This window comes from Anaerotruncus sp. DFI.9.16, from assembly GCF_024461615.1.
GTDB classification, from domain to species: Bacteria; Bacillota; Clostridia; order Oscillospirales; family Ruminococcaceae; genus Anaerotruncus; species Anaerotruncus massiliensis.
The window spans coordinates 1-42,577 of the sequence record NZ_JANFZX010000024.1 but is presented as its reverse complement, the minus strand read 5'-3'; the positions used below and the strand labels follow the sequence as shown (position 1 = coordinate 42,577).

Here is a 42,577-nt window from a genome sequence, read left to right as displayed (position 1 = left end):
TCCTTTCTTGGGCACGCAAGAAAGGAACTCGCTGTCGGTCGACTACCGACAAACTCTGCCGCTTCATGAGCGGATAATCTAAAACCGCCGTCGGCCGGCCACCGACAAGCTCCGTCGCTCGTTGAGCGGACAATCTAAGACCACTGCTCGGGGCCAACCCCGGAGAAGATAAAAAGAGGGACCGCACAGTGTGCGGTCCCTCTTTTAAACAAATCAAACGAGCTCGATGATAGCCATCTCTGCGGCGTCACCGCGGCGAGGTCCGATCTTGACGATCCTGGTATAGCCGCCCTTGGTCTCTTTGTACTTCGGGGCGATCTCGTCGAAGAGCTTCTTCGCAACGTCCTCCTTTGTGACAAAGGAGAGCACCTGACGCTTGGAGTGGAGATCGTTGGTTTTCGCCGTTGTAATCATCTTCTCGGTCATCGCGCGGACTTCCTTGGCCCGGGTGACGGTGGTTTCGATCTTGCCGTTTTCCAGCAGGAAGGTAACCATCGCCCTGAGCATCGCCATTCTGTGGCTGGAAGACCGGCCGAGTTTCCTGGTTCCTGGCATTCTGTTTCACTCCTTACCCAATGCTTTGAGATTCCCGCCCGTTAACAGCCCGGACGGGGTTGGGCCGCGGGGCGCGGCCGGTATTTCAGTTGTCGTCGTCCTTAGAAAGGTCGAATCCCAGTGACTGTAACTTCCAGATGACCTCTTCCAGCGATTTTTTGCCGAGGTTCCGGACCTTCATCATCTCGTCGGGGGACTTGTTGATGAGGTCTGCCACGGTGTTGACGCCGGCCCTCTTCAGACAGTTGAACGCGCGAACAGATAAGTCAAGCTCTTCAATGGTCATCTCAAGGAGTTTATCCTTGCCGGTATCCTCTTTCTTGTCCATGATCTCGGTCGCACTCACCTCGTCGGAAAGATCGACGAAATGATTGAGTTGCCTATTGAGGATCTTGGCCGCCAGACTGACCGCCTCCTTCGCGGAGATGGTGCCGTCCGTCCAGACTTCCAGCGTTAATTTATCGTAGTCGGTTATCTGTTCCACGCGGGTGTTTTCCACCGTGTAGTTGACCTTGAGCACGGGGGTATAGATGCTGTCCACGGCGATGGTGCCCACCGGGGCTTTTTCCAGCTCGGTGTGCTTGTTGCGCTCGGCCGAGACGTATCCCTGGCCCTTCTTGAGCGTGATCTCCATGGAGAGCTTCGCGCCGGCGTCGAGCGTCGCGATATGCATGCTCGGGTCGAGGATCTCGACCTCGCTGTCGCACTCGATGCTGCCCGCAGTCACTTCACATTCACCCTGCGCATCGATCCTCACCGTCTTGGGCTCGTCGCAATAGAGCTTTGCGGTGAGGCCCTTGATATTGAGGATGATCTCGGTTACATCTTCTTTTACGCCCGGGATTGTCGAGAATTCGTGTTGTATTCCGTCGATCTTCACAGAGATGACCGCAACACCAGGAAGAGAGGAAAGCAGCACGCGGCGCAGCGAGTTGCCGAGCGTTGTACCAAATCCCCTGTCCAACGGTTCCGCAACAAATTTGCCGTAACTGCCGTCAGATTTGAGCTCGACCGTTTCTATCTTGGGCTCTATGATCTTGACCATTATGGACCCTCCTTCTGCGGCGGGAGCATTCCCGCCTGGTCATTCTCGTTTCCCTGCAACCATGCTTGGCGCGTGATTCACGCAGCCGGATTATTTGCTGTACAACTCGACGATGAGATGCTCTTCAACATCCAGGTCGATGTCCTCACGGTTCGGGAGCTCGATGACGCGTCCGGTCATATTGGTCTTGTCGCAGTCGAGCCACTTGGGAACGGGACGGGAGCCAAACGCTTCCACCACGCCCTTAAGCTTGTCGCTCTTGGACTTGACGGCAACGGTGTCGCCGGCCTTGAGCAGGATGGAGGGGATGTTGGCCTTCTTGCCGTTCACGGTGAAGTGGCCGTGGCGGACGAGCTGGCGGGCCTCCTTGCGGGAGGAAGCGAAACCGAGGCGGTAGACCACGTTGTCGAGCCTGCTCTCGCAGATGCGCAGCAGATTCTCGCCCGTGACGCCGGTTTTCGCGGCGGCCATCTCAAAGTACTTGGCGAACTGGCTTTCCAGAATGCCGTAGTAACGCCTGGCCTGCTGTTTGGCGCGCAGCTGGACTCCATATTCGGAAGCCTTTCTGGTGCGCGCTTTGCCGTGCTGCCCGGGGACGGTGGCCCTGCGGGTGACGGCGCACTTATCGGTGTAGCAACGCTCGCCCTTGAGGAACAGCTTCTTGTTCTCGCGGCGGCAGAGCCTGCATACAGCGCCGGTATATCTTGCCATAAATTGCACCTCCTGATTGGTTGGCGGCTATGAGCCGCTGCTTATACGCGCCTTCTCTTGGGCGGGCGGCATCCGTTGTGCGGAATCGGGGTGACGTCCTTGATCATGTTGACCTCGAGTCCCGCCGCCTGCAGCGCGCGGATGGCAGCCTCACGGCCCGAGCCCGGGCCCTTTACAAACACTTCGACCGTCTTGAGTCCGTGCTCCATCGCGGCTTTCGCGGCGACTTCCGCAGCGGTCTGCGCGGCAAACGGGGTGCTCTTGCGGGAACCGCGGAAGCCGAGCCCGCCGGCCGAGGCCCACGAAAGGGCGTTGCCCTGGGTGTCGGTGATCGTCACGATCGTGTTGTTAAAGGTGGACTGGATATGTGCGGCGCCACGCTCGATGTTCTTGCGTTCCCGACGCCTGCGAGTGGCGGTCTTTTTAGCGGCAACCTTTGCCATCGTCTATATCCCTCCCTGATTATTTCTTCTTGTTGGCGATTGTCTTCTTGGGTCCCTTGCGGGTGCGCGCGTTGGTCTTGGTGCGCTGTCCGCGGACGGGAAGCCCTTTGCGGTGACGCACGCCGCGGTAGCAGCCGATCTCAACCAGGCGCTTGATATTCAGCGCCGTCTCACGGCGAAGGTCGCCCTCCACCTGCACGTTGTGGTCGATATACTCACGCAGTTTGGAAACGTCGTCCTCCGTAAGGTCCTTGACACGGATGTCCGGGTTCACTCCGGTGGACTCGAGGATCTGCTGTGCGGTTTTGCGGCCGATCCCGAAGATATAGGTCAGCCCGATCTCGACCCGCTTGTCTCTCGGCAGGTCAACGCCAGCTATACGAGCCATACTGTTCTTGCACCTCCATTATTCTGGTCTGCACTTTAGCCCTGACGCTGTTTGTGCTTGGGGTTTTGGCATATTACCATGATGCGGCCCTTGCGCTTGATGATCTTGCATTTTTCGCAAATCGGTTTCACGGAAGGTCTGACTTTCATGCGAAACTACCTCCTTCAATCGGTAAAAACGGTATCTGCTATTTGGAACGCCACGTGATGCGCCCCTTGGTCAGGTCGTACGGAGACATCTCCAGCGTGACCTTGTCTCCCGGCAGGATGCGGATGAAGTTCATCCGCAGTTTGCCGGAAATGTGCGCCAAAAGCTGATGCCCGTTGGGCAGCTCCACGCGGAACTGTGCGTTGGGCAGGCTCTCCACGACGACGCCCTCAATTTCGATGACATCTTCCTTAGACAAGCTGATTTCCTCCCTCGTCTGATTCCCGCCGGAGGGCGGCAAGCGCCCTGCGCAGCTTTCGATTGGTGTCGATGCCCGAAAGGTCGAGCACCGTGTTGGTTTTCCGGATGTGTTTGACGCTCTTACGCTTTGGGGCTTCCAGCGGCCTGCGTCCGCCGTCGCAGAGCAGGACCCGCCCCTCTTCCTCCGCGAGGGCCACAAAGTAGCCTCCCGCGTCGTGCCCCGCCTTCGAGCACACCACGCGACCCCTTTCGACCGGCATCCCGCACCTCCCGCTCAAGGCAGAGTCAGGATGACCGGGCCGCTCTCGGTGATCGCGACGGTATGCTCGAAATGCGCGGCGAGCTTATGGTCGTTGGTCACGACCGTCCAGTCGTTGTCCAGCACGTGCAGCGCGGGTGAGCCCTCGGTGATCATCGGCTCGATGGCGATGACCATGCCGGGGACCAGCCGCACGCCGTGGCCGGGGCGCCCGTAGTTGGGCACCTCCGGTTCCTCATGCATCTCGGTCCCGATCCCGTGCCCGACATACTCGCGCACGACGCCGTAACCGAGCGCCTCCACGTACGACTGCACCGCGTACCCGATGTCCCCCAGCCGCGCGCCCGGTTTTGCAACCGCGATCGCCGCCAGCAGGCTCTCTCTTGTCGCGTCCATCAGCTTCTGGGCCGCATCGCTCACCCTGCCCGCGGCGAAGGTCGCCGCGTTGTCCCCGTGGTAGCCGTCAACGATGGCTCCCACGTCGATGCTCACAATGTCGCCCTCCTGGATGACGCGTCCCCCGGGGATGCCGTGGATGATCTCGTCATTCACCGACACGCACGCGCTGCCCGGAAAACCACCATACCCTAAAAACGAGGGGATGGCGCCTTTGGATTGAATGAAACTTCTGACGGCCCGGTCGATCTCGCCCGTCGTAACGCCGGGTCTGACCGCCGCGCCCCCCACCTGCAACGCCTGTGCTGAGATGGAGCCGGCGCGTTTCATCTTCGCAAGCTCCTTCGACGTTTTCAGCACGACCATACTTAAGCCTCCAGCGCGGCAAGCGTCAGTTTCGTGGTGTCCGCAACTTCTTCCTGGCCCTCCACGATGCGGAGCTTGCCCTTCTTCTGGTAGAACTCCTTGAGGGGCTCGGTCTGCTCGTGGTAGGTGGCCAGGCGGCCGCGCACGGTCTCGGGCTGGTCGTCCTTGCGGATGATCAGCTTCCCGCCGTCCTTGTCGCACACGCCCTCCACCTTGGAAGGCTTGTAGTCGACATGGTAGCTGGCGCCGCAGCTCTCGCAGACCCTGCGGCCGGAAAGCCGCCGTTCGATCGCCTCGTCGGCGACCTCGATGTCGATGACCCTGTCGATCTCGACGCCCATCTCGTCAAGCGCGGCGGCCTGCGGGACGGTGCGCGGGAATCCGTCGAGGATAAACCCGTTTTTGCAGTCGTCCTGCTGGAGCCGCTCCTTGATGATGCCGATCACGACCTCGTCGGGCACCAGCGCGCCGCTCTCCATATAGGATTTCGCGCGCAGTCCCATCTCGGTCCCGTTCTTGAGCGCCTCACGGATGATGTTGCCCGTGCTGATGGCCGGGATTCCCAGCTTTTCACAGATGACTTCCGCCTGGGTGCCTTTGCCGGCGCCGGGAGCGCCGAGGAGTATCAGTTTCATAACGACATCTCCTTTACTCTAAGAAGCCCTTGTAGTGGCGCATCATCATCTGGCTTTCCAGCTGCCGGAAGGTGTCGAGCGCCACGCCCACGACGATGATGATCGAAGTCCCGCCGAGCGCGATGTTCATCTTGGTGATACCGCCGATGCCGATCGGCAGGACGGCCACGAGCGCCAGGAAGATACCGCCGACCAGCGTGATCTTGGAGATGATCCGCGCGATGAAGTCGGAGGTCGGACGGCCCGGACGGATGCCGGGGATGGTGCCCGAGTTGTTCCTGAGGTTGTTGGACATCTCGATCGGGTTATACTGAATCGCCACGTAGAAGTAGTTGAACGCGAGGATCAGGATAAAGTAGAGCACCGCGTAGAGCGGGGTGTTGTAGTTGAACGCGCCGAGGAAGTTCGCCCAGAAGCCGGTGCCGTTGGGGGCCACGAACGCCTTGATGGTGCCCGGGATCGCCAGCAGCGAGGAGGCGAAGATGATCGGCAGAACGCCCGACATGTTCACTTTGATGGGGATGAAGGTCGACTGTCCGCCGTACATCTTGCGGCCGACGACCTTTTTGGCGTACTGCACCGGGATGCGCCGCTCGGCGTTGGTCATGATGATGATCACCACGATCAGCGCGAGGAAGAGCACCACGATGAGCGGAACGGTGAAGTAGTACATCGGCTGCTCGGAGCCCATCTGCAGGTAGATCCAGAGCTTCTGGATCGCCGCCGGGCCGCGGGAGACGATGCCGGCGAACAGGATCATCGAGATGCCGTTGCCGATGCCGTGCTCGTCGATGCGCTCGCCCAGGTAGACGATCAGCATCGCGCCGCCCATGAAGGCCGCGATGATGACGATCGCGGAGAAGATCCCCGCAAAGCCGCTGCGGTACATCACGGCGCCGCTCTGGTTGCGCAGCAGGGTGTAGTAGGCCCATGCCTGCAGAAGCGCGAGCGCGACGGTGACGTAACGGGTGATCTTGTTGATCTTTCTGCGCCCGTCCTCGCCCTCCTTCGCCATGCGCTCGAGGGCCGGGATGGCCACGGTGAGCAGCTGGATGACGATCGAAGAGGTGATGTACGGGGTGATGGACAGCGCGAAGATTGTCGCCCTGGCGAACGCGCCGCCCGAGAGAATGTCGAGATAGCCGAGCAGGTTGCCCGCATTGGCGGGGTTCTGGAGCATCTGCTGGAGAACCTGCGCGTCAAGGAAGGGAACCGGGACGGCCGTGCCGAGCCGGAAGAGCACCAGGATCATCAAGGTGTAGAGGATCTTTTTCCTCAGGTCCGCAATGTGCCACGCGTTTTTTAACGTCTGGAACATTTTACTTCACCTCAGCCTTCCCGCCTGCTTTCTCAATCTTTTCCTTGGCAGACGCTGAAAAAGCCGCGCAGTTGACGGTGAGCTTCTTGGTGATCTCGCCGTTGCCGAGGACTTTGACGCCGTCAAGGGTCTTTTTGAGGATACCAGCGTCGAGGAGCGCCTGAGCGTCCACGACCGCACCGTCCTCGAATTTCTCGAGATCGGAAACGTTGACCGTGGCGTAATGGGTGGCGAAGATGTTCACGAAGCCGCGCTTCGGAACACGCCGCGCCAGCGGCATCTGGCCGCCCTCAAATCCGGGCTGTTTGGCGCCGGAACGGGCCTTCTGGCCTTTGTGGCCCTTGCCCGCCGTCTTTCCGTTGCCGGAACCGTGGCCGCGGCCCTTGCGGAACACGTCCTTGTTCGAACCCGGCACGGGGGAAAGTTCATGCAATTTCATTTGACCTGCACCTCCTTGCTTTATGCGTTGGTGACCTCAATGAGGTGGGAAATTTTCGTGATCTTGCCCTTCGTCGCGTCGTTGTCGGGCTGGGTGGTGGTATCGCCGATCCTGCGCAGTCCCAAGGATTCGGCGGTGGCAATCTGGTCGTCTTTTCTGCCGACGAGGCTCTTAACGAGCTTGATGGTAAGCGCCATAACGCCTTCCTCCTTATCCAATAATATCCTTCACGGATTTGCCGCGGGTGGCCGCGACCTGCTCCGCGTCACGCAGGGAGCACAGCCCCTGGATGGTCGCCGAAACGACGTTGCAGGGGTTGTTGGAGCGCAGGCACTTGGTACGGATGTCCTTGATGCCCGCGGTCTCCATCACCGCACGGACGGGGCCGCCCGCGATGACGCCGGTTCCTTCCGGGGCCGGTTTCATCAGCACGCGTCCCGCGCCGTAAACGCCGATCGCCTCGTGGGGGATGGTCGTTCCCTTGAGGGAGATCTTGTGAAGGTGTTTTTTCGCGTCCTCAATACCCTTGCGGATGGCGTCGGGTACCTCGCCCGCTTTACCAAGCCCGAAGCCGACCGTGCCGTTGCCGTCGCCGACAACCACGAGGGCCGCGAACTTGAAGATGCGTCCGCCTTTCACCGTTTTGGAAACGCGGTTAATCGCTACGACGCGCTCCTTGAGCTCGTCATTGTTGTTCGCATTAAACTGAGCCAAAAGTATCCCTCCTTCTTTAGAATTTGAGGCCGCCTTCACGGGCCGCTTCCGCCAGCTCCTTGACGCGCCCGTGGTAGATATAGCCGCCGCGGTCGAACACCACTTCGCTGATGCCCTTGTCGGCCGCTTTCTTCGCGATCGCTTCGCCGACCTTCTTGGCCGCTTCCTTGTTGCCGCCGTTGCCCTCGAAATCCTTGTCCAGCGAGGACGCCGCGCACAGCGTCACGCCGTTTTCATCGTCGATGATCTGGGCATAGATGTGTTTGGCGGAGCGGAAGACATCAAGACGAGGGCAGCCAGGCGTGCCGCTGATCTTCGCCCTGACCCTGCTGTGCCGTTTGAGTCTGGCGACATTCTTGTCAGGCTTCGTTACCATGTTACTTCACTCCTTTACTTCTTGCCCTTGCCCGCTTTGCCTTCCTTGCGGATGATCACTTCGTCGATATACTTGATTCCCTTGCCCTTATACGGCTCGGGCGGGCGCTTCTCGCGGACTTCCGCCGCGAACTGGCCGACCTTCTGCTTGTCGGGGCCGTGGATGATGATCTTGTTGGGCGCGGGGACATCGATCGTGATGTCGGCGTTGTCCTCCATGAAGACCTGGTGGCTGTAGCCGAGGGTCATGACGAGCTGTTTGCCCTGCTTGGCCGCGCGGTAGCCGACGCCGTTGATCTCGAGTTCCTTCTTGAACTCCTCGGTGACGCCCTGCACCATGTTGGCGACCAGGGTGCGGGTCAGCCCGTGCAGGCTGCGCATCTCCTTCTCGTCGTTGGGGCGGGTCACGAGGATCTCGCTGCCTTCCTGCTTGATGCCCATCTCGGGGCGGAAGGTCTGGGTCAGGGTGCCCTTGGGGCCCTTGACGGTTACCGTGCTGCCGTCGATTTTGACGTCGACGCCCGCGGGCACGGTGATGGGCTTTCTTCCGATTCGACTCATTTCACCGCACCCCCCTTACCAAATGAACGCGAGGACTTCGCCGCCGACATTCTCTTTGCGAGCCTGCCTGTCGGTCATAACGCCCTTGTTGGTGGACAGGATGGCAACGCCGAGTCCCTTCATCACGCGGGGCATATCCTCACAGCTGGTGTAGATGCGCAGGCCGGGTTTGGAAACCCTGCGAAGGCCCTGGATGACCGGGGTCTTGCCCTGCCCGTATTTCAGGACAACGCGGATGGTGCCCTGTTTGCCGTCCTCGACGACGGTGAAGCTCTTTATATATCCTTCATCCAACAAAATCTGAGCAATTGCTTTCTTCATGTTGGAAGCAGGAATATCGACCGTATCATGTTTTGCACTGTTCGCATTTCTGATACGGGTCAGCATGTCAGCGATCGTATCGGTGATATGCATGCCGTCAACCTCCTTTATTCGCTCAGCTTTGTTTTACCAGCTTGCCTTCCTGACGCCGGGGATCTGCCCTTTGTACGCCAGTTCCCTGAAACAAATACGGCAGATTCCGAATTTGCGAAGGTAAGCGTGCGGCCTGCCGCAGATCTTGCACCGGGTGTATTCCCTGGTGGAGAACTTCGCCGGGCGGCTCTGCTTGATCTTCATCGATGTTTTTGCCACAGTTTTCCCTCCTTACTTCGCAAATGGGGCGCCCATGAGCGTCAAGAGCTCGCGGGACTCCTCGTCGGTTTTCGCAGTGGTGACAAAGCAGATGTCCATGCCCCGGACCTTGTCGATCTTGTCGTAGTCGATCTCGGGGAAGATCAGCTGCTCCTTGAGGCCCATGTTGTAGTTGCCGCGCCCGTCGAAGCCGTTGGGGTTGATCCCACGGAAGTCGCGTACGCGGGGCAGGGCCACGGAGAACAGCCTGTCGACGAACTCATACATCCGGTCGCCGCGCAGGGTGACCTTTGCGCCGATGTTCATGCCTTCACGCAGCTTGAAGTTCGCCACGGATTTTTTCGCCTTGCAGATGACCGGGCGCTGGCCCGTGATCTTGGAAAGGTCAGAAACGATTGCGTCGATGATCTTGGGATTGTCCCGCGCCTCGCCGCAGCCGATATTGATGACGACCTTATCAAGCTTGGGGATCTGCATGACAGATTTATAGCTGAATTTCTTCATCAGCGCGGGAGCGATCTCGCCCACGTACTGGTCCTTGAGTCGTGCCATGATTTCTCCTCCTTACTTAAAAAGTTTCGCCACATTTCGGGTTTTTGCAGATACGTTCCTTCTTGCCGTCGTTGAGGACCTTGTGGGCAATCCGGGTGGGCTTGCCGCATTTGGGGCAGACGAGCATGACCTTGGAGGCGTACATGGCGCCCTCCGCCTTCACGATACCGCCGGGATCGCCCATTTTGCGGGGCTTGACGTGCTTGGTCATCATGTTGATGTGGTCGACGATGACCTTGCCCTCCTTGGGGGAGACCTCAAGAACCTTGCCCTGCTTGCCCTTGTCCTTGCCGGACAGAACGATGACTGTATCGCCCTTTTTGACGTGAAGCTTATTCACTTTTGAGCACCTCCATTACAGCACCTCGGGAGCGAGGCTTAAAATCTTGAGGTACTCCTTTTCGCGGAGTTCCCTCGCAACCGGTCCAAAGATACGGGTACCTCTGGGGTTTTTATCTTCTCTGATGATGACCGCAGCGTTCTCGTCGAAGCGGATATAGGTCCCGTCGTCGCGGCGGATCCCCTTAGCGGAACGAACGATTACCGCCTTGACCACGTCGCCCTTTTTCACCTGACCGCCGGGCGCGGCCTTCTTGACGGAAGCCACGACCACATCGCCAATGTTGGCGTATCTCCTGCGGGAGCCGCCGAGCACGCGGATGCACATGAGTTCCTTCGCACCGGTGTTGTCGGCTACTTTGAGATAGGTCTGCATCTGTATCACAGAGCGTTCCTCCTTTCAATCGGACTGTCGGAAAAGACCGTCCGGATGTTATTTCGCCTTCTCGATGATTTCGGTGACCCTCCACCGTTTATCCTTGGACAGGGGGCGGGTCTCCATGATCTTGACCTTGTCGCCAACGCCGCACGCGTTCTCTTCGTCGTGCGCCTTGAACTTCACGGTGCGCTTGATGATCTTCTTGTAAAGGGGATGTTTGACGTTGTCCTGGATGGCGACGACGACCGTCTTATCCATCTTATCGCTGACAACCGTGCCGACACGGGTCTTGCGGAGATTTCTTTCGCTCATTTACCTTCGTCCTCCCTTCCGCTTACTGCGCGCTCTTAAGCTCGTTGGCCCGGATCTGGGTCTTCACCCGCGCGATGTCCTTCTTGACGATGTTCAGGCGCATCGGGTTATCGAGCTGGTTGATCGCGTGCTGGAAACGAAGGTTGAAAAGCTCGGCTTTGAGGTCGTTGAGCTTCTCCTGAAGCTCCTTGTCAGACAGTTCCCTGATCTCAGTTGCCTTCATTACTCTTCACTCCCCTTTTCCTCAGTCTCTTTGGCAACGAACTTGCACTTGATGGGCAGCTTGTGCGCGGCAAGACGCATTGCCTCACGGGCCAGGTCCTCGGGCACGCCGCCGATTTCAAACATCACGCGGCCGGGCTTGACGACTGCGACCCAGTACTCGGGGCTTCCTTTACCGGAACCCATGCGGGTCTCGGCCGGTTTTTCGGTGATCGGCTTATCCGGGAAAATCTTGATCCAGACCTGGCCGCCGCGCTTGATGTAGCGGGTCATGGCGATACGGGCGGCCTCGATCTGGTTGGAGGTGACCCACGCCGGCTCAAGCGCCTGCAGGCCGAAATCTCCGTAAGTGACGGTGTTGCCGCGCAGGGCCTTGCCCTTGAGGCGGCCGCGCTGAACACGGCGGTATTTCACACGTTTTGGCAGCAGCATTACTGTTTGCCTCCTTCCCTCTGGGGACGGTCATCCCTGCGGGGCCTCTTGGCATCCCCGAGAACCTCTCCGGCGTAGATCCATACCTTGACGCCGATTCTTCCGTAGGTGGTGTTCGCCTCGGCAAAGCCGTAGTCGATGTCGGCGCGGATGGTCTGCAGGGGGATGGTGCCCTCATGGTAGTGCTCGGTCCTCGCGATCTCGGCGCCGCCCAGACGGCCGGACACCTGGATCTTGATGCCGCGGGCGCCGAACTTCATCGCGCGTCCGATCGACTGCTTCATGGCGCGGCGGAAGGAGACGCGGGCTTCCAGCTGGGCGGCGATCGACTCGGCCACGAGCTGGGCGTTCTTGTCGGGGGACTTGACCTCGACGACGTTGATGAAGACCTGGCGCTTGTCGGCCGCGGCCTTGCCCTTGTTGATCATCTCGTCGCACTGGCGGCGGATCTTCTCGATCTCGGCGCCGCCCCTGCCGATGACGATGCCCGGGCGGGAGCAGTGGATGTGGATGCGCACCTTGGTGGCGTCGCGCTCGATTTCAATGCGGGGGATTCCTGCATCGTAAAGGGTTTTCTTTAAGAACTTGCGGAGCTTATAATCCTCGACAAGGATATCGCCGAAAGCATCGTCCTTAGCAAACCAGCGGGAATCCCAATCCTTAATAACTCCGACACGAAGGCCGTGCGGATTCACTTTTTGGCCCATAGTTTACCTCCTCTTTCAGCGTTATTCTTGTTCTTTGACGGTGATGAAGACGTGGGACGTCCTCTTGAGTACGCGGAACGCCCTGCCCTGCGCGCGGGGGCGGATCCGTTTCATCGTCGGGCCGGGGGTGACGTAGCACTCGGACACGTACAGGTTGTTCCTGTCCATGTTGAAATTGTTCTCGGCATTTGCCACGGCCGACTTCAGCAGCTTCTCCAACGGCTCGCAAGCGGCCTTGGGGGTCTGCCGGAGAATCGCCATCGCCTGGTCGGCGGGCTTGTTGCGGATAAGATCAAGCACGATCTGCACCTTGCGAGGCGCGATGCGGGCATGTCTCAGCGAAGCTCTTGCTTCCATGGTTGAGTTCCTCCTTTCGGCCTCGTTTTAGTTGCTCTTCCTGGCGCCGGCGTGTCCGCGGTAGGTCCTGGTGGGGGCAAACTCGCCGAGCTTGTGCCCAACCATGTCCTCGGTCACATAAACCGGCACGTGCTTGCGGCCGTCGTGGACCGCGAAGGTGTGCCCGACAAAATCGGGGAATATCGTCGAAGCGCGGCTCCAGGTCTTGAGGACCTGCTTTTTCTCGCCGCTCTCGTTCATCTTGCGGACCCTCTCCAGCAGAACGGGCTGAACGTACGGTCCCTTTTTAATGCTTCTACCCATGAATATTTCCTCCTTTCAGCCCGTCTTACTTCGCGTTGCGGCGCTTGACAATAAACTTGTCGGAGCGGTTGTGTTTGGCGCGGGTCTTGTAACCCAGCGCGGGCTTGCCCCAAGGGGTGACCGGGCCCGGACGTCCGACCGGGCTCTTGCCCTCGCCGCCGCCGTGCGGGTGGTCGCAGGGGTTCATGACGGAGCCGCGGACGGTCGGGCGCCAGCCCATGTGGCGGCGGCGGCCGGCCTTGCCGTAGTTGACGTTCTCGAAATCGATGTTGCCGACCTGGCCGATCGTGGCCACGCAGATCTCGGGGATGTTGCGAAGCTCTCCGGAGGGCAGGCGGACGAGCGCCATGCCGTTTTCCTTCGCCATCAGCTGGGCCATGACGCCGGCCGAACGCGCCAGCTGCGCGCCCTTGCCCGGGTAAAGCTCGATGTTGTGGATGAAGGTACCGGTCGGGATGTTCATCATCGGCAGCGAGTTGCCCGGCTTGATGTCCGCCTTGGCGCCGGAGACCACCGTGTCGCCGACCTTGAGGCCGTTGGGCGCGATGATGTAGCGCTTCTCGCCGTCCTCGTACTGGACGAGCGCGATGTGGGCGGTGCGGTTGGGGTCATACTCGAGCGTCAGGACCTTGGCCGGGATATCGGCCTTGTCGCGCTTGAAATCGATGATGCGGTATTTCCGGCGGTTGCCGCCGCCGCGGTGGCGGACGGTGATCCTGCCGTTGCTGTTGCGTCCGGAGTGCTTCTTGACAGGCTCAAGCAGGCTCTTTTCCGGAGCGACCTTGCTCAACTCGCTGTAGTCGGTGACAGTCATCTGCCGGCGACTGGGCGTAGTGGGCTTATAGCTCTTAATAGCCATTCGGTTTCACTCTCCTCATTTTAGTTAGCGGGGCAGAGAACCCCATACGCGGCGCAAGGCGCCATTAGAGCATGGTATCGAAGAACTCGATCGTCTTCGAACCCTCGGTCAGCGTCACGATCGCCTTCTTGAAGGAAGGGGTGTAGCCCTGGTTGCGGCCCATCCGTTTCAGACGGCCGCGGCAGCTGATCGTGTTGACCGACGACACCTTGGCGCCGGGGAACAGCGTCTCGACGGCCTTGGCGATTTCAATCTTGTTGGCGTCCTTGGCGACCCGGAAGGTGTACTTCCGAAGCTGCACGTTCGCCATCGAAGCCTCGGTGATGACCGGACGGAGGATAATGTCCTGCGGAGCTTTCATTATGCGTACACCTCCTCGAGTTTGGCGACGGCGTCTTTCGCGACGATGAACTTGTCGCAGTTGACGATGTCGTAGACGTTGAGCGTGTTGACCAGCGCGGTCTTGACGCCCGGAATGTTGGAAGCGGATTTGATGAACTGGTCGTTCTTGTCGCCCATGACGATGAGCGCCTTCTTTTCCGCGCCGAGCGCCTTGAGCATATCGACCACCGGGCGGGTCTTGTAGCCGTCGACGGTGATCTGGTCGACCACGATCAGGTCGTTCGTGAGGACCTTGTCGGAGAAGACCGATTTGATCGCCAGGCGGCGGGTCTTCTTGTTGAGGGAGTAGCTGTAGTCGCGCGGCTTGGGGCCGAGCGCGATGCCGCCCTTGCGCCACTGGGGAGCGCGGATGGAGCCCTGGCGCGCGTGGCCGGTGCCCTTCTGCCTCCAGGGCTTCTTGCCGCCGCCGGTAACCTCGGTGCGGGTCAGGGTCGACTGAGTGCCCTGGCGCTGGTTGGCCAGATAATTCACGACGCACGCGTGCACGACCGCCTGATTGGGGGTGATGCCGAAGACGGCGTCGGAAAGCTCGATCTCAGAAACGGCTTTGCCGGCCATATCATAAACTTGAACCTTTGGCATTGTGTGTGTCCTCCTTCCCTTACGCCTTGACGCTATCGGTGATGCAGACCACGCCGCCCTTGGCGCCGGGGATCGCACCTCTGATCGCGATGAGATTGTTTTCCGCGTCCACCTTGACGACCGCAAGGTTCTGGACGGTGACGTGTTCGTCACCCATGTGGCCCGGGAGGCCCTTGCCCTTAAAGACGCGGGACGGGGACGAGCAGGCGCCGTTGGAGCCGGCGTGGCGTCCGACGGGACCGGAGCCGTGGGTCGCTTTGAGGGTGTGGTTGCCGAACCGCTTGACGGTGCCGGCGTAGCCCTTGCCCTTCGAGGTGCCCGCGACATCCACCGCGTCTCCCGCGGCGAAGGCGTCGGCCTTGATGATGTCGCCGACGTTTAAGGACGAGCAGTCCTCCAGACGGAACTCCTTGAGGGTGCGCTTCTGCGCGACGTCAGCCTTCGCGAAGTGTCCCTTGAGCGGTTTGTTGATCGCCTTGTCCGAGATGTCGCCATAACCGATCTGCACGGCTTCATAGCCGTCGTTTTCGATTGTCTTCTTCTGGACGACAACGCAGGGGCCGGCCTCAACGACGGTCACGGGGATCACTTTTCCGTTCTCGTCAAAAAGCTGGGTCATGCCGATCTTTTTGCCTACGATGCACTTTTGCATACCTTTCTTACCTCCTGAAGGTTATTGGTCGGCTCTCGCCGACTTGACCTGACGGCGGATCCGTCGTCGGGGTTTCGCGCGGCTTAGAGCTTGATTTCAATCTCCACGCCGGCGGGGAGTTCGAGTCCCGTGAGCGCCTCGACCGTCTTGTTCGAGGGACGCAGGATGTCGATGAGCCGTTTGTGGGTCCTCATCTCGAACTGCTCGCGGCTGTCCTTATACTTGTGGACGGCGCGCAGGATGGTGACGATTTCCTTCTCGGTCGGCAGGGGGATCGGACCGGAAACGCGGGCGCCGGTGCGCTTTGCCGTTTCCACAATCTTCTCCGCCGATGCATCGACGAGCTGGTGATCGTAACCTTTGAGCCTGATTCTGATTTTCTCCTTGACTGCCACTGAAGATCGCCTCCTTAATGTTTTCTGACGACACTTCACATACCGAATCGCTCTGTACACCCCTCCGGGTGTTTCGCGGGCGGGCATACAAAAAATCCGGTAAACCTTCCAGTTTAGCCGGACTTCATACCGCCCGCGGCCAAAAGCCGCCGCGCCGCGCAAAATGCCTCTGGAGGCGCATTGCGCACGCTTTCATCAGTATTAAAGTCGCCCGGTTTGAAATCGGACATACTCCGCGGAAATTCCCCGCCTCAAAGGGCGGCCACCTCCCGCATCATCGCATATCTGTGCAGTCACGCTCGATTATAATACCACAACCCCCGTCACAATGCAAGTATTTTTAGAGAAAAATTCGTAAAAAGCTCCAAAAAATTTTTGCGGTTAGGCTGCCGTTAAAATACCCTCTCCAGGGAAGTTTTCCCGATCCCCCGGCGGCTTATGCGGGCGCCCCGGGGCGAAAAAAGAGGGGCGGCTCCGCCGCCCCTCTTTTGAGGGAAGCTTTAAAACTCCGGGCCCTTGTTTTCCGGCTGCTGCGGCGCCTCCGGCGCGGCGGGCGGGGCCTTGGGGCTGCTCGCGGGCATCGCGGCGTAATTGATGCCGGCTCCCTGCGCGGCCGAAAGGCTCGCGAGGTAGGCCTTCTTCTGCTGGCTCGACCCGACGAGGTAGAGGATCGGCAGGACGACGCCGCCCACGAGGCTCACCAGCCCGTTCAGCGAGAAGACGCCGCCCGAGAAGAGCATGCCGATCACGCCGAGGATGAGCAGCACGATTCCCCACGCCATGAAGAAGCCGCTCTTCTCCGGACGGGAGCTGCGACTCAGCCCCATGATGCCCGCGATGGCGCGCGGGATGGCGGCGATCGCCGCGAAGAGGATCATGACCGCGCTGATCACGGCGAAGACGCCGCCCATCACCGACTGGAACTCCTCGTCCTGCATGAGCTCATAGAACTGCTCCGGGTCGTCGATGCCCGCCTGCGCCGCGAAGGAGGGGTCCTCCATCGCGATCTCCATGATCATGCTCGTAAAACCGCTCGAGCTGCCGCCCAGCTCCTTCTGGACGTCCATCGAGATCATGCCCGCGGACACCAGCCCGAGCACCGCGAAGACGATCAGCAAAATCGCCGTCACCTTGAGCAGCGTGTTCTGATAGGTCATTTCCATGTTCTTACCCCCGTTTGCTGTTTATTCCGGCGCGCGCCGGGAAATTCGGATTGGGATCAGTACGCCCGGCCCCAGATGATCGAGGTTGTGGCGGGCCTGCCGCAGATCGGGCAGACGTCGCCGATCCGCTCCTGCTCGAAGGGCATGCAGCGGGAGGTGAGCCCCGCCTCCTCCTTGACGCGCAGCTCGCACGCCTCGTCGCCGCACCACATCGTCTTGAAGAAGCCGCTCTTTTCCGCCGCCAGCGCCTTGAGCTCGTCGAAGGTCCGGGCGGTCCAGGTGCGCGCCTCGCGGTTGGCAAGCGCCTTCTGGTAGAGGCCGTCGTGCACCGCGCGCAGCAGCTCGGGCACCTTCGCCTCCAGTTCGTCGAGGGAGACGACCGTTTTCTCGCGGTTGTCGCGCCGCACGAGCACGCACTGGTTCTGCTCGATGTCGCGCGGGCCGATCTCCAGCCGGAGCGGCACGCCCTTCATCTCGTACTCCGCGAACTTCCAGCCCGCCGAGTTGTCGCTGTCGTCCATCTTCGCGCGGCAGAAGAATTTCAGCTTTTCGGTGATCTCCCCCGCCTTTTCGAGGACGCCCTCCTTGTGCTGGGCGACCGGCACGACGATCACCTGGACCGGCGCGATGGCGGGCGGCAGCACCAGCCCGTCATTGTCGCCGTGGGTCATGATGATCGCGCCGATGATGCGGGTCGACATCCCCCACGAGGTCTGGTGCGGGTACTGGGGCTTGTTGTCGCGGCCCTGGAAGGTGATGTCGAACGCGCGGGCGAACCCGTCGCCGAAATAGTGGGAGGTGCCCGACTGGAGCGCCTTGCCGTCGTGCATCATCGCCTCGATCGTATAGGTGGCTTCCGCGCCCGCGAACTGCTCCTTTTTGGTCTTGCGGCCCTTGGTGACGGGGATCGCGAGGCTCTCCTCGCAGAAGTCGGCGTAGACGTTCAGCATCCGCTCGGTTTCCGCCATCGCCTCCTCGGCCGTCTCGTGCATCGTGTGGCCCTCCTGCCACCAGAACTCGCAGGTGCGCAGGAAGGGGCGGGTGGTCTTCTCCCACCGCACGACCGAGCACCACTGGTTGTAGAGCTTGGGCAGGTCGCGGTAGGAGTGGATGATGTTCGCGTAGTGCTCGCAGAAGAGGGTCTCGGAGGTCGGGCGCACGCAGAGGCGCTCGGTGAGCTTCTCCTCGCCGCCGTGGGTCACCCACGCCACCTCGGGCGCGAAGCCCTCGACATGGTCCTTCTCCTTCTGGAGCAGGCCCTCGGGGATGAACATCGGCATCATGACGTTTTCATGCCCCGTCGCCTTGAAGCGGCCGTCGAGGTCGCGCTGGATGTTCTCCCAGATCGCGCAGCCGTAGGGGCGCACGACCGTGCAGCCGCGCACCGACGAATAGTCCGCCAGGTCGGCCTTTTTAACGATGTCGGTGTACCATTTCGCGAAGTCCTCCTCCATCGAGGTGATCGCTTCCACCATCTTTTTCTTGTCCGCCATAAAGCATGTTCTCCTTCGGCGTCCCGCGGGGCGCCCCAAAATATGATCGGCGGCCCGGGGCCGCCGCGGCATTACCCTTGTATCATAACGAATTTTCGCGCGAATTGCAAGGCCCGGCCTTCCCCGCCCGCCGGTTTCCCGCCCCGGCTTCCCCGGGAACCGCAAAACAGGCCGCCGTCCGCAGGACGGCGGCCTTCCGCGCTCCGGTCACTTGCGCTTGCCGAGCAGGCGCAGCAGATAGAGGAAAAGGTTGATGAAGTCGAGATAGAGGTTGAGCGCCGAATAGATCGAAACCTTTTCCAGCATCTCCGCGTCGCCCTCGAAGGCGTGGTAGTAGTCCTTGACCTTCTTGGAGTCGTAGGTGGTGACGCCGAGGAAGATCGCGACGCCGATAAAGCAGATCGCCGTCTCGAAGCCCTCGAGCCCGAGGAAGAGGTTGACGACCCCCATGAGCAGCAGCGCGAGCAGGCCGAAGAGGATAAGCGGCGCGAAGCCGGAGACGTCGCGCTTGGTGATGAGGCCCGCCGCGGCCATCACGCCGAAGAAGACGGACACGACGCCGAAGACGAAGATCGCGCTGCCCGCGTCGTAGAGGAGCAGGAGCGGCGAGAGCGCGATGCCGGTGAGCACCGAATAGCAGAGGAAGATCACCCGCGCGGTGGTCACCGAATACTTCCGGATGCGGGAGGTGAGGTAGAAGACGAGCGCGAGCTTGCCGATCAGCAGCGCGAAGGGCAGCCAGGGGGTGATAAAGAAAAGCAGCACCATCCGGGTCGCGTAGAGCAAAAAGGAGGTGACGAAGGTGAGCAGGAGTCCCAAAAACATCCAGCCGTAGGTTTTGGCCACATGCCGGTAGAGGGGGGTCTGCACCTGCTGGCGGACCGCGTCGAGGTCGGCGCCGTCCTGGAAGCCGCCGTAGCTGTTCTCGTTCATCCGGGTTCATCCTTTCCTAATAATGTGAAAAAATAAAATCCCCGCCGTCCCGGCGGGGATTCCGAAACGCGTCAGTTGGCGTGGTCTTCGATATATTTGACGATGTCGCCGACGGTCTTGATGTTCTCGATCTCCTCGTCGGGGATCTCGCAGTCGAACTCCTCCTCGAGGGACATGACCAGGTCGACGATGTCCAGCGAGTCGGCGCCCAGGTCGCTCTGGATGTTGGCCTCCATTGTGACAACGTCTTCCTCGACGTCCAGCTGGTCCACGAGAAGCTCTCTGACTTTTTCAAATACCATGATTGTTTCCTCCTATAATTCGTTCTATCGGTACCTCGTATGATCTGACGGAAGGGGCCGCCGTGGGCGGACCCGCCTTGCTAACGACAACTATCATACCCGTTTTGCCACGGTTTGGCAATAGGTATTTGCACATATTTTGTCGGGTTTTCCAATTTGCATTTGGCCAGGCCACACAAACTTTGGAAAAGCCCCCGCGGCGGCTGTTTCCCGCCCGCGCACAGGCGTCTATTTCATGAGCGCGAAGGTGATCTCGGCGCTCGCGGCGCGCTCGCCGCCGACCGTCGCGGTCCCCTTGCCCATGCCGAAGTTACCGCGCACCCGCAGCATCTCCACCTCGAGGCGGAGCGTGTCGCCCGGGAGCACCTGCCGGCGGAACTTCGCCTTGTCGATGCCCGCGAAGAAGGCGATCTTGCCCTGGTTCTCCGGCATCGACAGCGCGCACACCGCGCCCGCCTGCGCAAGCATCTCGATGATCAGCACGCCCGGCGTGACGGGATGTCCGGGGAAGTGCCCCTGAAACCAGAAGGAATCGGGGCTGATAAACTTTGTGGCCACCACCCGCTTGCCGACCTCCAGCTCCTCGACCTCGTCGATGAGCAGGAAGGGATCGCGGTGGGGGATGATCTCCATGATCTGTTCCTTATTATAGAGCGCCATTCGATCACCCCTCGTATTTTTTGAAGAGCAGGCTCGCGTTGTGCCCGCCGAAGCCCAGCGAATTGGACAGCGCGTACCGGATGTCCGCCCTGCGCGCGCCCTCGGTCACATAGTCGAGGTCGCAGTCCTCGTCGGGGACCCTGTAGCCGATCGTCGGCGGCATGACGCCGTCCCGCAGGGCGAGCGCCGTGGCGATCGTCTCGACGCCGCCCGCCGCGCCGAGCATGTGCCCGGTCACCGACTTGGTCGAGCTGACCCCCAGCTTGTAGGCGTGTTCGCCGAACGCCGCCTTGATCGCGAGCGTCTCGCACTTCTCGTTGAGCTGGGTGGAGGTGCCGTGGGCGTTGATATAGCCGACCTGCTCGGGGGAAACGCCGCCGTCCGCCATCGCGTTCATCATCGCGTGCGCCGCGCCCTCGCCGTCGGGGGAGGGCCCGGTGATGTGGTGGGCGTCGTCGGTCGCGCCGTAGCCCACGACCTCGGCGATGATGTTCGCGCCGCGGCGGCGGGCGTGCTCGAGCTCCTCAAGCAGCACGAGCCCCGCGCCCTCGCCCATCACGAAGCCGCTGCGCTCCTTGTCGAAGGGGATCGACAGCCGGTCGCAGTCCTCCGACTCGGTCAGGGTGTTCATGTTGGAAAATCCCGCGACCGCGACCTCGGTGATCGGCGCCTCCGCGCCGCCCGCGATCGCCAGGTCGAGATAACCGTACTTGATCTTGCGGAACGCCTCGCCGATCGAATGGGAGCCGGTCGCGCAGGCGGTGACCACCGCGAAGTTGTCCCCCTTGAAGCCGTATTCGATCGCGATCTGGCCCGCGGCCATGTTGGAGATCATCATCGGCACCATGAAGACGCTCACGCGGTCGGGGCCCTTTTCAAGGAACTTCTGGTGCTCGGCCAGCGTGGTCTGGAACCCGCCGATACCGCTGCCCACGATGACGCCGGCGCGGAAGGGGTCGATGCCGCTCAGGTCCCCCGCGCCCTCGACGACCTGCTTCGCGGCGGCCATCGCAAACTGGGTGTAGCGGTCCATGCGGCGGGCCTCCTTCTTGTTGAGCCCCTGCGCGACGGGATCCCAGCCGTCGATCTCGGCCGCGCATTTGACCTTGATGCGGGAGGTGTCGAAGGAGGTGATCGGCCTGAAGCCGTGGCGGCCCTGCACCACGTTCCGCCAGAAATCGGCTGTGTTCATGCCGACGGGGGAAACGACCCCCGTCGAGGTGATTACGACTCGTTTCATATCTAAATACTCCTGTTTTTCAAAATGTCACTGGCCCATGCCGCCGTCGACGACGAGCACCTGCCCGGTGATGTAACCGGCCGCGTCGCTTGCCAGAAACGCCACCGCGTTCGCCACGTCCTCCGGCTGGCCCATCCTCTTGAGCGCCACGCCGCCGAGGATCGCCTCCTTTGCCTTGTCGGAGAGCTTGGCGGTCATGTCGGTCTGGATAAAGCCGGGGGCCACCGCGTTCACGGTGATGCCGCGCCCGCCGAGCTCCTTGGCCGCCGTCTTGGTCATGCCCACGATCGCCGCCTTGGAGGCGGAATAGTTGAGCTGCCCCGCGTTGCCGTAGAGTCCCGACACCGACGCCATGCTGACGATGCGGCCCGAACGCTGCTTCATCATCACCGGCGTGACGTGCCGGATCATATTGAAAACGCCCTTCTGGTTGACGTTCACGACGCTGTCGTACTGGTCCTCGCTCATGCGGGCGATCAGGCCGTCGCGGGTGATGCCCGCGTTGTTGACGAGCACGTCGACCGAGCCGAACCGCTCCTGCACGGCCTTCACCATCTCCGCGCACGCGTCGAATTTGGACACGTCCGCGACGAAGCACTCCGCCTCGACGCCCCTTGCGCGGCATTCCTCCGCGACCGCCTGCGCCTGCGGCAGCAGGCTTTCGAGGCAGTTGACCGCAATATTGAAGCCGTCCTCCGCCAGTTTCAGCGAGATCGCCCGGCCGATGCCGGTGCCGCCGCCGGTGATTACCGCCGTCTTATTCAATGGTGATACCCCTTTCCGTAAGCAAGTTGCGGAGGAGATGCTCCCCCTGTGCCATCAGGTTTTCCACGATCTCCCTGGCGGGCGCGGCGCCCTTCACGAGCCCCGAAATCTGCCCCGCCATAAAGGTGCCCTCCTCGAGGTTGCCGTCCTGCACCGCCTTGCGCAGGCTGCCGGCCGCCATCCGTTCGAATTCCTCCCGGCTGACCTCCTCGTGCTCGAGCTTGGCGAGCTTCCGTGTAAACTTGGTCTTGAGCGACCGGATGGGCGCGCCGCCCTCCCGTCCGGTGACGATCGTGTCGGTGTCCTTGGCCCCGGCGACGAGCTCCTTATACTTGGCGCAGGCCGGGCTCTCGTCGGCGCAGACGAAGATGGTGCCGCACTGCACCCCCTGCGCGCCGAGCGCGATGGCCGCGGCCACGCCGCGCCCGTCCGCGATGCCGCCCGCCGCGACGACCGGCACGCTCACCGCGTCCACGACCTGCGGCACGAGGCACATGGTGGTCAGCTCGCCGATGTGGCCGCCCGATTCGGTGCCCTCCGCCACGACCGCGTCGGCGCCCGCGCGCTCCATCCGCCTGGCCATCCCCGCCGAGGCGACCACCGGGATCACCTTGATGCCCGCGGCCTTCCACGCCTCCATGTACTTGCCGGGGTTGCCCGCGCCCGTCGTGACGACCGCGACCTTCTGTTCGGCGCAGATGCGCGCCACATCGTCCGCGAAGGGGCTCATGAGCATGACGTTCACGCCGAAGGGCCTGTCGGTGAGGGACTTCGCTTCCCGGATCATCGCCTCGACCACCTCGCCGGGCGCGGCCGCCGCGCCGATGAGCCCGAGGCCGCCGGCGTTGGATACCGCCGCCGCCAGCTTTGCGTCGGCCACCCACGCCATGCCGCCCTGGAAGACGGGATAGCGGATGCCGAGCAGTTCGGTAATTCTTGTTTTCAGCATTGGTTTTCTCCTCCACGTAAGACTGTGGGGCCGCGCCCCTCCGGCGCCGCCCATGGCGTCCGCCGCTTCATCTCTATGATAATCGCGCCTCACGCGCGCGTCCAGCAGGATTTTGCAGATTTTTTACCAGGTGAAGACCGCCCCGCCGTAGGTGAGCCCCGCGCCGAAGCCCGCGATGCCGACCTTGTCGCCGCGGCGGAGCCTGCCGCTCCGGTTCAGCTCATCAAGCGCGATGGCTGCCGAGGCGGACGAGGTGTTGCCCGTGTGGTCGATCGTCATGAACGCCTTTTCCATCGGCAGGCCGAGGTTTTTCATCGCCGTCTGGACGATGCGCACGTTGGCCTGGTGCGGCACGATCCAGTCGAGCTCTCCGGAGGTGATCCCCGCCCGCGCGCAGGCGGTGTTGATCGCCTGCGGCATCATTTTGGTCGCGAACTTGTAGATCTCGCGCCCGCCCATGACCATCTGCCCGGGCAGCTCGGGACGGGTGTAGACCTCATCCGGCTCGGGCGGGTTGGTGGTCCAGGGGGAGGCGGGCGGCGGGTTCTTGCAGAACATCAGCCCGTAGCCGGAGCCGTCCGCGCCGACCATCGCGCCGTACATGGCGTTTTCCTCCGCCCTGATCACGCAGGCGCCCGCGCCGTCGCCGAAGAGCACGCAGGTGCTGCGGTCGGCGTAGTTGGTGAGGCGGGAGAGCATCTCCGTGCTCACGACGAGCACCGTGTCGACGCCGTCGCCGGTGGCGAGATAGCGCCGCGCCATGTCCACCGCGTAGACGAACGCCGCGCAGGCGCAGTTGACGTCGATGCACATCGCGTTTTTCGCGCCGATCTCCTGTTGGATGCAGCAGCTCATCGAGGGGGTCGCGAAATCGGCGGTGACCGTCGTGACCAGCACCAGCCCGATCTCCGCGGGGTCGATGCCCGCGTCGTCGATCGCGGCCCTGGCCGCCCGCGCGCCCATCCGCCAGGTGGTCTCGCCGTTGGCGATGTGGCGGGTGACGATGCCCGTGCGCGGACGGATCCATTCGTCCGAGGTGTCCACGATCTTGGCGTACTCGCCGTTGTCGACCGTCAGGGGCGGCAGATAGCTGCCCGTACCGCAAAATCTGATTCCTGTCATGGCGTCTCCTCATTATCGTTTTTACATTTTGCCTATTGCATCATGAATTTCTTTGTGCTATAATGGGCAAAAATGTAACAGTTGTTATATTTCGATTGTTATCATACCGTCAACCGGGCCAATTTGTCAACTATTAATTTGTGAATATTTTCTTTTTTTGCCCGGACACGGTCAACTTTTATAGGAATGAGGGGTTATTGATGTCGAAGTTAGCTTTTGTATTCAGCGGCCAGGGCTCCCAGTACCCGGGCATGGGCAAGGAGCTGTACGACAGCTTTGAGTCGGTCCGCAACGTCTATGAGTGCGGCAGCGACGTGCTCGGGTTCGACCTGGCGAAGGTCACCTTCGAAGGCGACGCCGAAACCCTCGCGCAGACGAAGATTTCCCAACCCGCTATTTTTGCCGTTTCGATGGCCGCCTATTCGGTCGTCTCCCAGATGTGCGAGCCCTCCGCCGTGGCGGGCCACTCGCTGGGCGAATACGCCGCGCTGACCGCGGCGGGCGCCTTCTCGCTCGAGGACGGCTTCCGGATGATCGCCGCGCGCGGAATCGCGATGCAGCGCGCCGCCGACAAGAACCCCGGCAGCATGTACGCGATCCTCGGCAGCGACGAGCGGACGATCGCCCGCGTCTGCAAGGAGACCCCCGGCTACGTCCTGCCCGTCAACTACAACAACGCCACCCAGACGGTCATCGCGGGTGAAAACGCCGCCGCCGAGGCCGCCGCCAACGCGCTTGCCGAGATGGGCTACAAGGCCAAGAAGCTGGCGGTGTCCAGCGCCTTCCACTCCAAGCTGATGGCCTCCGCCGCGCAAGAGTTCTCCGAGGCGATCGCGGACGTCGCCTTCCACCCGCTGGCGATCCCCTTCTATTCCAACATCACCGGCCGGCAGATCCATCCGGACGCCGACCTGCGCCAGTACCTCATCCAGCACCTCGTCTCCCCCGTGCACTTCCACGAGGAGGTCTCCGACATGGTGGCCGACGGCGTCGACATGTTCATCGAGCTCGGCCCCAACAAGGTGCTCACCTCCCTTATCAAACGCGGCTTCAAGCAGGTCAGCGCCTGCAACATCGAGAAGCCCAGCGCGGTCGAAAAGCTGCGCGAAACCCTGTAATTCCCGACAATTGATATAAGGAGCCCGGGCCCTATGAAACGGTATGCTTTGATCGGACACCCGCTCGGACATTCGCTCTCCCCCGAGATCCACCGGCGCCTCTTCGCGCTGGAGGGCCTCGACGCGGACTACGCGCTTCTCGATATTCCTCCCGAGGAGCTCGCGTCCCGGGCGGATACCCTGCGGGAACTCGCCGCCTTCAACGTGACGATCCCCCACAAGCGCGCCGTCATCCCCCTGCTCGACTCCCTCGGCGATGCCGCGCGCCTCTTTGGCGCGGTCAACGCCGTGCATAATGCGGACGGCCGCCTGGTCGGTGACAACACCGACTGTGGCGGCTTTCTGCGCGCCCTGGGCGCGCACGGCGTCGCCATCGCGGGCGACATCTGCGTGCTCGGCGCGGGCGGGGTGGGGCGGATGTTCGCCCTCGAATGCACGCGGCAGGGCGCGCGGGTGACCGTGGCCGTGCGGGAGAGCGGGCGCGAAAGGGCGTCCGAGCTTGCGCGCGAGGCGCGGGAAAAGCTTGGGGCGGAGCTTTCGGTGCGCGGCATCGACGCCATCGACGGCCGCTTTTCGCTGCTCATCAACGGCACCCCCGTGGGCATGTACCCGAACACGGACGCCTGCCCGGTGCCGCCCGACCTCCTCGACGGGGTGGACACCGTCTTCGACTGCGTCTACAACCCCTCCGAGACGCTGCTCCTGCGCCATGCGCGCGAACGCGGCGTCAAGGCGGTCGGCGGCATGGATATGCTTGTCTGGCAGGCGGCGATCGCCCACGAGGTCTGGCATGGCACCCGGTTTTCCGACCGCGCCGTGGGAAGGATCGTCGAGGAGATGGCCGCGTACCTGCTGCTGAAGGAGCAAACGCCATGAACAACATCATCCTCTGCGGCTTCATGGGCTGCGGCAAGACGACCGTGGGCACCCTGCTCGCCCGGCGGCTCGGGATGGAGTACGCCGACCTCGACGCCGAGATCGAGGCGGAGGCGGGCATGGCGATCCCCGCCATCTTCGCCGAATACGGCGAGGCGCGTTTCCGCGACCTCGAGCACGAGGCGGTCAGGGCCCTCGCGGGCCGCGCGGACTGCGTCGTCTCGACGGGAGGCGGCGCGCTGACCTACCCGCGCAACCGGGAAGCCCTCTCCCCGCGCGACCTCGTCGTCTTTCTCGACGCGCCGTTCGACGCCTGCCTGGAGCGCATCCGCGGCAGCGACCGGCCGATCGTGCGGCGCAGCTCCCCGGAGGAGCTGCGGGCCCTCTTCGACGCCCGCCGCCCCGCCTATCTCGCCGCCGCAAACGCCGTCGCGGACGCGTCCGCCGGGCCTGAAGCGGTCGCGGAGGCGGTCGCGCGCATCCGCGCGGAGCGGGGGCCGGCCCTCTGATTCCTCAACGAAAGAAGCGCCCGGCGCGTATGCGCCGGGCGCTTCTTTCGTTGAGGATCGGTTCGCCGGTTCAGGCTTCCATGAGGTCGGCGATGAACTGCTCGAACTCGGAAAGTATTTTTTCAAAGGGCTTCGCGGGTTCGTCGAGGTTGAGGCCGTAGAAGGGCGGCATCAGGATGCCCCGCTCCATGATCTCCTTCTGCAGTTCCTCGATGAAGACGCCGGTGCCCTCGACGAGCGCGTCGCCGTAGTCGAGGTCCTTGGGCGGGCCGCCCCAGTCGTCATTGTGGCTGGTCAGCGTGACGCCGCAGGTCGGGGAGCCGTTGCAGGAGAGCACCGCCACCGTCTGGTAGCCCATCTGCACGTAGCTCTCCATGTAGTCGACGTTGCGCACCGCGATCTGCCGGCAGAAGCGGCGGAAGCCGACGTTGTCGTAGAGGTTCTTGGTGTGCTGCCAGCGCTGGATGCCGAGGTAGAGCGTCTCGGGGCAGTCCATCTGCTGCATGCCGAGGTCGTATTTGTGCAGGATCTTGACCACGTCGAGGCTGAACCCGCCGTACCGCGCGAGGTCGCGCACCTTGTTGTTGGTGTTGAGCAGGCAGCTCGATACGAAGATGATCTTTTTACTCCGGGAATCCTCCCTTTGCAGTGACATACGGACCCTTCTTTCCAGATGTTATGGTTCTCCGCCGTATCCGGCGGTCAGAGCTTGAAATCGATGGTTTCGGTCCGCCCGCCGAACCGGAGCTCGCGGCGCGCGGGCGCCGTCTCGCAGACGATCTTTCCGCGGCGGACCACATAGAGGCATTCGCAGGTGAGGCGGACCGCGTCGAAGGGGGTGTCCGCGTCGAGCACCACGAAGTCGGCGGAGTTGCCCTCCTCGATGCCGTAATCCTCCAGGCACATCGTGCGGGCGGAATTGACGGTGATCATATCCAGCAGCCGGCCGATCTGGTCGTAGCCGCTGAGCTGCGCGGTGTGCATCAACAGGTTGGCCGCGCCGAGCATCGAGCCCTTGCCCATCGGGTACCAGGGGTCCATCAGGTCGTCGTGCCCGATGCAGACGTTGACCCCCGCCGCGAGCAGCTCGTCCACCCGCGTGCAGCCTCTCCTGCGGGGATAGCCGTCGGTCCGGTTCTGGAGCACCGAGTTGGGATAGGGGTTGGTGATGATGTTGAGGTTCGCCCGCTGCAAAACTCCCATCAGCTTGAAGGCGTAGTCGTTGTTGTAGTTGTGCATAGCGGTCGTGTGGCTGGCGGTCGCGCGGCCTTCCATGCCGCGCACGATCGCCTCGCGCGCCACCACCTCGACGAACCGCGACTGGTCGTCGGTGTTCTCGTCGCAGTGGATGTCCACGAGCGCCCCGTACTTCTCCGCGAGGTCGAAGGCGAACTTGACGTCCGCGACCCCGTCCTCCCGCGAGAACTCGATGTAGGGCAACCCACCGACCACGTCGCAGCCCATCCGCATCGCGCGGTCCATCAGGTCGGTCCCGCCCTCGAAGGTGAAGACGCAGTCCTGCGGGAAGGCGACGATCTGCAGGTCCACGAGGTCCTTCATTTCCTCGCGCACCTCGGCGAGCGCCTCCACGGTGAGCAGGCTGCGGTCGGTCGCGTCGGCGTGGGTGCGCATGCGCAGCACGCCGTTGGCAACCTCCCATTTGATCGCCTTGATCGCGTTTTCCTTGATGATCTCCTTGGTGAGCGTCTGCTTGCGCTCCCCCCAGATCTGGATGCCCTCCAGCAGGGTCCCGCTCATATTGTAGCGGGGATTTCCGACGCTCAGCGTGGCGTCGAGGTGCTGGTGGGGGTCGCAGAGGGGCGGAATCACGAGCCTTCCGCCCGCGTCGATCACCCGCGCGTCCTCGGGCGCGGCCAGCACGGCGGCGGGCGCGACGCGGTAAAATTTCCCCTCGCGGATGTGGATGCCATGCAGCGCGTCCCTGCCGCGCAGACGGGCGTTTTTGACGAACAGTTCTTCCCGCATCTTCTCTCCTCCTTACGCCTTGCGCGGCGAAAGCTTTTCGACCACATAGTAGACGACGGCGATCAGCAGGAAGGTCGGGACCGTGGCGCCGATGGTCGGGGCGACGTGGGGCAGGATGTTGAAGATCGCCACGCCGACAAGCCAGATCACAATCGCGCGGATGTTGAAGCCGTTTTTATACCAGTAGCTGGAGGAGGCGTTGTCCACCAGCAGCTGTTCCGCGTCGACCTGCTGCTTTTTGAGCAGGAAGTAGTCGACGAGCAGGATGGCGATCAGCGGCACGAAGATCGAGCCGACGATCGTAAGGAACTGGATGAAGTGGCCGATCAGGTTGGGGATGACTGCCACGCCGGTGATCGCGACGCCGCCGCCCACAATGATCTTCCACGGCTCGATCTTGGGGAAGACGTTGACGAAGGAGATCGCGGAGGAATAGAGGTTCATGACGTTGGTGGTGACGCTCGAAAGGATGATGATGAGCAGGGCGGGGACGCCCAGGCCGAGCGACACGAGCATCGAGGAGGGGTTGGGGTCGCCGGTCACGATCGAGGAGATCATGCCGACGAACATGAAGCCCGCCGCGCCCGCGAGGGACCCGATCAGCGTGCCCACGCTGGAGGAGGACTTGTTTTTCGCGTAGCGGGTGTAGTCGCACACCATCGGCCCCCATGCGAACGCGTTGGCCGCGAGCACGTCGATGCCGAGCATGATGGGCATCGGGCTCTCGGGGCGGAAGGCGGTGAGGTTGCTCCAGCCGTAGTTTTTGATCATGAGGTAGGCCGCGTAGATCGACAGCAGCGCCAGCAGCGGCACCGACACCCGCTGGAGCCAGGTGATCGAACGAAAGCCGTAGGCGGTGATGAGCAGCTGCACGATGCCGGTCAGGATGATCCAGAGCGTGATGTTGCTGTAGCCGGTCATGGCGGAGACCACCGCGTCGATCGAGCTGCCGCAGACGACGGTGACAGACGCGCCCCAGCCGATCAACTGAACCGCGTTGGCGATGGCGGGGACGTAGGAGCCCTTGATGCCGAAGGTCATGCGGGCGGCCGCCATGGTCGGGATGCGCACCTTGTAGCCGATGACGCCGAGCGCGAGCAGCGGAAGGATGACGAGCACGTTGCCCCACAGCAGCATGGCGGCCGCGCGCGCGAAGCCGAGCCCCGCCATCGAGCCGCCCATCAGCAGGCGCGGAACCGCCACATTGGCGCAGAACCAGACGAACGCCATGTCCCATAGTCCGGTTTTCTGTTCCGATTCGGGGATGATTTGGATGCCTTCCCGTTCCAGTTTCATAGGAACCCTCCTTATTCGTTCTGTGGTGAATCGCCAAATCTGTCTCTTTTTTTGCCGATCCCCCGCATTTGAACCCATCGTATCAGCAGGAATTTTGCCTGTCAAATCGCGCTTGTATAATACTCCCAATATATTCCATGAATTTTATGGGTTTTTCGTTCAAATCCCCATTTTATTTGCGCATTTAATTTTCCATACCCCCAATCCGCCCCTGACAAGTATGAAAAAACCACAATTCGAAATCGGAAATTGTACTTTTTATTCGGCCGCTTTTCCGCCTGGCGGCCGAAATCCGGCGTTTTAGGCCATAGACTGATTCGTAGAATCACAACGAAACATCTTTATTTGCGCATTTAACTTCATTTGTTCCATTTCTTACCCGCCGGATGGTCATTGTGAACAAAGCGCCCCCCTGCCCTCTACTGGAAAGCTCCGATTTTTTACCGCGGCCCCCTTTCAAATTGACGGGGCCCCGCCGCCGGTTTATCATGGAAAGGGGGGGATGCAGATGATAACGATCCAGGACGTGGCGCGGCGGAGCGGCGTGTCCGCCACCACCGTTTCCCACGTGATCAACAAGACCCGCTATGTGCGCCCCGAGCTTGCCGACCGGGTGATGCGCGCCGTCGGAGAGCTCGGCTACACCCCGCTGCGGGTCTCCCACCGGCAGAAGCTCTGCGGGATGCGCGTGGCCGGCATCTTTTTAAGCAGCATCCGGGGCAGCTACGCCTCCGACCTCGCCGACTGCCTGGCCGCCGAGCTGCTCGACAAGCGGGTGCGGATCGTCGCGATCGTCACCGAGCAGCGCCTGGCGTGGAAGGATTTCCTCGAGTATGTCCGCCTCTACCACCTCGACACCGCCATCGTGCACTACTCGGTCGAGATCCGGGACGACGGCGGCGCCCCGCCGCCGGTGCAGACGATCTTCATCAACCACATCCCCACCGAGCGGGACAACTGCTACTACATCAACTTTGACTATCCCCACGCCGTGGGGCTCGCCCTCCGCCACCTGCTCAATCGGGGGCACGCCGACATCGCCTTCCTCGCCTGCCAGAGCAGCTCCTTCATCAACCAGTCGGTCCTCTCCGCCGCGCATGAGACCTGCCGCCAGTACGGGCTCGCCTTCGACGACGGCCACTTCTGGACGATCGACGACACCTACAGCCGGGACGAGCTCGTCCGCCAGCTGGGCGCCTGCTTCCAGGCGCATCCGGGAATCACCGCGGTCATCACCGCCGAGACGGGCGCCACCATGCACATCATGGACTACATCCGCCTCAACGACCTGCAGTTCCCGCAGGACCTCTCCCTCATCACAATCGGAGACATGTACATCGCAAAGGTCTTTTTCCCCAACATCACGCGGGTGGACATGAAGGTGCGCGAGCTGGTGGCCGGCATCCGCGAGCTCATCCTCGGCGGGAACGAGCGGCGGCACCGGCTGATCTCCGCCGACTTCATCCTCGGGGAATCGACCCGCACGCTGGCGCGCGGCCCGTCGGGCGCGCAGGCCGGGCGGGCCGAGCTGCTGGAGCTCACCGACGCGGAGATCGAGGAGGTGCAGCACCGCGGCTATTCGGTCTGCATCTCGATCAACGACGAGCGCTCCCTCTCCTCCCGTCTGCTCGCGCAGGGGATGCGGGACGGCTTCGCCGCGCTCGGCATCGGGGTGCTCGGCACCGTCAACGCCCAGCAGGACGCGCAGCTCCAGAAGATCCAGCTGGACAGCCTCGCCGCCATGCACCCCGACGCGATCGTCTGCCTGCCCGTGCTGGAGGGGCGGGAGCTCGACCGCTACCGCAAGCTCTGCAGGAGCGGCATCCGGCTGGTCTTCGCGGGGGACGTGCCCGCCTCGATGCCGCCCTTCTCCTATGACACCTGTGTCGCGGCCAATGAGTCGGAAAACGGGCGCGCCGCGGGCAAGCTCCTCGCCGCCGAGGTGCTCCGCCGGGGCGGGAGCTGCATCGGCTTCCTCTACGGCAGCGCGCAGTCCTTCTGCACCCGACAGCGCGACCTCTCCGCCACCGGCATCATCGCCGAGGAGTTCCCCCAGCTCGAGACGGTGGCGCGGCGGGACTTCTACAGCCCCTGCGGGAACGCCCCCCTCATCCGCGGCCTGCTGGAAGCCCACCCCGAAATCGACGGCCTCTACGCGAGCGACGAACGGCTCGCCGCCGACGCGGCCGCCGCGCTGCGCGAGCTTTCGCGCCCGGACGTCGCGGTCGTCGCCGCGGGGCTCGACTACGGCGTGGCCAAGCTGCTCGCGGCCGAAAAAAACATCACCGCGGTCAGCTGCCCCCGCTCCTATGAGACCGGGCGCGCCGCCGCGCTGGCCTGCGCGTGCAGCCTGCTCGGCAAGCAGCCCCTGCCCCACATCGTCACCGTACCGGCGGTCGTCACCGCCAAAAACCTCGAGAAATCCTGGCTGGAGCTGGTCAAGCGCCGTCTCCCCCGCGAAATCTCCGAGCTGCTCGCCCGCTGAGCGGTCTTCAAATTTCCGCCGGTTCCCTATAAATTTCTTCACAGTTCATTGACATTCTGGTCACAAATGGTACAATAAGTGTGGAAAATTGTGACAAAAGGAGTGCTGACTGTGAAAAAATGGATTAGCGCGGTAATCGCGTTTGCAATGCTGCTTTCCCTCTCCTGCCCGGTCTTCGCCGAGCGCCTGCTCAAGCCCATCGAGGAGGCGGCGCCCGCCGCCGTGGAGGTGGAGGACGAGACCCCGGTCATCCCCGAGGAGCAGGTCCCGACCGCCGCGGCGCCTACCGTCGCGCTGACCGCCGCAGAATACGAGCTCGGCTATGTGAACATGGCCACCGAGCTGAGCGCCGCCCTCGGCGGCGCGCTCAAGGGCTACGACTACCGCGACAAGCGCACCTTCGGCAAAATCGGCGACGAGATCGCCGCGAGCCGCGACCTGCTCTCCGAGCTGGCTTCGGCCGCCGCCCCCGCCGAGTACCAGGAGGCCCACAAGCTCTTCGCCGCGGCCGCGGAAAAGACCGCCGCCTACTACGACAGCTTCACCGCGATGACCCGCTCCCCCTCCAAGGCCAGCTACGACAAGTCGGTCAAGGCGAGCCAGGAGGCCCAGAAGGCCATCCTCGCGGCGGTCAACCAGTTCGTGGAGACCTATACCTCGCTGCATCCGGGCTCCCAGTTCACCCGCATCCCCGTGGGCGCCTGACTTCCAGAAGCATCTGAAGAGCGCCGGGCGCGAATGCGCCCGGCGCTCTTTGCGTCGTCCCCCGCGGAGGGACGCGAAAAGGCCCCGGACGCTTTGCGTCCGGGGCCTTTTGACATCGTTGAAAGAGCTATCTTTTGTCGCGGAGAATGAGCGCCGCCATGACGCCGAACGTCACGGCGATCGCCGCGGCCGCGCCCACGAGGGCCGTGGCCGCGATCCCGCGCCAGGGGTTGAAGAGCCGCAGTTCTTTCATCATAGCGGCACCTTACTTGTCGAGGTTGGCTTCGAGGGTCGCGAGCTGGCTTTCGAGTTCCTTCGGCAGCTTGTCGCCAAACTTCGCATAGAACTCCTTGATGCCCTTGACCTCCTCTTTCCAGAGGGCCTTGTCGACGGTCAGCAGGTCCTTGACGGTGTCGGTGGTGACGTCGCCGAGACCCTCCACGTCGATATCCTCCGGCTTCGGCTCGTAGCCGATCGGGGTCTCCACCGCCTCGGCCCTGCCCTCGCAGCGGTCGATGATCCAGTTCAGCACGCGCATGTTGTCGCCGAAGCCCGGCCAGATGAAGTGGCCTTCGTCGTCGGTGCGGAACCAGTTGACGTTGAAGATCTTGGGGGCCTTGTCGCCGAGCTTCTCGCCCATTTCGAGCCAGTGCGCCCAGTAGTCGCCCATGTTGTAGCCGCAGAAGGGCAGCATCGCCATCGGGTCGCGGCGGACGACGCCCACGGCGCCGGCGGCGGCGGCAGTCGTCTCGGAGGCCATGGTGGAGCCGACGAAGACGCCGTGCTTCCAATCCCTCGCCTGGTAGACCAGCGGAGCGGTCTTGGCGCGGCGGCCGCCGAAGATGATCGCGGAGATGGGCACGCCGTTGGGGTTATTGAACTCGGAGGAGATGCAGGGGCAGTTGACCGCCGGAGCGGTGAACCGGGAGTTGGGATGCGCGCCCTTGGAGCCGTCGGTGCAATCCCACTTCTCGCCCTTCCAGTTGAGCGCGTTCTTGGGCGGGTTCTTGTCGAGGCCCTCCCACCAGACGGTGTTGTCGTCGAGGTTGTGGACCACGTTGGTGAAAATCGTGTTCTTCTGGGTGGAGATCAGCGCGTTGGGGTTGGACTTCATGTTGGTGCCGGGGGCGACGCCGAAGAAGCCGTTCTCCGGGTTGATCGCCCAGAGGCGCCCGTCCGGGCCGACGCGCAGCCAGGCGATGTCGTCGCCGACCGTCCAGACCTTGTAGCCGGCATCCTGGAATTTCTTCGGCGGGATGAGCATGGCCAGGTTGGTCTTGCCGCACGCGGAGGGGAACGCCGCGCAGACGTATTTGATCTCACCCTTGGGGTTCTCCAGGCCGAGGATGAGCATGTGCTCGGCCATCCAGCCCTCGTTCTTCGCCTGGTAGGAGGCGATGCGCAGGGCGAAGCACTTCTTGCCGAGCAGAACGTTGCCGCCGTAGCCCGAGTTGACCGACCAGATGGTGTTGTCCTCGGGGAACTGGACGATGTAGCGGTTCTCCTCCTCCATCTTGGCCTTGGAGTGCAGGCCGCGGACGAAGTCGTTGGAGGTGTCGCCGAGCTGGTCAAACGCCTGCTGGCCCATGCGGGTCATGATGTCCATGTTGAGCACGACGTAGATCGAGTCGGTCAGCTCAACGCCCACCTTGGAGAAGGGGGAGCCGATCGGGCCCATGCAGTAGGGGAGGATATACATGGTGCGGCCCTGCATCGCACCGTCGAAGAGGGTGCGCAGCTTGGCGTACATGACCTGCGGGTCCTCCCAGTTGTTGGTCGGGCCGGCGTCCTCCTTCCTGCGGGAGCAGATAAAGGTCCTGCCCTCGACGCGCGCGACGTCGTTGATGGCGGTGCGATGGAGCAGGCAGCCCGGGAGCTTCTCGGGGTTGAGAGCCTCCATCTCGCCGGTCGCGAGAGCCTGGTCGCGCAGCTCTTTGAGCTGGGCCTCGCTGCCGTCGATCCAAACAACCTTGTCGGGTTTTACAAGCGCCTTCATCTCCTCAATCCAGTTGAGGACATTCTTGTTGTTTGTCATGATTGTTCTCCTCTCGGTGTATTTGGAATAATTTATAAAAACCATGCCGGAATGCGGGGGAATTTGGTCGGTTTTCTGTGGAGTTTCCCTAGAAAATCGAAATCTCCCACGTTTATCATTATAGACCGAACCTTTTGAAATTGCAATGGGTTTTCTGGAATTTGTGTTAATTTTTCGTCAAAGTTTTGCAGGAGGGCAAAGTTCCCTCCTGCATTTTGTCAGTCCCGCGCCGAAAATGCCGCCGCGATATCCATGGATGGGGCGGCGTTGAGGGAGAGCGCCGCGGGCGGGTTTGCAAGGAATTCATAGTAACCCTGCGCGCCGATCATCGCGGCGTTGTCCCCGCAGAGGGAGAGGGGCGGCACGTAAAGCGTAAAGCCGTTTTTCCGGCACATCTCCCCGAGCGCGGCGCGCAGGCCGCTGTTGGCGGAAACCCCGCCCGCCGCCGCGACGACGCGGTATCCAAGCTCCTTCGCCGCGGCCTCGAGGTGGCTGGTCAGCACCTCGCAGACCGTCCTCTGGAAGCTCGCGGCCAGCGAATCGGCGTCGACCTCCTCCCCCTTCTGCCCGGCGTTGTGCAGCAGGTTGATGACCGCCGTCTTGAGCCCCGAAAAGCTGAAGTCGTAGGGCGCGCCCTCGACGCGGGGCTTGGGGAGCTTATATTTGCCCGGGTCGCCGCGCCCGGCGGCCTCGTCGATGTAGACGCCGCCCGGGTAGGGGAACCCCATCGCGCGGGCGGACTTGTCGAACGCCTCCCCCGCCGCGTCGTCCCGCGTGCGGCCGACGACGCGGAAGTCGGTGTAGGAGCGCACCTCGACGATGTGGGTGTGCCCGCCCGACACCACGAGGCAGAGGAAGGGCGGCTCCAGCTCGGGATGGGCCAGATAGTTGGCGGCGATGTGTCCGCGGATGTGGTGGACGGGCACGAGGGGCTTTCCCGCCGCGAGGGCGAGCCCCTTGGCGTAGTTGACCCCCACGAGCAGCGCGCCGATCAGCCCCGGCGCGGCGGTCACCGCCACGGCGTCGATCCCCGCGAGCGGGACGCCCGCCTCGTCGAGCGCGCCCTGCACCACCGGCACGATGTTCTCGCAGTGGCGGCGGGAGGCGATCTCCGGCACCACGCCGCCGTAGACGCGGTGCTCCGCCACCTGCGAGTTGATAACCGAAGAAAGGACCCTGCGCCCGTCCTCCACCACGGCGGCGGCCGTCTCGTCGCAGGAGCTTTCGATCGCTAAAATCTTCATGTCGCTGTTTCCTCCCGCGCCCCCCGCGTCAAAAACGCCGTCATCAGGATGGCGTCCTCCGCCGGGTTGGCGTAAAAATTGCGGCGGCGGCCCACCGCGCCGAAGCCGAGCTTCTCATAGAAGGCGATGGCCGCGCGGTTCCCCTCCCGCACCTCGAGGGTCAGAAAGCCGAGCTTTTCCCGGCGGGCGTAGAGGAACATCCGCCGCATGAGCGCGGTGGCGATCCCCCGGCGGCGGAATTCCGCCGTGACCGCCACGTTCGCGATGTATCCCTCGTCCAGCACCCGGTGCATCCCGGCGTAGCCGACCACCCGGCTTCCACTGCGGGCGACGAAGAAAACCGCGCAGGGGTTTTCCAGTTCCCCCGCGAGGGTGCGCCCGCTCCACGGCTGGGAGAAGCACTCCGCCTCGATTTCGGCCACCCCCGCCACGTCCGCCCCGGTCATCCGCCCAAAGCGGACGAGGTACTGGGGCGTTCCCGCAAGGCGGGAAATCAGCCGGAGGCGGCGCGGTCTATTTGGCTTCGAGCCAGTTGTCCCCGACGTTGGCGTCGGCCACAAGGGGGACCTTGAGCGTAATGGCATGTTCCATTTCCTCCTTGAGGATCGCGGTCGCGGCCGGGACCTCCTCCGCGGGCGCCTCGACGAGCAGCTCGTCGTGCACCTGCAAAATGAGACGGGCGCGCAGCCCCTCCCGGCGCAGGCGTTCAAACACCCGCACCATGGCGATCTTGATGATGTCGGCGGCCGTCCCCTGGATGGGGGTGTTGCGCGCGACCCGCTCCCCGAACGCCTGCGTCACCTTGTTGGACGCGGCCAGCTCGGGCAGATAGCGGCGGCGGCCGAAGAGGGTCCTCACATAGCCGTTTTCCCGCGCGAATTTGATGGTGTCCTCCATATACTTCCGGACGCCCGCGTAGTGCTCCAGGTAATTCTTGATGTAGCTGTCCGCCTCGGCGATCGAGACGCCGATGTCCTGCGAGAGGGAAAACGCCCCGATGCCGTAGACGATCCCGAAGTTGACCGCCTTGGCGCGCGAGCGCATGACCGGCGTGACCATCTCCTCCGGCAGGCTGAACACCTGCGCGGCGGTGGTCGTGTGGATGTCCTCGCCGCTCTGGAAGGCGGCGATCATGTTTTCATCGTCCGCGAGGTCGGCCAGCACCCGCAGCTCGATCTGCGAATAGTCGGCGTCGACCAGCTTCCAGCCCTCCCGCGCGCGGAAGAACCGGCGCAGCTTGCTGCCCTCCTCGGTGCGCACCGGGATGTTCTGGAGGTTCGGCTCGGTCGAGCTGATCCGGCCGGTGCGCGTCTCGGTCTGCTGGAAGGTGGAGCGCACCCGCCCGTCGGGCCCGACCACCTTGAGGAGCCCGTCCACATAGGTGGACTTGAGCTTGGAGAGCTTGCGGTATTCGAGGATCAGGTTGATGATCGGGTGGTGGGGCCGCAGCGCCTCGAGCACGTCCACGTTGGTGGAATAGCCCGTCTTGGTCTTCTTTTTCGCGGGCAGGCCGAGCTTGACGAAGAGGACGTCCCCCAGCTGCTTGGGCGAATTGAGGTTGAAATCGTACCCCGCGTACTCCACGATGCCCGCGTGCAGCTCCTCCAGCCGGTCGTCGAGCTCACCGCCGTATTCCCGCAGGGCGTCGGCGTCAAGGGAAAAGCCTTCACACTCCATACCCGCCAGCACCCGTGCGAGCGGCATCTCGGTCTCGAAGAGCAGCTTCTCCTGCCCCTTCTCCGCGATCTCCGCCGCCAGCCGGCCGCACAGCTCGTCCAGCACCGCCGCCTGCCCCGCCAGCGCAGCAAAATCTTCCGGCACCTCGCCCGCCAGCTCGCGCGGCGCGATGCCGTACTGGGCCGCCAGTTGCAGCGGGTCGTAGACGGCGCTCGTCGGGCTGAGCAGGTAGGCTGCCAGCTCGGCGTCAAACTTTACATTCTGTATATATTGGTTTTCTTTATACGCAATTCGGTGGAACGGCTTGCTGCTCCACACCCGCAGCGGCGCGTCCGAACGGAGCAGCTCCGCCGCCGCGTCCTTGCCCGCGAGCAGCAGCGCATCCGGAAGAACGGCGGCGACGGCGACAATGTCGCCGCTGCCGTCCAGGCCGGCGATCACATCCGCCCCGCCCGCCGCGGCCACGCGCCCGGCAAAATCCGCAGGGCCCGCCGAGACGGTAAGCGGCCTGGACGGCTCGCGCGCCGCCGCAGGCGGCGCGTCGCCGCCCTCCCCGGCGGCGGCCTGCGGGTCGACGCCCCAGCGTTCCATCATTTTGAACATCTCCAGCCGCGCGAAGAGAGCGGCCGCCTTTTTCTGATCGACCGGCCCCCGGAGGTAATGCCCCGGCTCCGCGTCGATCGGCGCGTCGCAGCAGATCTCCCCCAGCCTGCGGCTGGTGTAGGCCATCTCGCGGCCCTCCGCGAGCTTTTTGCGCACGCCCGGCTTGATAGACGGGTCGTCGAGGCGCTCGTAGACCGCGTCGAGGTCGTGGAACTGGGAGATAAGCGCCAGCGCCGTCTTTTCGCCGATGCCCGCCACGCCCGGGATGTTGTCCGAGGCATCTCCCATCAGCGCCTTCACGTCGATGAGCTGGGGCGGCTCGACGCCGTATTTCTCCATCACCGCCGCGCGGTCGTAGAGGGTGGAGGCGGGCTGGCCCATCTTGGTCGTCGCCAGCCGCACCGACACATGCCCCCCCACAAGCTGGAGGCTGTCCCGGTCGCCGGTCGCGATGACGCAGTCGTTCCCGCCGTCGGAGCACGCCTTTGCGAGCGTGCCGAGGATATCGTCCGCCTCGTAGCCCTGGCAGGTGACGATCGTGAAGCCGAGCGCGTCCAGCAGCTCCTTGAGCGGCTCCATCTGGGAGGCCAGCTCGTCGGGCATCCCCTTGCGCTGGGCCTTGTAGCCGTCGTACATCTCATGCCGGAAGGTCGGTCCGTGCAGATCGAACGCGCACGCCACCGCCTCCGGCTGCACCTCGTCGAGCACCTTGAGCAGGATGCTCAGGAACCCATAGATGCCGTTGGTGAACTCTCCGTTCTTGGTCGTCAGCGCCTTGATGCCATAGTAGGCGCGGTTTAAAATGCTGTTGCCGTCGATCGCAAGCAGCTTCATAAGCAACAATCCTTTCTCCGGGGGGCTTTTGAAAAAGTCCCCCGGACCCCGAAAACTTTTATCAGGCCGGCCCCGTCCCATCACCGCGGGCGCGAGACGCGAGGCGGGGCAGTCTCCCCGCCGCCGGACAGTGCGCCCCGCAAAACAGGGCGGCGGAAAACGACGCGCCGCAGGCGCGTCCGCGCGCGAAGCGCGCGCGGGGGGGGGGCGCCCCCCCCCGCGGGCGGCTCCGCCGCCCGGTTTTCCGCCCAGCCGCGCTAGAGGTCGAACTGCATGATCCGCCGCGCCTCGGCGAACCCGTTCCTGCGGTAAAAGCGGACGGCGCCCTCGTTCTGGGCCAGCGCGCAGAGCTCGACATACCGGAGCCCGCGGCCGCGCGCCCACGATTTGACGCTCTCCATCAGCAGCGCGCCGACGCCGCCGTTTCGGTGCCGCTCATCGACGCAGAGGTCCATCAGGTAGGCGTAGCGATAGGGGATGACACAGTCGTAGGGCGGCGTCGCAAGGTCCTGCGCCAGCGCGAACCCGCAGACCTCCCCCGCGTCGTCCGCCACAAAAAGCTCCTGATCCCCGGCCGCGACGACCTCCCGCAAAAACGCCTCGTCCTGCGGGGTATCGCGAAAGCGTTCCGGCTGCATCCGCGCCGAAAGCGCGAAGAGCTGCTTGTAAATCTCCACGATTCGCGGAATATCCGCCTCCACGGCGGTTCGAATCTCCATATGCGTCTCTTCCCTTCCCGCTTACATACTGGATATTATAGCATAAAACATTGCCTGACAGTCAAATTTCTGTTAAGATATCATGTGGAATTTGAAAAAGTTTTGCACGGGGAGGCTCCCATGAAGATCGGGGACATCGAAATCAAACGGACGGCGGCGCTCGCGCCGATGGCGGGCGTGGCGGACAGCGCCTTCCGCCAGATCTGCAAGGAGTTCGGCGCGGCCTATATGGTCGGCGAAATGGCGAGCGCCAAGGGGATGCACTACTCCGATAAGAAAACCGCCAAGCTGCTCGGCGTACAGGATGCCGAACGGCCGATCGCGGTGCAGCTCTTCGGGGACGAGCCGGACATCCTGGCGGAGGCGGCAAAAAAGGCGCTAGACTACCGTCCCGACGTGATTGACATCAACATGGGCTGTCCCGCGCCCAAGATCGCGGGCAACGGGGGCGGCAGCGCGCTCATGAAAAATCCCGCCCTCGCGGGCAGGATCACCGAGGCGGTCGTCAAGGCGGTTCCCCTGCCGGTCACCGTCAAGTTCCGCAAGGGCTGGGACGACGAGCATGTCAACGCGGTGGAATTTGCGCGCATCATGGAGGAGAGCGGCGCGGCCGCGCTCACCGTGCACGGCCGCACCCGCCAGCAGTTCTATTCCCCGCCCGTCGATCTGGACGTCATCGCCGCGGTCAAATCCGCCGTTTCGATCCCCGTGATCGGAAATGGGGACTGCGTTGATATACAATCCGTATTTCACATGTACGATTATACGAAATGTGACCTTGTCATGATCGGCCGCGGGGCGCTCGGAAGTCCCTGGCTTTTCCGGCAGGTCGACCGCTATTTTGACGACGGCAGTGTTTTGCCCGCGCCGCCGCTCGCGGAACGCATGGAGGTCATGCTCCGCCATCTGAGGCTCATCTGCGAAAACAAGGGGGAACGCCAGGGGATGCGCGAGGCGCGCAAGCACGCCGCCTGGTATATGAAGGGGATGCGCGGCGCCGCCGCCTTCCGCAAGCGTTCGGGCGAGCTCTGCACCTACGAGGACGCGGTGCGGCTGGCTTCCGACGTGCTCGCCGCCAATCCGGACATCAGGGAGGAAATGCCATGAGACCGAGAAAAAAACCGAATCTCACCCCCCGGCTCGCGGCCTGCGCGCCGGTCGTCATCCAAAGCCCGGAGGAAAAGAAGGGCCGCATCCGCGAGGAGTTTCCCAACCCCGGCGCGCCGCTGCACCTGGAACTCGGCTGCGGCAAGGGCGCGTTTATCTGCGCGCTTGCCGAATTGCATCCCGACGTCAATTTTGTCGCGATGGAAAAGGAGGCGAACGTCGCCGTCATCGCCACCGAGCGCGCCATGGAGGCCCGGCTGCCCAACCTGCGCTTCATTCTCGGCGACGCCGACCGCCTGCCCAATATCTTCCTGCCCGGCGAGGTCGGGCGCATCTACATCAACTTCTGCGACCCCTGGCACAAGCACCGGCAGTTTAAGCGCCGCCTCACCTACCGGGGCCGTCTCGCCGTCTACAACGCCCTGCTCGCCGACGGGGGCGAGGTGTGGTTCAAGACGGACAACTATATGCTCTACCACTTTTCCACCTTTGAATTCGACGCCTGCATGGAGCGGTATTTTTCCACCACCGACCTGCACCGCAGTGAATACGCGGAGGGCAACATCATGACCGAATACGAGCGGTATTTTTCCGATCTCGGCCAGCCGATCTATTCCATCCGCGCGCGGAGGAATCCCGATTGTGCTCTGGTTCCGGATCTTTCTTCCGCGGAGCGCAAACCCGCCGATGACGAGTGATCGTCACCGGCGGGTTTTCATTTGCCGCTCGTGAGCGGCGGAGCTTGTCGGTGGTCGGCCGACGGCGGGTTTAGATTATCCGCTCAGTGATCGGCGGAGTTTGTCGGTAGTCGACCGACGGCCGTTTTAGATATTCCGCCCCGGGGGCGGAGGGCCTGTCGGTAGTCGGCCGACGGCAGACCTTAGGTTCACCGCTCAGTGAGCGGTATAGTTTGTCGGTGGTCGACCGACGGCGGCTTTAGATTTGCCGCTCAGTGAGCGGTATAGTTTGCCGGGTCCCGCCCCGGCAGGCGGCCCCATTTCTTGTACGGACAAGAAA

General features: G+C 62.8%; 57 protein-coding genes. 7 read left to right on the top strand and 50 right to left on the bottom strand.

From position 1 onward, the window contains the following. Positions 1-213 precede the first annotated feature (213 nt). The 41 genes from rplQ to NE609_RS10375 all read right to left on the bottom strand — a co-directional run bounded on the left by rplQ (position 214) and on the right by NE609_RS10375 (position 24,366). Complete coding sequence (gene rplQ / locus NE609_RS10575) at positions 214-555, bottom strand: 50S ribosomal protein L17 (protein ID WP_101548349.1); 342 nt, start codon at positions 553-555, stop codon at positions 214-216. Positions 556-640: 85 nt separating this feature from the next. Continuing rightward, positions 641-1,600 carry a DNA-directed RNA polymerase subunit alpha gene (locus NE609_RS10570; RefSeq protein WP_101548347.1) on the bottom strand — a complete coding sequence of 320 codons (960 nt, stop codon included), beginning with the start codon at positions 1,598-1,600 and terminating at the stop codon, positions 641-643. Between the two features lie 90 nt (positions 1,601-1,690). Further along, complete coding sequence (gene rpsD, locus NE609_RS10565) at positions 1,691-2,311, bottom strand: 30S ribosomal protein S4 (RefSeq protein ID WP_121587240.1); 621 nt, start codon at positions 2,309-2,311, stop codon at positions 1,691-1,693. A 41-nt stretch (positions 2,312-2,352) separates the two neighbouring features. Continuing rightward, complete coding sequence (gene rpsK / locus NE609_RS10560) at positions 2,353-2,754, bottom strand: 30S ribosomal protein S11 (RefSeq protein ID WP_101548327.1); 402 nt, start codon at positions 2,752-2,754, stop codon at positions 2,353-2,355. 19 nt (positions 2,755-2,773) lie between these two features. Further along, positions 2,774-3,142 (bottom strand): 30S ribosomal protein S13, encoded by a 369-nt coding sequence (rpsM, locus tag NE609_RS10555; protein ID WP_101548325.1) that lies wholly within the window; start codon positions 3,140-3,142, stop codon positions 2,774-2,776. A 35-nt stretch (positions 3,143-3,177) separates the two neighbouring features. Next, complete coding sequence (gene rpmJ / locus NE609_RS10550; RefSeq protein WP_066455330.1) at positions 3,178-3,291, bottom strand: 50S ribosomal protein L36; 114 nt, start codon at positions 3,289-3,291, stop codon at positions 3,178-3,180. 38 nt (positions 3,292-3,329) lie between these two features. Beyond that, positions 3,330-3,548 (bottom strand): translation initiation factor IF-1, encoded by a 219-nt coding sequence (gene infA / locus NE609_RS10545; RefSeq protein ID WP_066455331.1) that lies wholly within the window; start codon positions 3,546-3,548, stop codon positions 3,330-3,332. Next, on the bottom strand, positions 3,541-3,810 hold the full coding sequence (locus NE609_RS10540) for a KOW domain-containing RNA-binding protein (RefSeq protein WP_207726248.1): 270 nt from the start codon (positions 3,808-3,810) through the stop codon (positions 3,541-3,543). The genes infA and NE609_RS10540 overlap by 8 nt, the downstream gene beginning before the upstream one ends. A gap of 14 nt (positions 3,811-3,824) precedes the next feature. Then, on the bottom strand, positions 3,825-4,571 hold the full coding sequence (gene map, locus NE609_RS10535; protein ID WP_101548323.1) for a type I methionyl aminopeptidase: 747 nt from the start codon (positions 4,569-4,571) through the stop codon (positions 3,825-3,827). Positions 4,572-4,573: 2 nt separating this feature from the next. Then, the gene (locus tag NE609_RS10530) at positions 4,574-5,206 is read right to left on the bottom strand and encodes an adenylate kinase (protein ID WP_101548321.1); all 633 of its coding nucleotides are present in this window, start codon (positions 5,204-5,206) and stop codon (positions 4,574-4,576) included. A 13-nt stretch (positions 5,207-5,219) separates the two neighbouring features. Continuing rightward, entirely contained in the window at positions 5,220-6,524 is a 1,305-nt protein-coding gene (secY, locus tag NE609_RS10525; RefSeq protein ID WP_101548318.1) for a preprotein translocase subunit SecY, read from the bottom strand. Position 6,525: 1 nt separating this feature from the next. Beyond that, entirely contained in the window at positions 6,526-6,963 is a 438-nt protein-coding gene (rplO, locus tag NE609_RS10520) for a 50S ribosomal protein L15 (protein ID WP_101548316.1), read from the bottom strand. Positions 6,964-6,983: 20 nt separating this feature from the next. Further along, a complete protein-coding gene (gene rpmD / locus NE609_RS10515; protein WP_101548314.1) occupies positions 6,984-7,160 on the bottom strand; it encodes a 50S ribosomal protein L30 in 177 nt (58 codons plus the stop codon). Between the two features lie 13 nt (positions 7,161-7,173). Next, positions 7,174-7,677 carry a 30S ribosomal protein S5 gene (gene rpsE / locus NE609_RS10510; RefSeq protein WP_121587239.1) on the bottom strand — a complete coding sequence of 168 codons (504 nt, stop codon included), beginning with the start codon at positions 7,675-7,677 and terminating at the stop codon, positions 7,174-7,176. Positions 7,678-7,693: 16 nt separating this feature from the next. After that, positions 7,694-8,053 (bottom strand): 50S ribosomal protein L18, encoded by a 360-nt coding sequence (rplR, locus tag NE609_RS10505; RefSeq protein WP_101548309.1) that lies wholly within the window; start codon positions 8,051-8,053, stop codon positions 7,694-7,696. Between the two features lie 14 nt (positions 8,054-8,067). Further along, a complete protein-coding gene (gene rplF, locus NE609_RS10500) occupies positions 8,068-8,613 on the bottom strand; it encodes a 50S ribosomal protein L6 (RefSeq protein ID WP_101548307.1) in 546 nt (181 codons plus the stop codon). Between the two features lie 15 nt (positions 8,614-8,628). Next, positions 8,629-9,027, bottom strand: coding sequence for a 30S ribosomal protein S8 (gene rpsH, locus NE609_RS10495; protein ID WP_101548305.1), 399 nt, complete (start codon positions 9,025-9,027; stop codon positions 8,629-8,631). A gap of 33 nt (positions 9,028-9,060) precedes the next feature. Beyond that, positions 9,061-9,246: a type Z 30S ribosomal protein S14 gene (locus NE609_RS10490; protein ID WP_121587238.1), complete on the bottom strand. Its 186-nt coding sequence runs from the start codon at positions 9,244-9,246 to the stop codon at positions 9,061-9,063. A 12-nt stretch (positions 9,247-9,258) separates the two neighbouring features. After that, on the bottom strand, positions 9,259-9,798 hold the full coding sequence (rplE, locus tag NE609_RS10485) for a 50S ribosomal protein L5 (protein WP_121587237.1): 540 nt from the start codon (positions 9,796-9,798) through the stop codon (positions 9,259-9,261). A gap of 16 nt (positions 9,799-9,814) precedes the next feature. Beyond that, a complete protein-coding gene (rplX, locus tag NE609_RS10480; protein WP_121587236.1) occupies positions 9,815-10,138 on the bottom strand; it encodes a 50S ribosomal protein L24 in 324 nt (107 codons plus the stop codon). A gap of 15 nt (positions 10,139-10,153) precedes the next feature. Further along, entirely contained in the window at positions 10,154-10,522 is a 369-nt protein-coding gene (gene rplN / locus NE609_RS10475) for a 50S ribosomal protein L14 (protein WP_101548298.1), read from the bottom strand. Positions 10,523-10,570: 48 nt separating this feature from the next. After that, positions 10,571-10,828, bottom strand: coding sequence for a 30S ribosomal protein S17 (rpsQ, locus tag NE609_RS10470; protein WP_101548297.1), 258 nt, complete (start codon positions 10,826-10,828; stop codon positions 10,571-10,573). Between the two features lie 22 nt (positions 10,829-10,850). After that, positions 10,851-11,051 carry a 50S ribosomal protein L29 gene (gene rpmC / locus NE609_RS10465; RefSeq protein WP_101548296.1) on the bottom strand — a complete coding sequence of 67 codons (201 nt, stop codon included), beginning with the start codon at positions 11,049-11,051 and terminating at the stop codon, positions 10,851-10,853. Further along, positions 11,051-11,482 carry a 50S ribosomal protein L16 gene (rplP, locus tag NE609_RS10460; protein ID WP_101548295.1) on the bottom strand — a complete coding sequence of 144 codons (432 nt, stop codon included), beginning with the start codon at positions 11,480-11,482 and terminating at the stop codon, positions 11,051-11,053. Before rplP ends, rpmC begins: the two co-directional genes overlap by 1 nt. Then, positions 11,482-12,189, bottom strand: coding sequence for a 30S ribosomal protein S3 (rpsC, locus tag NE609_RS10455; protein WP_101548293.1), 708 nt, complete (start codon positions 12,187-12,189; stop codon positions 11,482-11,484). Before rpsC ends, rplP begins: the two co-directional genes overlap by 1 nt. A 21-nt stretch (positions 12,190-12,210) precedes the next feature. Beyond that, complete coding sequence (gene rplV / locus NE609_RS10450; RefSeq protein WP_101548289.1) at positions 12,211-12,546, bottom strand: 50S ribosomal protein L22; 336 nt, start codon at positions 12,544-12,546, stop codon at positions 12,211-12,213. Between the two features lie 27 nt (positions 12,547-12,573). Then, positions 12,574-12,849: a 30S ribosomal protein S19 gene (gene rpsS / locus NE609_RS10445; protein WP_101548286.1), complete on the bottom strand. Its 276-nt coding sequence runs from the start codon at positions 12,847-12,849 to the stop codon at positions 12,574-12,576. A 25-nt stretch (positions 12,850-12,874) separates the two neighbouring features. Then, on the bottom strand, positions 12,875-13,708 hold the full coding sequence (rplB, locus tag NE609_RS10440) for a 50S ribosomal protein L2 (RefSeq protein ID WP_101548284.1): 834 nt from the start codon (positions 13,706-13,708) through the stop codon (positions 12,875-12,877). A 64-nt stretch (positions 13,709-13,772) separates the two neighbouring features. Continuing rightward, a complete protein-coding gene (rplW, locus tag NE609_RS10435) occupies positions 13,773-14,069 on the bottom strand; it encodes a 50S ribosomal protein L23 (protein WP_121587235.1) in 297 nt (98 codons plus the stop codon). Further along, positions 14,069-14,692: a 50S ribosomal protein L4 gene (rplD, locus tag NE609_RS10430; protein ID WP_101548277.1), complete on the bottom strand. Its 624-nt coding sequence runs from the start codon at positions 14,690-14,692 to the stop codon at positions 14,069-14,071. Before rplD ends, rplW begins: the two co-directional genes overlap by 1 nt. A gap of 19 nt (positions 14,693-14,711) precedes the next feature. Beyond that, a complete protein-coding gene (gene rplC, locus NE609_RS10425; RefSeq protein WP_101548275.1) occupies positions 14,712-15,344 on the bottom strand; it encodes a 50S ribosomal protein L3 in 633 nt (210 codons plus the stop codon). 83 nt (positions 15,345-15,427) lie between these two features. Further along, positions 15,428-15,739: a 30S ribosomal protein S10 gene (gene rpsJ, locus NE609_RS10420; protein WP_006873286.1), complete on the bottom strand. Its 312-nt coding sequence runs from the start codon at positions 15,737-15,739 to the stop codon at positions 15,428-15,430. Between the two features lie 500 nt (positions 15,740-16,239). Beyond that, the gene (locus tag NE609_RS10415) at positions 16,240-16,902 is read right to left on the bottom strand and encodes a hypothetical protein (protein ID WP_256152462.1); all 663 of its coding nucleotides are present in this window, start codon (positions 16,900-16,902) and stop codon (positions 16,240-16,242) included. Positions 16,903-16,958: 56 nt separating this feature from the next. Further along, entirely contained in the window at positions 16,959-18,395 is a 1,437-nt protein-coding gene (proS, locus tag NE609_RS10410) for a proline--tRNA ligase (protein ID WP_256152461.1), read from the bottom strand. A 207-nt stretch (positions 18,396-18,602) separates the two neighbouring features. Beyond that, positions 18,603-19,328 carry a Bax inhibitor-1/YccA family protein gene (locus tag NE609_RS10405; protein ID WP_121587232.1) on the bottom strand — a complete coding sequence of 242 codons (726 nt, stop codon included), beginning with the start codon at positions 19,326-19,328 and terminating at the stop codon, positions 18,603-18,605. A 71-nt stretch (positions 19,329-19,399) separates the two neighbouring features. After that, a complete protein-coding gene (locus NE609_RS10400) occupies positions 19,400-19,630 on the bottom strand; it encodes an acyl carrier protein (protein WP_101548267.1) in 231 nt (76 codons plus the stop codon). Positions 19,631-19,858: 228 nt separating this feature from the next. Continuing rightward, on the bottom strand, positions 19,859-20,290 hold the full coding sequence (gene fabZ / locus NE609_RS10395) for a 3-hydroxyacyl-ACP dehydratase FabZ (RefSeq protein WP_101548265.1): 432 nt from the start codon (positions 20,288-20,290) through the stop codon (positions 19,859-19,861). Between the two features lie 4 nt (positions 20,291-20,294). Further along, positions 20,295-21,530, bottom strand: coding sequence for a beta-ketoacyl-ACP synthase II (gene fabF, locus NE609_RS10390; protein WP_256152460.1), 1,236 nt, complete (start codon positions 21,528-21,530; stop codon positions 20,295-20,297). 27 nt (positions 21,531-21,557) lie between these two features. Next, positions 21,558-22,295 (bottom strand): 3-oxoacyl-[acyl-carrier-protein] reductase, encoded by a 738-nt coding sequence (gene fabG / locus NE609_RS10385; protein ID WP_121587229.1) that lies wholly within the window; start codon positions 22,293-22,295, stop codon positions 21,558-21,560. Beyond that, a complete protein-coding gene (locus NE609_RS10380) occupies positions 22,288-23,241 on the bottom strand; it encodes a nitronate monooxygenase (protein ID WP_256152463.1) in 954 nt (317 codons plus the stop codon). Before NE609_RS10380 ends, fabG begins: the two co-directional genes overlap by 8 nt. 126 nt (positions 23,242-23,367) lie before the next feature. Next, positions 23,368-24,366, bottom strand: a complete 999-nt coding sequence (locus NE609_RS10375) for a 3-oxoacyl-ACP synthase III family protein (protein WP_101548254.1) — start codon at positions 24,364-24,366, stop codon at positions 23,368-23,370. 200 nt (positions 24,367-24,566) lie between these two features. Here NE609_RS10375 and fabD point away from each other — a divergent pair, with 200 nt between their 5' ends. From fabD to NE609_RS10360, 3 genes are read left to right on the top strand one after another with little or no spacing between them, the layout of a single operon-like run. Then, positions 24,567-25,484, top strand: coding sequence for an ACP S-malonyltransferase (gene fabD, locus NE609_RS10370; protein WP_101548252.1), 918 nt, complete (start codon positions 24,567-24,569; stop codon positions 25,482-25,484). A gap of 33 nt (positions 25,485-25,517) precedes the next feature. Then, positions 25,518-26,360, top strand: coding sequence for a shikimate dehydrogenase (gene aroE / locus NE609_RS10365; protein WP_256152459.1), 843 nt, complete (start codon positions 25,518-25,520; stop codon positions 26,358-26,360). Continuing rightward, entirely contained in the window at positions 26,357-26,869 is a 513-nt protein-coding gene (locus NE609_RS10360; protein WP_101548248.1) for a shikimate kinase, read from the top strand. Before aroE ends, NE609_RS10360 begins: the two co-directional genes overlap by 4 nt. A gap of 70 nt (positions 26,870-26,939) precedes the next feature. Here NE609_RS10360 and NE609_RS10355 read toward each other — a convergent pair whose 3' ends face one another. Genes NE609_RS10355 through NE609_RS10345 form a run of 3 tightly spaced genes read right to left on the bottom strand, consistent with a single transcriptional unit; the run spans position 26,940 to position 30,151 of the window. Then, on the bottom strand, positions 26,940-27,524 hold the full coding sequence (locus NE609_RS10355; RefSeq protein ID WP_101548246.1) for a CD3072 family TudS-related putative desulfidase: 585 nt from the start codon (positions 27,522-27,524) through the stop codon (positions 26,940-26,942). A gap of 47 nt (positions 27,525-27,571) precedes the next feature. Continuing rightward, positions 27,572-28,855 (bottom strand): cytosine deaminase, encoded by a 1,284-nt coding sequence (gene codA, locus NE609_RS10350; protein WP_256152458.1) that lies wholly within the window; start codon positions 28,853-28,855, stop codon positions 27,572-27,574. A 12-nt stretch (positions 28,856-28,867) separates the two neighbouring features. Continuing rightward, positions 28,868-30,151: a cytosine permease gene (locus tag NE609_RS10345; protein ID WP_256152457.1), complete on the bottom strand. Its 1,284-nt coding sequence runs from the start codon at positions 30,149-30,151 to the stop codon at positions 28,868-28,870. A 508-nt stretch (positions 30,152-30,659) separates the two neighbouring features. Here NE609_RS10345 and NE609_RS10340 point away from each other — a divergent pair. Then, positions 30,660-32,636 carry a LacI family DNA-binding transcriptional regulator gene (locus tag NE609_RS10340; protein WP_256152456.1) on the top strand — a complete coding sequence of 659 codons (1,977 nt, stop codon included), beginning with the start codon at positions 30,660-30,662 and terminating at the stop codon, positions 32,634-32,636. A 111-nt stretch (positions 32,637-32,747) separates the two neighbouring features. Next, positions 32,748-33,341, top strand: a complete 594-nt coding sequence (locus NE609_RS10335) for a hypothetical protein (protein ID WP_256152455.1) — start codon at positions 32,748-32,750, stop codon at positions 33,339-33,341. A 127-nt stretch (positions 33,342-33,468) separates the two neighbouring features. On the opposite strand, the gene NE609_RS10330 is transcribed toward NE609_RS10335, so the two are convergent. From NE609_RS10330 to NE609_RS10305, 6 genes are all read right to left on the bottom strand, one after another. Then, entirely contained in the window at positions 33,469-33,594 is a 126-nt protein-coding gene (locus tag NE609_RS10330) for a hypothetical protein (protein ID WP_256152454.1), read from the bottom strand. Positions 33,595-33,606: 12 nt separating this feature from the next. Continuing rightward, positions 33,607-35,376 (bottom strand): phosphoenolpyruvate carboxykinase (GTP), encoded by a 1,770-nt coding sequence (locus NE609_RS10325; protein WP_101548235.1) that lies wholly within the window; start codon positions 35,374-35,376, stop codon positions 33,607-33,609. Positions 35,377-35,594: 218 nt separating this feature from the next. Continuing rightward, on the bottom strand, positions 35,595-36,620 hold the full coding sequence (gene tsaD / locus NE609_RS10320) for a tRNA (adenosine(37)-N6)-threonylcarbamoyltransferase complex transferase subunit TsaD (RefSeq protein WP_256152453.1): 1,026 nt from the start codon (positions 36,618-36,620) through the stop codon (positions 35,595-35,597). After that, complete coding sequence (rimI, locus tag NE609_RS10315; protein WP_101548231.1) at positions 36,617-37,066, bottom strand: ribosomal protein S18-alanine N-acetyltransferase; 450 nt, start codon at positions 37,064-37,066, stop codon at positions 36,617-36,619. Before rimI ends, tsaD begins: the two co-directional genes overlap by 4 nt. A gap of 67 nt (positions 37,067-37,133) precedes the next feature. Beyond that, positions 37,134-39,734: a DNA polymerase I gene (gene polA, locus NE609_RS10310; protein WP_256152452.1), complete on the bottom strand. Its 2,601-nt coding sequence runs from the start codon at positions 39,732-39,734 to the stop codon at positions 37,134-37,136. Positions 39,735-39,991: 257 nt separating this feature from the next. Then, the gene (locus tag NE609_RS10305) at positions 39,992-40,453 is read right to left on the bottom strand and encodes a GNAT family N-acetyltransferase (protein WP_256152451.1); all 462 of its coding nucleotides are present in this window, start codon (positions 40,451-40,453) and stop codon (positions 39,992-39,994) included. A gap of 120 nt (positions 40,454-40,573) precedes the next feature. Between NE609_RS10305 and dusB the strand changes: the two genes are divergently transcribed. Together dusB and trmB are read left to right on the top strand one after the other, a co-directional pair. Next, positions 40,574-41,560 carry a tRNA dihydrouridine synthase DusB gene (gene dusB / locus NE609_RS10300; RefSeq protein ID WP_256152450.1) on the top strand — a complete coding sequence of 329 codons (987 nt, stop codon included), beginning with the start codon at positions 40,574-40,576 and terminating at the stop codon, positions 41,558-41,560. Continuing rightward, positions 41,557-42,258, top strand: a complete 702-nt coding sequence (trmB, locus tag NE609_RS10295) for a tRNA (guanosine(46)-N7)-methyltransferase TrmB (RefSeq protein ID WP_121587217.1) — start codon at positions 41,557-41,559, stop codon at positions 42,256-42,258. The genes dusB and trmB overlap by 4 nt, the downstream gene beginning before the upstream one ends. Positions 42,259-42,577 lie beyond the last annotated feature (319 nt).

Coding starts and splice junctions, on each gene's coding strand:
- map (WP_101548323.1), bottom strand. CDS start 4,571: ATGGTCGTGCTGAAAACGTCGAAGGAGCTTGCGAAGATGAAACGCGCC.
- NE609_RS10415 (WP_256152462.1), bottom strand. CDS start 16,902: ATGGAAATGACCTATCAGAACACGCTGCTCAAGGTGACGGCGATTTTG.
- rpsS (WP_101548286.1), bottom strand. CDS start 12,849: ATGGGTAGAAGCATTAAAAAGGGACCGTACGTTCAGCCCGTTCTGCTG.
- NE609_RS10375 (WP_101548254.1), bottom strand. CDS start 24,366: ATGACAGGAATCAGATTTTGCGGTACGGGCAGCTATCTGCCGCCCCTG.
- rplC (WP_101548275.1), bottom strand. CDS start 15,344: ATGCAAAAGTGCATCGTAGGCAAAAAGATCGGCATGACCCAGCTTTTT.
- rplW (WP_121587235.1), bottom strand. CDS start 14,069: ATGAAAGCTCCGCAGGACATTATCCTCCGTCCGGTCATCACCGAGGCT.
- NE609_RS10340 (WP_256152456.1), top strand. CDS start 30,660: ATGATAACGATCCAGGACGTGGCGCGGCGGAGCGGCGTGTCCGCCACC.
- rplP (WP_101548295.1), bottom strand. CDS start 11,482: ATGCTGCTGCCAAAACGTGTGAAATACCGCCGTGTTCAGCGCGGCCGC.
- proS (WP_256152461.1), bottom strand. CDS start 18,395: ATGGCGGACAAGAAAAAGATGGTGGAAGCGATCACCTCGATGGAGGAG.
- fabF (WP_256152460.1), bottom strand. CDS start 21,530: ATGAAACGAGTCGTAATCACCTCGACGGGGGTCGTTTCCCCCGTCGGC.
- rplE (WP_121587237.1), bottom strand. CDS start 9,798: ATGGCACGACTCAAGGACCAGTACGTGGGCGAGATCGCTCCCGCGCTG.
- rpsM (WP_101548325.1), bottom strand. CDS start 3,142: ATGGCTCGTATAGCTGGCGTTGACCTGCCGAGAGACAAGCGGGTCGAG.
- rplF (WP_101548307.1), bottom strand. CDS start 8,613: ATGAGTCGAATCGGAAGAAAGCCCATCACCGTGCCCGCGGGCGTCGAC.
- NE609_RS10400 (WP_101548267.1), bottom strand. CDS start 19,630: ATGGTATTTGAAAAAGTCAGAGAGCTTCTCGTGGACCAGCTGGACGTC.
- NE609_RS10330 (WP_256152454.1), bottom strand. CDS start 33,594: ATGAAAGAACTGCGGCTCTTCAACCCCTGGCGCGGGATCGCGGCCACG.
- trmB (WP_121587217.1), top strand. CDS start 41,557: ATGAGACCGAGAAAAAAACCGAATCTCACCCCCCGGCTCGCGGCCTGC.
- NE609_RS10405 (WP_121587232.1), bottom strand. CDS start 19,328: ATGAACGAGAACAGCTACGGCGGCTTCCAGGACGGCGCCGACCTCGAC.
- NE609_RS10570 (WP_101548347.1), bottom strand. CDS start 1,600: ATGGTCAAGATCATAGAGCCCAAGATAGAAACGGTCGAGCTCAAATCT.
- dusB (WP_256152450.1), top strand. CDS start 40,574: ATGAAGATCGGGGACATCGAAATCAAACGGACGGCGGCGCTCGCGCCG.
- aroE (WP_256152459.1), top strand. CDS start 25,518: ATGAAACGGTATGCTTTGATCGGACACCCGCTCGGACATTCGCTCTCC.
- rpmC (WP_101548296.1), bottom strand. CDS start 11,051: ATGAAGGCAACTGAGATCAGGGAACTGTCTGACAAGGAGCTTCAGGAG.
- rpsQ (WP_101548297.1), bottom strand. CDS start 10,828: ATGAGCGAAAGAAATCTCCGCAAGACCCGTGTCGGCACGGTTGTCAGC.
- NE609_RS10540 (WP_207726248.1), bottom strand. CDS start 3,810: ATGCCGGTCGAAAGGGGTCGCGTGGTGTGCTCGAAGGCGGGGCACGAC.
- rpmD (WP_101548314.1), bottom strand. CDS start 7,160: ATGGCGCTTACCATCAAGCTCGTTAAGAGCCTCGTCGGCAGAAAAGAC.
- rpsD (WP_121587240.1), bottom strand. CDS start 2,311: ATGGCAAGATATACCGGCGCTGTATGCAGGCTCTGCCGCCGCGAGAAC.
- rimI (WP_101548231.1), bottom strand. CDS start 37,066: ATGACCGGGGCGGACGTGGCGGGGGTGGCCGAAATCGAGGCGGAGTGC.
- NE609_RS10345 (WP_256152457.1), bottom strand. CDS start 30,151: ATGAAACTGGAACGGGAAGGCATCCAAATCATCCCCGAATCGGAACAG.
- rplV (WP_101548289.1), bottom strand. CDS start 12,546: ATGGAAGCAAGAGCTTCGCTGAGACATGCCCGCATCGCGCCTCGCAAG.
- NE609_RS10360 (WP_101548248.1), top strand. CDS start 26,357: ATGAACAACATCATCCTCTGCGGCTTCATGGGCTGCGGCAAGACGACC.
- rplQ (WP_101548349.1), bottom strand. CDS start 555: ATGCCAGGAACCAGGAAACTCGGCCGGTCTTCCAGCCACAGAATGGCG.
- rpmJ (WP_066455330.1), bottom strand. CDS start 3,291: ATGAAAGTCAGACCTTCCGTGAAACCGATTTGCGAAAAATGCAAGATC.
- tsaD (WP_256152453.1), bottom strand. CDS start 36,620: ATGAAGATTTTAGCGATCGAAAGCTCCTGCGACGAGACGGCCGCCGCC.
- NE609_RS10325 (WP_101548235.1), bottom strand. CDS start 35,376: ATGACAAACAACAAGAATGTCCTCAACTGGATTGAGGAGATGAAGGCG.
- rplR (WP_101548309.1), bottom strand. CDS start 8,053: ATGGTAACGAAGCCTGACAAGAATGTCGCCAGACTCAAACGGCACAGC.
- secY (WP_101548318.1), bottom strand. CDS start 6,524: ATGTTCCAGACGTTAAAAAACGCGTGGCACATTGCGGACCTGAGGAAA.
- rpsK (WP_101548327.1), bottom strand. CDS start 2,754: ATGGCAAAGGTTGCCGCTAAAAAGACCGCCACTCGCAGGCGTCGGGAA.
- NE609_RS10355 (WP_101548246.1), bottom strand. CDS start 27,524: ATGTCACTGCAAAGGGAGGATTCCCGGAGTAAAAAGATCATCTTCGTA.
- codA (WP_256152458.1), bottom strand. CDS start 28,855: ATGCGGGAAGAACTGTTCGTCAAAAACGCCCGTCTGCGCGGCAGGGAC.
- fabZ (WP_101548265.1), bottom strand. CDS start 20,290: ATGGCGCTCTATAATAAGGAACAGATCATGGAGATCATCCCCCACCGC.
- fabD (WP_101548252.1), top strand. CDS start 24,567: ATGTCGAAGTTAGCTTTTGTATTCAGCGGCCAGGGCTCCCAGTACCCG.
- rplD (WP_101548277.1), bottom strand. CDS start 14,692: ATGCCAAAGGTTCAAGTTTATGATATGGCCGGCAAAGCCGTTTCTGAG.
- polA (WP_256152452.1), bottom strand. CDS start 39,734: ATGAAGCTGCTTGCGATCGACGGCAACAGCATTTTAAACCGCGCCTAC.
- rpsH (WP_101548305.1), bottom strand. CDS start 9,027: ATGCATATCACCGATACGATCGCTGACATGCTGACCCGTATCAGAAAT.
- NE609_RS10305 (WP_256152451.1), bottom strand. CDS start 40,453: ATGGAGATTCGAACCGCCGTGGAGGCGGATATTCCGCGAATCGTGGAG.
- NE609_RS10530 (WP_101548321.1), bottom strand. CDS start 5,206: ATGAAACTGATACTCCTCGGCGCTCCCGGCGCCGGCAAAGGCACCCAG.
- rplB (WP_101548284.1), bottom strand. CDS start 13,708: ATGGCTATTAAGAGCTATAAGCCCACTACGCCCAGTCGCCGGCAGATG.
- rplO (WP_101548316.1), bottom strand. CDS start 6,963: ATGAAATTGCATGAACTTTCCCCCGTGCCGGGTTCGAACAAGGACGTG.
- rpsC (WP_101548293.1), bottom strand. CDS start 12,189: ATGGGCCAAAAAGTGAATCCGCACGGCCTTCGTGTCGGAGTTATTAAG.